Origin of the sequence: Psychrobacter sp. VH5 (assembly GCF_050572635.1) — a bacterium.
In the GTDB taxonomy this organism is placed as follows: Bacteria; Pseudomonadota; Gammaproteobacteria; order Pseudomonadales; family Moraxellaceae; genus Psychrobacter; species Psychrobacter celer.
In genome coordinates, this window is sequence record NZ_CP192145.1 from 1,326,445 (window position 1) to 1,384,115 (window position 57,671).

Here is a 57,671-nt window from a genome sequence, read left to right on the forward strand (position 1 = left end):
TTGAGTCCTTGTCTGTGTCTACAGATTTGTCTTCGGTAGCCGTTTGTTCATCCTTCCATTTTTTGTATTTCGTTAAATCCTTGTCTATCATTTTAAGACAAAACTTGAGTACCAAGGCGTCATCGATATGACCGATAAAGGGAATAAAGTCAGGAATGATATCGATGGGGTTGAGGACATAAAGCAAGCCAACCACCGCTGCTGAGATGGTCTTATAAGGAATGTTGCGATAATTGCCCTGATAGTAGTCTTTTACTAGGCTCATCAGCAGCAATAAGTCTTTGGCATAGCCTTCAAGGCCTTGGTCTTTTTTGAGTTGGTCGTTTAGTTTGTCTTCTTTGCCTACGATGAGCTTTATACTATCCATCAGGCTTTTATTGTCTTTTTCTTTATCGGCCATACTAAGAGTCCTTATATGAATGTTAGGGTAAATGTTTTTGGCTAATGGTGTTTTGATCTATTATTGTCGTACCCTTTACTATAGCAAGAGTCATGACGTCATCCAAATAAGACGATGAGTGGTTCTGTATCATTTTGTTGACTGTGTGCGCAGCTGAAGATGCCACGTCAAGTGGCCTAAAACCCTGACGCTAGCCAAAATTTGATGCTAGACAGAACCTGATGGTTGTAACCTAGTGATTGTAACTTAACGACAGTTTTGAGCTGCGTTATAAGAAAATAGCGGTTTAATAAACTATTACGAAATAAAGTATTGCTGAATATAGTCGTCATCGATGACAATAAAGGTAGCATTATGACCAAAATATCCTTCGCCCTCAATCGTCGCCAGTTCCTGCGTCAAGCTAGCCTCTATGCAGGGGCGGGGCTGCTCGTCACGCGCGCCGTGGCGCACTCATCTATACAGGCGAACCCGCCAGAGAGCCACCTGCCGCTGACCAAAGATGATCTGCCAACGGCTGTAGAGGAGCGTGCTGCTGAAAAGACAATGGCTGAGAGCTTGCCGGCAAAGCGTCTTTGCATCACACCAAGTATTGAGACGCGGCTGTTTGCCAGCTCTAACGTCGGAGGTAGCCAGCAGCGTAATGCGCGGGCTTTAGAGCGCTTGGTCTGCGCGGGTTTTCAGGTAGATAATCCGGCGATTACCGAGCGGCAGTATTTGCGTTTTGCGGGTACGGACTCGCAGCGCGCCAGTGACTTACAAAACATCGCGACTGGTGCCATTGCCGCCCCCCAATTATTGCTTGGGGTACGCGGTGGCTACGGTGCTATGCGCCTATTGCCGATGGTGGATTGGTCGACGCTTGGACGTATTATGAAGGAGCGCGGCACGATACTGGCAGGGTTTAGCGATGTGACCGCCATCCAGTGTGCGCTGTTGGCAAAAGGCGGTATGAGCTCGCTTGCGGCACCCATGCTCTATAGCGAGTTTGGCAAAACCAAGCCTGATGAGGTTAGCTGCCGACATTTTGTAGCAGCATTAACCACTCCCAATCTGACTATCGATATACAAGATGCGTCGTTAACCAGTGTAAATTTACCCAGTATTCTGACAAATTCTGAGCCAAAAACACTAACCGGCACTATGTGGGGTGGCAATCTAAGCGTGGTATCGGCGCTGGCAGGTAGTGAGTATTTGCCACGTATTGCTGGCGGTATCGTATTTTTAGAAGACGTCGGCGAGCAAGCTTACCGTATCGAGCGCATGCTCTATGATTTGTATTTGGCAGGAGTGTTTAAAGGTCAGCAGGCGATTGTATTTGGTGCGTTATCGGGTAGTGGTGAGGACAGTTATGACAAGCGCTATGATGTCGCCACCGTGATTCGTCAATTGCATCAGCTGACAGGATTACCGATTTATAGCGGCATGCGCTTTGGTCATATTGGACAAAAGCACAGCTTTCCACTTGGCGCGATGTGTCAGATTAGTCCAAATACAGTTGGTGGCTATCAATTGGTATTTAGTGATTACCCAACGATTAAAGCTGATGCCATTTATGGCGAAGGGTTATGGCAAAATGTTTAGTGGTTAAAAATATAATAAATAAAAGTCTAAATCGCCAGTCGTGAAAATTTACTCTGATATTCTTTTGGGGTCAGCTCGGTAGCGCGTTTAAACAGCCGCGTAAATGACGAGATGTCATCATAGCCGACTTGCTCCGCTAGCGATTTTATCGTCACATCGCCCAATTCCAGTAAGCGCTTTGCCTGCTCAATACGCACTGCTTGAATATATTCAATCGGGCGCATGGCGACGGCGGCTTGAAAACGTCTGTTTAAGGTGCGCGGGGTGATATTGACCATGGCGGCCAAATGGCTCACCTGTATCGCTTGCCTAAAATTTTCCTCGATAAATTCTTGTACTTTCTGAACCAGTTGGTCAGCGTGCGGCTTATGTAAAGTCACATTGGTATAGCTGTTTTGATTACCGCGTTTACTATCAATAATCTGGGTTTTTGCCACTTGGGTCGAAATCTCGCGCCCGCAATAACGCTCGATTAATAATAATCCCAAGTCGTAAAATGCGCTACCACCTGCTGCACAAAATATATTGCCTGATTGATGTGCTGAATCACTTTCTGACTCATTTTTTGATCTGCTTTTTGAGTGAGTAACAAACTGATTTTCTTGCAAATCAACCAGTGGAAAATCTGCCTTAAACTTACTCGCATAACCCCAATGGGTTGTCGCGACTTTGCCATCGAGCAAGCCTGCTTTTGCTAAAAAGAACGCGCCGCTACAGTTACTAGCGATATCGGCTTTGGTATTTGCCAGTCGCTTGATATGTTCAATCAGCTCAGCGTTCTGACTCAAGACTTTATCGATGGAATCGCCAATGGTTGGGATTAACAATAAATCGCATTCCGTCACCTGCCGAATATCGCCATGCGCGCGCATGATTAAGCGATTGCTACATCTGATATCTGCGCCACCTAAGCTTGCAATCTGCACATTAAATCTCGGTTCGACTTCCTCATCCAAAAAGCGCTGCCAACTCACTCCGGTAAATGAAAATAAATCTAATGCGCCTGTCAAAGCGCTGCCAAGCACACCATCAAAACCGACAATGATGACGTTAAAGGGTTTGAAGTAGGGCATGGCTACGTAATTTCCTTTCAAAATACTTATTAAAAATGACGTTTTTTGACGGGGTTTTTCTAATTTAACACATGAGTTTTGTCGTATTTGACCATGATTATGTCATAAATGACAATACAGCAAGGCGTTAAATTAGATTACTATCAAGTCATCAACAAATTTAATGAGCCAGCGAGAACACTATGGCAGCAGATATGCTTATCAACGACTTTGAATTACCGTTCCAATTATATGATGTATTGGGCGCAGAAACCTTAACCGAGCATCCGAAGTTTGCAGAACACAGCCGCGAAACCTTTGACGCGGTATTGGGTACCGCCAATAAAATCGCCACTGATTTGTTTTTACCGCATAATCATGTGGCCGACAAGAACGAGCCACAGTTTGATGGCAAAAAAGTCAGCATGATAGACGATGTCAAAGTCGCCTTTGATGCCTTTCGTGAGTCGGGCTTTATCGCCGGACGTTATCGCTTTGACGATGGTGGCATGCAACTGCCCGAAACCGTCATGACGGCGGTAGCAGGCTATTTTATGGCAGCCAATCCATCGACCACGGCTTATCCATTTTTGACCACGGCGGCGATTAATGTCATTTCTCATTTCGCCAGTGATGAGATTAAAAATGCCTTTATGCCGCGTATGCTAACCGGTGAATTCACTGGCACTATGGCACTGACAGAGCCGCATGCTGGCTCGTCACTTGCTGATATCAAAACCACTGCCGTGAAGCAAAACGACGGCAGCTATCGTATCAAAGGCAGCAAGATTTATATCTCAGCGGGCGATCACGAATTGTCTGACAACATCGTGCATCTGGTTTTAGCAAAAGTGCCGGGCGGTCCTGGTGGCGTCAAAGGTATCTCGCTATTTGCCGTGCCCAAGTATCGACTCAATGATGATTTATCGGTCGGCGAATGCAACGATGTGCATTTGACTGGACTGATTCACAAGCTTGGCTATCGCGGCGCGACGTCTACGGCATTGAGCTTTGGCGATGCAGGCGAGTGTCACGGCTATCTGATTGGGGATGAGCATTTTGGCCTGCGCTATATGTTTAAAATGATGAACGAAGCGCGTATTGCAGTTGGTTTTGGCGCGGCGATGATTGGCTATCGCGGTTATCAGTACTCACTCGATTATGCCAAAGACAGAGTGCAGGGCAGAATTGCACCGAATGATAAACCTGAAGATGCAGCAACGGCAATTATTAATCACGGTGACGTCAAACGTATGCTGCTTGCGCAAAAAGCCTATAGCGAGGGCGGTATTTCACTCTGTCTCTATGGCTCCAATCTCATTGACCGTATCAATACCTGTGAAGACGCCACCCAGCAAGCTGAGCTATCAGAATTACTAGATTTACTCACACCAGTGCTCAAAGCATGGCCGTCAGAGTATGGTCCCAAAGCCAATGATCTAGGTATTCAAGTATTGGGCGGTGCAGGTTATACGCGTGAATATCAAGCCGAGCAGTTTTGGCGAGATAACCGTCTCAATCCCATTCATGAAGGCACAAATGGTGTGCAGGCGTTAGATTTGTCATTTCGTAAATTATGGCAAAAAGGCGGACTTGGTATCCAAATCTTAAAACGTGAAATCACTCAAGACTTAGAAAGTATTCGTACACCAGAAACCGCCAAAATTGCCGGTAAGCTCATGCCTTATATGGGTCATTTACATGAAGTGCTCGTGCATTTAAGCAAAATCTTACAAACAGAAAAAGCCATCACCTTAACTGGTAATGCACAAGCATTGATGAATATATTTGCGACTATTGTGGTGAGCTGGATTTGGGTTCGCCAAGCGAGCAAAGCTGAGCAACTATTAAGTATGACGCAAGATGTTGAGCAGCAGAATTTCTATCACGGCAAAATACAAGCGGCCAAATACTTTATCGATTGGGAATTGCCCTTAATCAACCGCGATATCGAGCTGTTAAATAACGACAATGCAGTATGCACGGATATGCAAGCCGAGTGGTTTTAATCAATAAGAGGTGAGTAGTATCATTTTGTAGGAACTTGCACCAGATAAAATAATACAATTTTAAAGGAGTAAAATATGACGTTAAATACAAATGGAATTGCAGCAGACGTAGCCAGTAACGTTTCTGGTAAACGTATTTTAATCACCGGCGGCGCGTCTGGCATCGGTGCAGCTAGCGCGCTACTGCTGGCAAGTCGCGGTGCCAAAGTGGTGATTGGTGATTTGGCGGAAGAGATGGGCGCAGGTGTTGCTCAGCAAGGGCAAGACGCGGGCAATAGCATCGTGTTTAAAAAGGTCGATGTTACCAGTGGCGATGAAGTACGCGCGTTATTTGCATTTGCGATGGAAACATTGGGCGGACTTGATGTGGTGATAAATAATGCCGGTATTGACCATCAGCCAGCACCCATGCATGAGTTGAGTGACGAGGACTTTGACCGTAATATTGCCGTTAATCTAAAAGGCGTCTGGCATTGTATGCGCGCTGCTGTTGCTTGTATGGCGACCAATGGCGGTGGCCATGTGATTAATGTGGCATCTATCGCAGGTTTGCGTTCTGCGCCGTTATTATCCGCCTATAGCGCTGCCAAGCATGGGGTGATGGGATTGACCAAGTCTGCCGCTCACGAGTATGCGCGCGTCAATATTCGTTTTAACGCTGTTTGCCCAAGCTTTATCGATACGCCGATGGTGCGTAATACCATGGCAAATATGGATGAGCGCGCCCAGCAAGCGACCATCAAAGCCAGCCCAATGCGCCGTTTAGGCGAAGTTGACGAGGTATCTGGCGCGATTGCTTGGCTGGCGAGTGATGAAAGCAGCTTTATGAATGGTCACGCCTTTACCCTTGATGGTGGTATGTTGGCTTAATAATCAAATAACTGCCAAACCATTACGGCGCTAGCCTCGCTCGATGTACTATTTGTACTATCTATGCTCGGCTGCCTTGTAATGAGTTTGCAGTTTTTCGATTATAACTTATTAGGTATTTCTGATAAAAAACTGAATAGCTGGTTCAAAATATAAGGAGTAATGATGAAAGATTTATTTGATTTAACCGGCAAGGTTGCGCTGGTGACGGGTGCAAGCCGCGGTATTGGAGAGTCTATCGCTCGTCTATTGGCATCTAGAGGCGCGCATGTGATTGTCTCTAGCCGTAAGATTGATGCGTGCCAAGCGGTCGCTGATAGCATCATCGCTGACGGTCATAATGCCAGCGCTTTTGCTTGTCATGTTGGTGATATGGCGCAGATTGAGGCAACTTTTGAGCATATCAAAAGCGAATTTGGCCGTATTGATATCTTAGTGAATAATGCCGCGGCAAACCCTTATTATGGTCATATTTTAGATACCGATTTAGCCGCTTTTGATAAGACGGTAGAAGTTAACATTCGTGGTTATTTCTTTATGTCGACGGCGGCGGGTAAGATGATGCGCGAGCAGGGCGGCGGGGTGATTTTAAACACCGCTTCGGTCAATGGCTTGGTCGCCGGTGATAAGCAAGGTATCTACTCAATCACCAAGGCAGCGGTGATTAGCATGACTAAAGCCTTTGCCAAAGAATGCGGCCCATTAAACATTCGCGTCAATGCGCTGCTGCCAGGTCTGACCGATACCAAGTTTGCCTCGGCACTAACTACCAATGATAAAGTCTTAAAAATGGCGCTACATGCCATTCCACTAGGACGCGTGGCCGATCCGGACGAGATGGCGGGCACGGTGTTGTACTTAGTGTCTGACGCGTCGAGCTATACCACGGGTGCGACCGTGGTCGTCGATGGCGGTATGCTTGCCTAATTATTTGCTGAGTCACTGATAGCCAGTTGAAAATAATTAGTCATTTGCTTAGCTTTGTCTTAAATAGTAATGAGTGATTGGCCATAACAGCACAGCTTGTACGCAAAGTAAAAAACCGCCCAGAGGTGAGTCTCTAGGCGGTTTTTGTTTTTTATACGGTTTATAAATGGCTTAGCACTTCGCTCAGCTCGATCAGTCTTTTAGCACTTCTGCCATGGCATTGGCGACATAGTCGACGTTGTTGACGTTTAGGCCTGCCATACACATACGTGAGTTTGAGACGATATAAACCCCAAACTCCGTTTGTAAGCGCTCGATTTGCTTGGGGGTCAATCCTGTGAAGCTAAACATCCCGTTTTGCTTGGTGATGTAGTCAAAATTGCGCGCTGGCACGTTGGCTTCTAGTACGGATTTTAGCTTAAGGCGCATGGCTTTGATGCGGTCACGCATGCCATAAACCTCGCCGACCCACTGTTGGTGCAATGCTTCGTCGTTCATGACGATATCGACCACGCGGCCACCGTGTGATGGCGGGCTGGTGTAGATACGGCGTACGGCGTAATTGAGCTGACCAAAGACGCGCTCGGCCTCTTCTGCTGTAGGGCATACCACAGATAAGCCGCCCACGCGCTCACCATATAGCGACAAGTTTTTGGAAAATGAGTTGCTCACAAATACAGGTAAACCCAGCGCCACAGCTTTGCGAATAGCATAAGCATCGTGGTCCATATCTTGCCCAAAGCCTTGATAAGCGATGTCCATAAATGCAATTAGCTCATGCTGCTTCATGATGTCCAATAGCTCATCCCACTGGGCATGGGTCAAGTCCATACCAGTTGGGTTGTGGCAGCAAGGATGTAGTAGCACCACATCGTGCTTATTTAACTTTGCAATGAAAGCTAGCATCTCATCAAACTTAATGCTGCTGGTGGCAGTATCGTAGTAAGGATAGGTGCCCACCTCGACATCCGAGCCTTCAAAGATGGCAATATGGTTGCTCCACGTCGGATCGCTCACATAGCACTTGGAGGCAGGAAACCATTCATGGATAAATTCAGCGCCGACCTTTAGCGCGCCAGAGCCGCCCAATGTAGCAATGGTAGCGACGCGTTTTTCTTGTAGCACCGCGGCGTCCTGACCAAACAGTAGATTTTGACAGGCGAGGCGATGCCCTGGCAATCCTGCCATCGGCAGATAAGGTCTGGGCGAGATGGGGTCAGCGATTCGTTGCTCGGCGGTTTTTACACACTCAAGTACTGGCAATTTGCTGTCTTCATCATAATAGATGCCGATGCCCAAATTGACTTTGTTTGGGTTGCTATCAGCAACAAATTTATCTACTAGACCCAAGATAGGGTCACCCGCATAATAGTCGACGCGTTCAAACATTTTGATTCTCTACAAATAAGATAAAATAAGGTTTCAAAAGCATAAACTACATTGTCGCTGAACTCAATGTTAGAATGAAGGAATAATGACAAAATACGTATCAATATACATTAATGAGGGTTGGAATGACATCACGTACAGACGATACTGCACATACCGAAAACACCCACTATGCCAAAACATGGCTATTTGTACCGGCAACGCACATGGACAGAGTGGCCAAAGCCTTTGCCAGTGGCGCAGATGCTGTCATTATCGACTTAGAAGATACCGTGGCTCTAGAGGATAAAGCGTCAGCGCGCAAGGCGTTACAAGAGTATTATGCTCATGCCGACTATCGGCCCGTGTGGGTGCGTATCAGTCAAGCAGGCAGTGATGAGTTTGCCAAAGATATAAAAGCCTGTGAGCAGATGCCCAATCTCGCTGGTGTCATACTGCCCAAGGCGGCACAGGCCACAGATATTGAATACGTCCATCATTCAACTCGCCTATCTGTCATTGCACTGATAGAAAATGCGCGTGGTCTGTATCAAGTCGATACGATGGCAAAAGCGTCGGGGCTGCGTGCTTTTAGCTATGGATTTTTGGATTTGTGTAATGATTTGAACGTACAGGTAGGAACGCCGGCGGCAGATATTATCGCCAGTCAGATTCGCTATCAGCTTATCCTTAGCTCTAAAATTCATCAGTTAGCGCCGCCCATCGATACCGTGTATCCTGATTTTCAGGATGCCAAAGGATTGGCCGCGCGCGTGCAGTTATGGTCGCAGATGGGGATGGCAGGGATGCTCTGTATCCATCCCAAACAAGTGGCCGTGGTACAACACGCGCTGATGCCGACCGCTGCCGAGATGGAGTTCGCTCGGCGAGTGGTGACAGAGTACGAGCGCCATGGACAGGCGGTATTTAAGGTCGCGGGCGAGATGGTCGATGCGCCGGTGATTGAGCGCTGTCAGCAGTTATTAAAAAATAGCCGTTAAATAAAATGCTGACATCACATGGGCCTTGCGTTTAAGTGATGTTAAAAGTTATGTTCAACGCCATGTCAAAAATCTGTCAAAAACATGTCATAAAAAATGCCTAAACACAGTATCAATATACCGCTCGATGGCCTCTGTATCAGGGGTGACCTGTGCATAGGTACGCAAGCCGATGAGCTGGATTTGGAAATAGCGTGCCAGTTCGGCAGGGTCCTGATCACAGCTGATCTCGCCATGGTCGATCGCTCGCTCAAAGGTGTTGACAAAAGAGGCTTCTACCTGCTTTAAGATACTAGTCGCGTGGGTGAGCAATTCTGGACTATCGTTTTGTGTCAGCTCGCCGATGGTTTTGACCACCATGCAGATACCGCTGGGTGCGCCGCCTTTGCTGCAGATGGTGACGCTTCGAATAAAACGCTGTAGGCCTGCGAGCACGGTTTTTTCTTGGGCAATACAGTTGGCAAGATTGGCCGCGCCTTGCTCAGCATAGCGGTTTAAGGCTTCTGTAAATAAGCTGTCTTTGTTGCCAAAAGCGGCATAGATGCTGCCAGGGCGCATATCGACGACATCTTGTAGGTTTCGCATCGAGGTGGCGTGATAGCCTTTTTCCCAGTAGAGGTTTTTGGCTTTTTCGATCACCTCATCACGATTGAACTTGGCTTGTGCACTCATGCGGCTCCCCTTAAAAATCTCTGATTAAGTACATCAGCGTATCACTGTATCGTTTTTATACCGAATTGACTCTATATTATTGGTCATTCTTGTCTAAAAAAACGCCATTATTATAAAGTCATTTGCTTTATAAAGCGGCCAAAATTTGGCACAAATTAAAGCGGTTTTTGCGGCTTTAATAATAAAGCCAGTCCAATGGCGACAAAGGCGGCAATACCAGAGACCATATAACTGATGCGAAAGTCGCCCGTCAGCTCTGCAAGATAACCTGCTGCCACGGGTCCAAGCGCTTGACCACCGGAAAAAGCAAATGTCAGCGCCGCAAGCGCACTGGCTGCTGCCGCGGCACCAAAATAATCACCAGCGCAGGCGGCCATAATGACAGGTACGCTCCAGACCACGAAACCAAACAAGATAATCGACAAATATAACCCCAAATGCCAATCCGTCAAACCGACTAACAGATAAGCGATGGCAAGAAAGAAAAATGCCAGCGCGAGCCCAAGGCGACGGCCGATGTGATCAGAGATCCAGCCAAAAAGCATGCCAGAAAAGACGCTCAGTAGACCAATCCATGCCCAAATACCGCCTGCAGCTGCCTCACTGAGCTGATAAGAGCCCACCATGCTGGTCACGATAAAGGTCACATAAACCATATAAGTCGCGCCATAGATAGCAAAGATAACGCCCAAATGCGCGAGTAGCTTGAGGTTACTGCGTTCCAGCTTTTTTTTGTTTTTCATGGGCGAAGTGGGTACACGCCCGAAAGGGCTGCGCGTGACATCGTCTGGATGATTGCGAATCAACGCAAAAGTAAGGCACGCCACCACAATATTGATTAGCGCAAAAATCAGCCAACCCGTCTGCCAAGACAGTAAGCTAAAAAAGGGCAATAGTTTTGGGACGACAAAGCCCGATAGGATAATACCAAACCCAGGGCCTGCCATCACCAGCCCCAATGCCAGCCCGCGATGCGACGGAAAAAACCAGTGTGACATGACGCTCATCATCGGTAAGACCACGCCGCCGCTGCCAATACCAGTGAGCACATAAAAAGCGCAAAGCATAGGAAAACTGATGGTAAAAGCCATACCAAGCATAGAGGCTGCGATGACAAAAAGACTGGCCGTACTGGTTAAGCGAGTGCCAAACCTAGGTAGAATAAGCGGACTTAAAAGCACAGCGACAAGATAACCGATCAGGTTGGCAAAACCTAATATACCGCTTTGGGTGTAGCTCAATGCCAAAGACGCCGACATCGACGGCAGCAGCATACCAAAGGCAAATCGCCCCAAACCCAGCCCGCAAAACATCGCTATAGAGCCTATAGCGGCGACAACCCAAGCATAATGTAACCTGCCTAAGCTAAGCGGCGGCGTGCGATTGCGCGGCTCTGATGGCAAGCTGTCCTCACGCATGTTGTTTCTCCGAAAGACCGAAGAAACTGGCGCTTATGTGTCCCATACGCATGATACACAAACCAAATAATACCGCCGTCTGGCGTAACATATTGCCCATTTTACACTTATCCTTGTGTGGGTAATGCAGTAAAGAAAAGTCCGGTAGCAATGAGTATAGCTTTGCCTGAACACTCGTTCAATAGAAGTTATAAAAACTTATGAAAATTGCTGCTTATGAAAATTACTAAGATATGGTGATGATTGGCGTAAAAAATGCCAGACCGTTTAGTAGGCTGGCATTGTATTTGGGTTCGAATCATCTGGCTTGAACTAGCCGAGTCTTTTACTCAGCTCAGGAAAGCGTTTGATCATAAATAGCAGCAGTAGCAGCGCCGCACTAGCAATGCCCGCCCCGACATAGCCCACGCTTGATAGCGACAGATGCGTCACCGCGTATCCACCAAAGAGCGCACCCGTACCGATTCCTAAGTTGATAATACCCGAAAACATAGACATCAGCATGTCTTGGGCATTGACATCGACCATGATGACTTTGGCCTGCATGGAGATGATCAGTAGCATCAGCGCCGCGCCCCATAATAAGGCAATTAGGCTGAGCGCCCAGATCGAGGTCACTACATACAGCAGTACTAGCATAGATAAAAGCATCAGTATGGTCGAGACCAGCATAATCCGCGTGTTAAATCGATCACCCCAACGGCTAAATATGACACTACCGGCAATCCCTGCGACACCGAATAACAATAAAATGACCGTCGCTGAGTTTTCGCTCACTGAGCCGACCTGCCGCATAAACGGCTCAATATAAGAGTAGGCGCTATAGTGAGCGGTAAAGACCAGTAGGATAAGCAAGTACAGGCAGACCAATAGTGGGTTTTTTAGTAATTCTGGTATTTTTCTAAAAGAGCCTTGAAACATACTGGGCAGGGTCGGTAATAGCTTGGCTTGTAGAACAAACACCACAAAGGCAATCATCCCAATCCCGCCAAACGTCGCGCGCCAGCCAAACCATTGACCAACCAAACGCCCCAACGGCACTCCTAGCACCATCGCCAATGAGGTACCCGTTGCAAGCACGCTTAGTGCTAGTGCTTTTTTGCCTTCTGGTGCTACTCGTATGGCAATCGCCGCGGTGATGGACCAAAATATCGCATGTGATAGCGCGATACCTACGCGGCTGATCAGCAGCACATCAAAGCTCCAAGCAAATACGGACAATACATGGCTGGCAATAAATACTGCAAATAACCCTAGCAGTAAGCTTTTGCGCTCAAAGCGACTGGTCAGTAGCATCAGCGGCAATGACATGACCGCAACGATCCACGCATACAGCGTCAGCATCCAGCCAGTCTCGGCAGTGGTGATAGAAAAATCTTGGGCAATATCACTGAGTAGGGCGACGGGGACGAATTCTGTGGTATTCATGATAAAGGCACTGATGCCCATCAAAAACACTTGAAAATACTGAGTCCGGCGAGCATCTAAGCTCGCCTCAATGTTGTGTTTCATAAGATCCAATACAAGAAAATGCTAGGGCGCGTCCTCACTCAATGAGCAAGAATAATTAAGCAACAATAATTAAGTAAGAACAATAAGGACACGCTCTAATTACGATAAGAAGATTAGGGCGTGTTGGACATTCGCAAATAGGCACTGCTGATCGCTAAAATTGTTCCAGACAAGGCACAAAGCGACGATAATGCAGATGCCTTAGCGAGATTTGTAACGCAGTATGGGGCAATTTTAGCATCAGCCCGCAGGGACAGGACTCTTTTTTGCCGCTTCATCGTTAAAAATAAGCGCTTAGAATGACTAAACTTATTATTTTTAACATCGAAACGCCTAAAAAATAGTCGCTATCAGTGCCATGGTCGAATGTTCAACACGCCCTAGCCAATAAGGGGGTAAAAATGCTGGGTGGTAAACACCTTTGGCAATATAAGAATGGCGAGGCAAGATACCAAGACCGCGGCATTAGTTAAAGGGCTTTTTTGCTAAGGATTGTTAATTTGATATCGAACGGACGATATCGCGTCGGTCGCGCTCATCTAGACCGTATATCTAAAAACCTCTAAATAAGAGATAATAGCCGCTATAAAACCATCAATTCATACAACAAGGCCGTCCTGCATGACCAAAGAAAACCCTTATCACTTTTTGCCGTTACAATCCACTGGCAGAAACGAGACCGACAACGTAAACACCTACGCTCCTGAAGACATGATAAAAATATACGAGCAGCAGTTTCTCACGCACGTGCCTGAAGACCAGCTAAGCGAGTTTTTGCCCGCACTAAAGCAATTTTATGATATCGATGATAATACGTTGGACATCGCTGCGGTCATCTTTGATGCCATAGCGGATGCAGCGATTATCTATAATCACAAGGTAAAAGCAGGCGGTTATCAGATATTAGGCAGCTTGGTAACAGAGCAGCTGGAGTACGAGCAAGCCGAAGGCAGTAATGAAGGCTCAAACTCAAATGATAGCTCAGACAATCAAGCCTATACCATAGACTGTATGCGTACGTTTTTTATCAATGATATCGAAATACCGTACCACTTTAATCTATTTATCCAAGGCGACGGTTATTCTACCTTGACCGAAAAAAACACCGTGCTAGAAAAAATATACTGGCTGGTCCATGGTGAGTCTGAAGGCGATTTAGACGATACAGCAATTTCTTTAGCATCTATTAACGAGGCGCTGGCCAGCTTAGGCATCAGAGCGATGGATCTAAACACCATCCATCAGTTGCTCAATTATATAGAAGATCATCTGCTCGATGACGACATGGCAGACACGCTAAATACTCTGATAGATGCCGCTGAGTAGGTCTTGTCTTATGAGTGTGACTCATGACTCACCGTAAGTGTGAATACGCGACAGCCGTTGTCGCAGATGATATAAATACACTGTATTTTTATCAATCTTTATATTATAGTTATTGAGTCAGGCAGCAATAATTCTAAAAACCATCACCGGATATAGTTGGTTCACTTTAAAAACGATACAATGCAGCTGGTATGAATTTTGCGCAGCATCTGTTAGCGTAGACACAGCAAGCAAGGAAAATTATACCAGTTGCCCGTTCATATGAGCGTATCGATTTTATCTAGAACTGACTATAAACAACAACTGGAAAAACAGTGAACCCTCGGGGCGCAATGCCTCACTTTTTAACTGAGTTGTCTTTAAGGATGCTATTTTCGTTTTATCTTATCTTCCTTTGCCTGTACAAATCCAAAAACCATAGTTGTTAATAAGCCAGTTCACAATAAGACTGCTATTTTACCAAAGCGATTAATCTACTTTCCTTTATAAATACTAACTGATAGATAAGCGACGTCATTTAATAAAATGGCGAACAGACTCGGCTTGCCGAAAACAAGGATATCGCCAAGTGCTGCCAAACAATAAAACCAGCAATTCGACAAACTATGTAACAAGCAACGCAAAACTAAAATAATAAGGATATGACAATGACAAAGTTAACGTATGAATTTGAGCAAAAACGCGTAGACAATATGCAGTGGGCAGGTCACTCAAAACTGTCTGGGTTAACGGCATTGGCCAGTGATGAGCAAGGGCGAGTACGAAAAAAACCCTGGTTTTATCTCGAAAGTGTGTCGGTAGACAATTATGTAGATGACATTTACTTTGTGAATAATAGCGATGAGACGCTGAGCTTTGTCGCGCCATTTATGCCCTATCGAGACATAATAGAGGCAGGGGCCAAGCTCGGTGATATCAGTGAGGAAAATCTAAATAAAGTAAAGCTTTATAGTGATGACATGGCGAGTGTATACACCGATGTACTGCCCATGCAAGGCGTGCGTATCGGTAGCAGTCATATCATTTATGACAGTGATGCGCTGATGCAGTGGCTGATACACCTGCCCTTTAAGGGGGCTAAGACGCATTACGCCATTTGGCGCTTTAACGTGGTGGAGAAAGGCGGTATTGGTGGGTCTTATCCACTACTGTGGGAAGATTTTAGTAAGCCCTCGCACATAGTCAGTGCTGATTGTCTGTTTGAAAAGTCCGAAATGCCGATAGAGGCCAGTGTTTATGAGGAACGCTGTGCGCTGCTTGAGCGGCTGATTGACGCATTTGGGGTGGCCAATGCCATATTTGTCTTAGCGATTAACGATGTGCTGTATCGTTACTGCGTGGGCTGGAGTGCGCCTTATAGTGAGTCGGATATACAGGCGCAAGACATTGCTCTTAAGCTAAAAAAGCAAAAGCCAAAAGATGCGCAAGCGGTAAAAGGTATTATCCAAGCTGTTTATGACTTTTGGTTTAATGAGGGTTTTGCAAAAAATATCTCAATACAGGTTTGTGAGGAGGTTTTGGCTTTATACCAAGCGCAAGTCGCTAGCCAAAAAGCAGTTTAATCTAATTTAAATCTATAAGCCAAGCTGTTGAAAAAATTAAATAATTATTAAAAAAGGAGAACGCTATGATGTTTCCTATCGAAAACAATGACACGTTTTTGTTGTTTTTTCATGGTCTCGACTCAAGCAATGAGACCAGCAAATATACCTGTATCACCCGTGAGCCAAAGTATTGCCAAACGGTCAATTACCGAGACAACTTTGCAGAAGTATTTGAGATTTATGATGCCTTGATTTGTGAAAAAATAACACAGTATCCGCGCGTGGTGCTGGCAGGGCATTCACTGGGCGGCTGGTTTGCCAATCACTTTGCTCATCAATACAACTTGCGAGCGTTATTGATTGCGCCTTGTATCTATCCGAGTGAGGTGTTGGCCGATCGTATTCCAAACATCTCTGATAGGAAGCTGTCTTTTCCGACATCAAACACCGAGATGATGCGGGTCATGGTAGAGGTCGACGATGAAAGCTTGGATGTGGCGGTGGCCAGACGAACTTTGGTCAATCTGCCTGAGAGCTGGGAAGTCGATTACTTCGACGGCGGTCATCACCGTATCGCCCGCAGTAGTGATATCTGGTATCACTTGGTTCACCTATGCGAAGATCCCATCGTTTGGATGGATGATGCAACCTACTATGGAGAGGACTAAAGAGTGGGGGTGAAGGTTAAAGGATGGACTTCATCTAAAAAAAGCAGTTATTTGAGGGTAAAATAATTATTCACAAACAGACACACGGTTCCGTATTTATTTACGCTTATCTGATGTGCTATCATCATAAAACGATTTATCGTGGGTTTAACAGTTTTGTATTGCCAATCGCTACTGACGACGATGATGTCAGTTGAATGATGGTGTGCAACCCTTGCAACTTCCAGCACGATATAAAACAACTCTGGTAAAGCGCATGAGCCTGTACTCCGACATCCTCATTTGTGCCTGATTTTATTATTTTTCGTCGGAGTTATAGGAATCTAAGGTGTCCACCATCATGAGCCACTCATCTCATCTTTCTAAATACACTCGTCACTATCGCCCGCAGCACCCGCTTTCTCAGTATATTATTAATCAAATAAACACCTTAGAGATGCGTGCGCCAGATATCATTAGAGCCATGGGCTATCCGTTAGGCCATACCATACCTGCTTGTGAGCGCTTGCGCCATGTCTTGTGTCATCGTCATCTTGGGCTTGATGACAGTTATATGGACAGATACTTTAGTGCTGATGCGTTTTTGGCCACGCTGTTTGAGATACTTGAGCTGCCTTATCAGGCATTTGCAGAAGATATCGCCCAGATTAAAGCTCAAGTGGCGCAACGCTCTGACTCTTTGCCTCACTACCGCCTGCGAGTGCAGGTCGATTTTGCGTTTACTGACGGGGCCAATTGGCTGTCTCGATGGGGGTCGGCGTTGGCAACTGAGGTGCATTTGCCAAGTGGGTTTGCGACATTAGATGAGAGTGAGCGCAAGGCGACAATCAAGCAGAGTATCCGTGAGCATTATCAGCAGTTTGATGGTCATTTACCTTACAACGGGGTGATTCAGGGCTATGAGCTGATGGTGCTGCAGCAAGATGAGGTCATCGAAAAAGTAGCCTATGGACTGCCGACCTCTAGCCGTGTGTAAGAATTTACTCAATAATCTTTAAATGTCGATCAATACCCCTTTGGACGCAGCTAAACAGTATCAAAAAAGGTCAATCGCGTCCTGATGGCTTTGAGCGCACGATCACCAAAAAAGTTGGTATTTTGGGTGCGTGCATGATGGGCGCGGGCATCGAGGTAGTACTGCTCGATGCCGATCACGTGATTGGCTCAGGCCAGTACGCGCCCCAAGCAGTTTATCGGGCTGCATTTTTCTCGCCAGTCGACAAGATGCCACTGGTTGAGATCATCATGGGCGAGCAGACCGATGATGCCACCTTGCGTGAGCGAACAGCAGCAGCTGGATATGGCCGCCGAAGGTAAGCCCGTATCCGTGCGCTCTGTCGCGGATGCCAATATCGGTGCTATCTTTGGTTGGGGTTTTGCGCCGCATCACGGTGGTACGCTCCAATTTATCAATGCCATGGGGCTAGAGGCGTTTATCACGTACAGTCGTGAGCTTGCTGAGCAATACGGCGAGCGTTTTCAGCCAGTGCAAATAGTGCTCGATATGGCGGCTAAAGGTGAGGTGTTCTCTGATGACCAATGTAACGACTGACTTGATGACTGATTCAACCATAAGCTCCATGGCAGACTGCTTACAAGGGCTGCGAGTGGTTGATTTGACGCGTAACCTGCCAGGGCCATTTGCCACGCGCCTGCTGGCCGATTTGGGTGCGACGATCATCAAGATCGAACCCAAAAATGGTGACCCTGCTAGAGCCTTCGGTGAGCTGTTTGCCGCATTAAACCATGGCAAAACTACCGAAAGACATGACTTTCGGGACCCCAAAGGCATTGCGGCTATCAAAGCGCATATCAAAGATGCCGATGTCATGCTCGATAGCTTTCGTCCTGGTGTGTTAGCAGGCATGGGATTGGATGCCAAAACGCTGCATACGCTTAATCCAAAGCTTGTGATGGTATCAATCACTGGCTACGGCGTGACGGCTAAAGAGTCCAATGAGAGTGCTGCGATAGATGCGAGTGCGATTACTCACTCACGAGCCAGTCATGATTGGGCGCATAAAGCTGGCCACGATATCAACTTTATGGCGATGAGTGGTGTCCTTGACCAATTAAAAACCGCAAGTGGTGAGCAGGCCATGCCCAATGTACAGTTTGCAGACTTGGCAGGCGGCAGTGATACCGCTGTCATTGCGCTGCTCGCTGCAGTATTTGCCGCGCAGCGTACCGGCAAGGGTCGTCATATCGCGGTCAGTATGACCCACAGCTTATACCAGCATCTGGTCATGCCCAAGGAAACGGGCGCGCTGGTCAAAAGCTTTTCAGGAGACATGCCTGCGCCGCATTTTGATTTTTTGGGCGGGCTATTGCCTTGCTATCGATTGTACAGAACCCTTGATAATCGCTATATGGCGGTTGGCTCATTGGAGCTGAAGTTTTGGCAAGGGCTGTGCGAGGCGTTGGCACTGCCAGCACTAAAAGACAGCCATTGGCAGCTTGGCGTTATGCCAAACTCCCCTGAGAGCCAAGCAGCAGCGAAGGCTGTGAGTGATGCCTTTGCCAGTCAGACACTCGCTCATTGGCAGCGGCATTTCGCACCCATTGATGTTTGCGTTACCCCAGTGCTTAGCTTACAAGAAGCCAAAGCGCATCCTTTATTTACCCATCAAGACAAGTACTACTCAACGCCTGGGTGGCAGCTGGTCGAGTGAGACTGTATGCAATGTGTAGCGGTTGGGGAAGATAGACGATAGGCTAGATAAAAATAACAGTGACCAAGGACGTCTTTAAATAAAAAGGAGTTTACCTATGAAAGCAATTACCCGTTTTTCCAATAGCTTGATGGAAAAATACTTACCTGATCCATTCTTGTTTGTGCTGATATTAACCTTAGTAATTTTTGTGATGGGCTTAGGGCTCACTGAGTCATCTCCTATAGAGATGGTCACGTATTGGGGCGATGGGTTTTGGGCGCTGCTCGCCTTTTCGATGCAGATGGTGCTGGTGCTGGTCACAGGATTTGTGCTGGCAAGTAGTCCGATATTTAAAAAAGGCTTGGGTTACATTGCCGGTTTTGCGCATTCACCCAGTAGTGCGATTATATTGGTCACCCTCGTGTCTTTAGCAGCAAGCTGGATCAACTGGGGTTTTGGTTTGGTGATTGGCGCGCTATTTGCCAAAGAGCTGGCCAAACGGGTTCATGATGTCGATTATCGTTTATTGATTGCCAGCGCTTACTCAGGCTTTATCATCTGGCACGCTGGGTTTTCAGGATCGATTCCGTTGTCTATTGCCACAGAAGGGCATCCGTTTGTTGATACCATTGGTGTTATTCCAACGAGTGCCACCATCTTTGCGGGCTACAATTTAATTATCGTCGCGGCATTGGTGATTATCGTGCCTCTACTAAACCGCATGATGATGCCAAAAAAAGGGGACACCATCACAGTCGATCCAAAGCTGCTGGTGGATCCTGTCAGTGAGACGCTACCAGCTAAATCAGAGATGACACCAGCTGAGCGTTTGGAGAATAGCTGGGTTTTATCGATGGTGATCGGTGTGTTAGGCATTGCTTTTATTGTTTATTATTTTGTCCAAAATGGGTTTGCCCTAACGCTAGATTTGGTGAACTTTATGTTCTTATTTCTCGGCATCATATTTCACGGAACGCCCCGAAACTACTTGATTTCTATTCAGGAGGCGGTCAAAGGTGCAGGCGGTATCATCGTTCAGTTCCCGTTTTATGCCGGCATCATGGGGATGATGACCGCCTCTGGGCTGGCAGGGGTGATGTCAGAGGCCTTTGTCAGTGTGTCGACGGCGCAGACGCTACCACTTTTTGCTTTTTTAAGTGCAGGACTGGTCAACTTTTTTGTCCCATCAGGGGGCGGGCAATGGGCAGTGCAAGCGCCCATTATGTTAGAGGCGGCCGACATGCTGGGCAGTGATCCGTCACGAGTGGCGATGGCGGTGGCATGGGGCGATGCGTGGACCAATATGATTCAGCCGTTTTGGGCACTGCCGGCTTTAGCCATTGCAGGACTCAAAGCCAAAGACATCATGGGTTTTTGTGTCATCGTGCTGATAGTCAGTGGGGTGGTGATTGGGCTTGGCCTATTGTTTTTATAAATGCTGCTTTTATAAATATAGTGAGTTCCGTATAAAAACGATACAGTTTCACGTTGACATATAATGTATCTGTTTTATTGAGAATCGACTATGTTATTTGTATAGACGTTTTCTGCATAAACGTTGTTTGTATAAATAAAGCCAGACCTTGCCTGCTTTAGAGGTGAGGTCTTTTTTATGTTAGTCTAGGGCGTGTCATCGATTAGCACGTATAGTCGCTTGAAAAAAAACGGCTAAGCCTTGCGATATAAATGATGACATGCCCAGTGATTTTGATTTTATTGTGAGAAATATGATGAGACCTTCCTTGCCGCTCTTATATTCTTTTCGCCGCTGTCCTTATGCCATGCGTGCTAGGCTTGGCCTTGTGTTTGCAGAGCAGCAAGTGGTGCTGCGCGAGATTGTCCTAAAAGACAAGCCGCCGCAGATGCTAGCGATTAGCCCAAAAGGCACGGTGCCTGTGCTACAGCTTGTTGATGGTACTGTGATTGAAGAGAGCTTTGATATCATGATGTGGGCGCTAGGCCAGCATGATCCAAACCGCTTGCTTGATGCTCAGACTTTGTCTCAGGCCAATGCCCTAATCGATAAAAATGATAATGAGTTTAAGCATTGGCTGGATCGCTATAAGTATGCGGATCGTCATCCTGAAATGAGCCAAGAAGAGTATCGCCAGCGCGGCGAGGCGTTTTTGCAGATATTGGAGACGCAGCTGACCAATAGCACTTATCTACTCGGAGATGGCATCAGCGTTGCTGATATTGGTATCATGCCCTTTATCCGTCAGTTTGCTCATGTGAATCGCGAAGTATTTTACCACTTGCCGTATCCACACCTGCAGCGCTGGCTGAAGCATTGGCTGGCGCATCCGCTGTTTTTGCAAGTGATGACGAAGTATCAGCCATGGCAAGAAGGAGACGAGGTGGTGATTTTTCCATCCTAGCTCATCTTAGCTTTGTCCAAGCCCAGTCCTAGTCTGGGATTTAGTCATGTCGCCAATATACCTTGACCACCACATCGCTACGCTCAAGCCCCAGTCTTTTTTGTAATAAAGGGCGGAGCGCCTTTGCGGTTTTTGCCTCTAGCGCGCCCCATACTTTGTCGATCTGTAATGGCTGCTTGGCTAAATAGTCCGCCAGTTGTCTGTCGATCTGCGGCGCGACGTTTTGCCCTACCGAGGCAGGATCCACTATCATAGGCAGTACGGTAAAATGACGGTCGATATGATGTTGGGCACTGTTTTTGCTGCTGTCTTTGGCATCGATGCTCAGTGTGATGTCATCAAAATACTCTTGGTCAGCGGCATCTTGGGTGACACAAATGATCAGCGGCGGCGTTGGGTTGTCCCATAGCTCTAATAAACGTGCTGCTGTGGGCATGGAGGTCTCATCGACGATCAGTAGTGTCTGTCCTGTGTGTAAATGCGTCACTTTTTCAGGAAACTCTCGTTTGGTGACCACAGTATCACCTGCCTGCAGTGCCATGGCCCAATTGCCGCCTGAGGTATCGCCATGCAAAAAAACATCGACCCATGCTCGCACGCCATCAGCGCTCCGCCATGCTTTTCTTAAGGTGTAGTAGACCTGCGCTCGGGCGGGCGGCGCGGTGTTTTTGCTAGGCTGGCTGCTGCTGGCTGTCATCGCGTTATGCGCCAAATCGAACAAATACGCGTAGCCTGCCTCGTTTGTAGGCACGGTATCTGGGCTAGAGCTGTCATGACGATGGCTTTGTGAGTCCATACTAAGCTCAAGACGCAGCATGTTTTCACTGACTTTATAGCTGCGCTCTACGACAAAGACCTGCCGAGTCAGCTTGATGGTTTTTTTGCCCAGTTTTTTATCTGCTCGCTGCCGAAGCAAAATATACTGCTCTTGTAGCTCATCGACTTGCATGAGGGGGGCGGCAAAACCAATAAAGAAAGACTGTGGTTGCCGGTGGCTGTCTTTGGAGTCGATAGGCCGCGTCGCCAAGGATTTGGCTTGCAGGCAGATACCTTCTGCATAAATCGCAGTTAATTGCACCTCTGTATGCTCAAGTTCAGCTGCCGATAATGGGCTAAATGCCCGCAAAAACTCAAGCAGCTCATCGATGTGTTCTTCATTGATGTGAGCGATGATGCCCGCTATCTCAGGGTCGTTTAGATCGGTATAGAGCTGGGCTTGATCGTCTAAGTCGGGGGTGGTTACAAAAGAGGAGGCGAGGGTCATAGGTATACTCACAAACAACAAACATTCAAAAATTATTTATATTAAAGTTAATGATAATTGTTTTTGTTATCATTTACGAGTTGAAATTTACTAAATTTCTAAAAAGTAGACAGACTGGCAGGTAAAACGATTTATATCGTCTCTTATAACTGGGATAATGTGGTTATAGTCAAATCTAAATAAATCAGATACATGGCTATGTTTATTTTAGAAACCTCTTTTACTGATATGTCGAATGAGAACCCATAAGTTATGAGCACTGATGTTAAGACCCCTTTGGCTTTTAGAAAATACCCATCGACGACCGCTTTGCAGTGTTTTGAGACGGCAGCTCGGCATTTGAGCTTTACCAACGCCGCGCAAGAGATGAACATGACGCAAAGCGCTATCAGTAAGCAAGTCGCGCAATTAGAGGAAATGCTGAACCTGTCGCTGTTTTATCGGACGCCGCACCGCATTTCCTTGACGCCCGCTGGCAAGACTTACTATTTAGAGGTGTTAGAGATTCTCAGACATATCGAGGCGGCGACTACCAGTCTGATGTCAAACAGCGATAACTCAGAAGTGCTGAAAATCGTCTCGCATCCGACCTTTTGCTCGCGTTGGCTGATGCCTGCGCTCAATGGCTTTGGCAGGGCTCATCCGTTGATTAATCTAAATATTAAAGAGCTGGCGGGGCCGTTTTTTTCTGAAGATCAAAATGTCGATGTGGCGTTTTTGTATGGTGACGGGATTTGGGGAGGGATGGAGTCCATCAAGCTGTTTGATGAGTATAATGTGGCGGTTTGTCATCCAGATTATTTGGCTGGCAAAGCGCCTTGTACGAGCAACATCGCTCAGTGCACCTTGCTACAGCTCAGCTCTCGCCCCAGCGCTTGGTATGAGTATTTTAGACAGCAGGGTATTCGTATCGAGGGCACCTTTGTCGGCCCACGTTTTGACACTTTTCATACGAGTATATCGGCGGCATTACTCGGCTATGGTATCGCCTTGGTGCCACTGCGCCTAGTGGCGCCAGAGCTGCAGTCAGGGTCCTTGGTGCGTGCGTGGAGTTATGCAGCAAAGGGCCGGGGTGCTTACTATATAGCTTATCCATTGTCTTTGGGTAATTCGCACAAAGTCAAAGTTATTGTAGAGTGGATCTCAACTTACCTGCAACACTCAAACGACCCTAAGCAGGATATAGAGTGTGTACGGTAAGCTAAAAAATCAATGCATACTTTTGGGTGTCAGTTGCTCATTGTCAATGCTTTATTGATGAGGTTTGATAATCGATGGGCTAAGCAGGTGCTGCTACCAGATTGCTACCTGCCTGACTACAGGCCAACTTATGGCCGGTTTTTTATGCCAATGACAAAAAGGAATGACGCCATAACTATTCTTCGTTTGCTGATGATAGGCGGGTTTGCTCAAATTATTATCTATCTGGTCTAGGAAGATAAGAGACAGCCATGGAGCAGCAAAAACACCTGAATAAAAAAGGATACATACTTGTGAACCCTACCTTTATCAATAGTGATGATATTCGCCACAATTTTTCTATCGCCATGTCAGAGATGTACCAAAAAGAAGTGCCGTTATATGGTGACCTCATCGATTTGGTGAGCGAGGTAAATACCGACGTATTAAATAAACAGCCTGATATCAGGCAACAGCTTGAGCACACCGGAGAGATTGATAGGTTAGGTATGGAACGCCATGGCGCGATTAGACTGGGCACCGCGGACGAGCTAAGCATGATGCGCAGGCTGTTTGCGGTGATGGGCATGTACCCTGTTGGTTACTATGATTTGGCGCCTGCCGGTGTGCCTGTGCATTCTACGGCTTTTCGAGCGCTTGACACGCAGTCATTAAATAACAGTCCGTTTCGCGTTTTTACTTCTCTATTGCGCCTTGATTTAATTGATGATGAAGCATTAAAACAAGAAGCGATAGCTGCTTTGGATAAGCGCACTATCTTTACAGATAACGTTGTTAATTTAATTAAGCGCTTTGAGGAGCAGGGCGGGCTGACGGCGATAGACGCTAAGCAATTTGTCAAAGAAGCGTTAGAAACCTTTCGCTGGCATGACAAAACACCCGTGTCAAAAGCGCTTTATCAGCAGCTATTAAGCCAGCATGGACTAATTGCTGACGTCGTCGGTTTTAAAGGTCCGCATATCAATCATCTGACCCCTCGAACCTTAGACATCGATGCGGTACAAGCTGGTATGCAAGCAAAAGGCATACCGCCAAAAGCCATTATAGAAGGGCCACCGAGACGGAGATGTCCTATTTTATTGCGTCAGACCAGTTTTAGAGCATTAGAAGAAGCGGTTAGCTTTAAAAGTCCTAACGGCGGCTATCAAACGGGGCATCATACTGCGCGCTTTGGCGAGATTGAGCAGCGCGGCGTGGCTTTAACGCCTAAAGGCCGAGCGCTGTATGACCAATTGCTTAGCCAAGCTCGCCGCCAGTTAGGAGTGACGCCAAATACCAATAACGCCTTAGAGTATTATCAAGTTTTAGAAAGTGCATTTGCAGCGTTCCCTGATGATTATCGAGCATTACGTGACGAGGGGTTGGCGTATTTTTACTATCAAGCGGCCGATAGCGATACAGATAACGAGCCAACGCTAGATTCTATAGACGTAGAAGACATAAATGTAGAAAACGTAAATGACCCTTTATCAAAGCAAGTGATTACTGATTTGCTTGAGCAAGGAATGATTCGCCTAGAACCTATTGTCTATGAGGATTTTTTACCTGTCAGTGCGGCGGGGATTTTTCAGTCCAATCTGCATGACGACAGCACAAACGACAATGAAAACGATAATGAAAAAGACGAACACAGCGGCGAGCAAAGCAATGATAAAGCTCATGCCAATAAAGAAGCGTTTGAGAATGCTTTGGGCGCTCAAGTCTACGATGAGCTTGAGCTTTATCAAACGCTACAAGCAGAGAGTCTCAAAGCGTGTTTGGGACAACTAAATAGTAAGGTTTTAAAACGCGTTATCTAAAACCGTGATAGATAATTGGAACTGTTAATGAGCATTCCAAAAAGGAATGGCAGTACGAAATTAATTATTTTGCAACTTGCCTAGACGCAAGTTAAGTTAATAAGTCTTCAAGGAAGCATAAATTAATAAAAGGGATGGAATATGATTAAGCAGTATATGGCCGCGATGGGTGTCAAAGAAGCGCAATATCAAAATGGTAATTTTGACGTCAATAGCCCGATTGATGGCTCGGTGATCGGCAGCATAACCTTGGACAGCGTTGATGAGGTCAACACCAAGATTGCCAATGCCAAAAAAGCCTTTAAAGAGTGGCGCGTGGTGCCTGCGCCAAGACGTGGCGAGCTGGTGCGCCTGCTCGGTGAAGTGCTGCGCGAGCATAAAGAAGACTTAGGCATGCTGGTGTCATTTGAGGCCGGCAAGATTAAAGAAGAAGGCCTAGGTGAAGTGCAAGAAATGATTGATATTTGCGACTTTGCCGTCGGGGTGTCGCGTCAGCTTTATGGTTTGACGATTGCGTCAGAGCGTCCAGGCCATCACATGCGTGAGACATGGCATCCGCTCGGGGTGATTGGTGTCATCTCAGCCTTTAACTTTCCCGTTGCGGTGTGGTCGTGGAATACTGCGCTGGCCATCGTCTGCGGTAATCCGGTAATTTGGAAGCCCTCAGAAAAAACCCCGCTTGTCGCTTTGGCCTGTCAGGCACTGTTTGAAAAAGCCTTGGCCAAATTCGGCGATGCGCCAGAGCATCTATCGCAAGTCTTACTCGGTAAAACCGATGTCGGTAACGCCTTGGTGGAGCACAAAGATGTGGCTTTGGTGAGCGCCACCGGTAGTACGCGTATGGGCCGAGAAGTCGGGCCAAAAGTTGCCAACCGTTTTGGTAAATGCTTGCTTGAGCTTGGCGGTAACAACGCCATGATTTTGGCACCAAGTGCCGATTTAGACTTAGCGTTACGCGGTATTTTGTTCTCCGCGGTTGGGACGGCAGGCCAGCGCTGTACGACATTACGTCGCTTATTTGTCCACGAATCTATCAAAGACGACATCCTACCGCGCATCAAGTCTGCGTATGAAACCGTCAGTATCGGTCATCCACTAGAGGGCAATCTGGTAGGTCCGCTGATCGATGAAGACAGCTTTAATAATATGCAAGCAGCGTTAAAAAAGGCGCGAGACGCAGGCGGCACGGTTACGGGCGGCGAGCGCGTCCTTGCAGACAAATACCCTGATGCCTATTACGTAACGCCTGCCATTGTCGAGTTTGACGAGCAAAACGATGTCGCCAGAAGCGAGACCTTTGCGCCGATTCTGTATGTCATGACCTACCGAGACTTTGATGAAGCCATTGAGATGCAAAACGATGTGCCACAAGGCCTATCGTCATGCGTCTTTACTAATGACTTGCGTGAAGCGGAAACCTTCCTCAGCGATCGCGGCAGTGATTGCGGTATTGCCAATGTCAATATCGGTACCAGTGGCGCTGAGATCGGCGGGGCGTTTGGCGGTGAAAAAGAAACCGGCGGTGGCCGTGAATCTGGCTCTGATGCGTGGAAAGTCTATATGCGCCGTCAGACCAATACCATCAACTACTCAAAAGAGCTGCCACTAGCGCAAGGCATTAGCTTTGGTTGATAAAAAGATGAGTACAAATTTTTGTTGATTTGATTTACTTATCTACAAACTGCCAAGCCTCATTTATAGAAGCTTGGCAGGCCAAAAATAATAAGCAATCAAGGATTGGTTGCCACTCCCATCGACGACTACTAAGGAAGGTAGAACTATCATGATCGATGATAAATCGCACGACCCCGATGTAGATGGCTATGGCCCATCTTCTAGCTTTTTACTGGATATTGCCCCTCTGTTACTGACTGCTATCATTCTGATGATACAGTTCTTTGTATTTAAAGATTTTACCCCTCACATTCCTCTTGCTTGCGGCATATTAATCACCGGCTTATTTATGAAGCTGCGTGGTCGTCATTGGCAAGGTATGGAAGAGCGTTTTTTAAAGGTCATCAAAATTGGTTTACCTGCGATGATTATCTTGATGGGCGTGGGCATGCTCATCGGTGCATGGATTATCGCCGGCACCGTGCCGACCATTTTGTATTACGGCTTTAGTATCTTTTCCCCTTCCTCGTTTTTATTTTCTGTTTGTATCATTTGCGCCATTATCTCTGTCGCTACGGGCACCTCGTGGGGGACTGTGGGTACCGTGGGTCTTGCGATGATGGGTATCGGTTTGGGGCTTGGTATTCCAGCACACCTAACGGGCGGTGCGATCGTCTCGGGGGCTTTTTTTGGTGACAAAATGTCGCCACTATCAGACACCACCAACCTAACGCCTGCTGCTGCTGGCGTCGATCTTTGGGATCACATCAAAGGTATGTTGCCGACGACCGTTCCCGCCATGATTACCGCTTTGGCTATCTATGCGTGGATAGGCATGGGGTATGGTGATGACAGTATTGACCTGTCGTCTATCCGCGCACTACAAGACAACCTAGCGGCCAATTACAATTTAAGCATCGTCACTTTGCTACCGGCAGCAGTGGTCATTGTCGCCGCTGTGATGAAAATGCCAGCGATACCGACGGTGTTAAGCGGGGTGCTGGTAGGCTCAGTGATTGCTGTGTTTATGCAGGGCGTGGCGGTGAGTGAGGTGTTTGATGTGTTACAAAACGGCTTTGTCAGTGAGACGGGCTTTGAGGTAGTGGATCAGCTGCTGTCAAAAGGTGGTGTCATGTCGATGACGTGGGTCATCAGCTTGACCATTTTTGCCTTGGGTTTTATCGGTGCGCTTGAGCACTACGGCACGCTTAGGGCCATCATGGCAAAGATTAATAATTTTGTGAAATCGCGTCTGGGTCTGGTGTTTACCACGTACGGCAGTGTGCTCAGTGTCGGGACACTCATCGGTGATGTTTATACCACTTGTGTTTTGCCAGGCCGTTTGCTGCAAGACAAATATAAAGAGATGGGCTATAAACGTACGACATTGACGCGCTCTATCGAAGACGCGGGGACACTTTTGTCGCCCCTTATCCCATGGAACATGGGTGGTAGCTTTGTGGCAGCGACACTCGGTATCGCCACCTTGACCTATGCGCCTTTTGCCTTTGCCTGCTGGTTGTCGCCTTTATTTGGCCTGCTTTGGGCGTTCCTTGATAAGTTCATACCGCGTGAAGAGCCTGCAGTAGCAAAGCTCGATACCAATACTTCACTAAGTGAAGTATGCTAAAGGGAGTCTGATATGTTGCAAGAGCAGTGTTTGTGGAACATGACGGCGCCTAATATTGACGCATATAGTCAAATGAGTAGCGATACCCAAGCGGCGGTGTGCATCATTGGCGGCGGCTATACTGGACTGTCTGCAGCAATTCATCTGGCTGAAAAAGGCGTCAAGGTTGTCTTACTTGAGAGTCAAAGTATCGGTAGTGGCGGCTCAGGGAAAAGCGTGGGTCTGGTCAATGCTGGTACGTGGGCGCGCCCTGATGACTTAAGCATTGGCTTAGGCGCGGCAGATGGTGAGCGCTTGACCGCAGCGCTTGGTCAAGCGCCGGGTTTGGTGTTTGACTTAATCAAACGCTATGATATCGACGCGCAAGCGACCCAAGCAGGCAATATTCATATGGCGCACAATGCCAAAGGTGAGATCGATGTCGATATCAGATACGAGCAGCTCAGTCGCCGCGGCGCTAATGTGGAGGTATTGACAGGCAGTAAGTGCCACGAGTACTGCGGTACCACCAGTATCAATAAAGCCTTATTAGACCACCGTGCGGGTACTATCAATCCACTGGCTTATGTCCGAGGACTTGCCAAAGTCGCTGCAAATCTTGGCGTGACGATCTATGAACACTCTGCTGTTGAATCACTAGAAAAAGTAGGCGGTCATTGGTACACCAGAACGGCCAAAGCATGTGTCAAATCTGAGCGTGTGATTATCGCAACCAACGCTTATACCGAAGGCGAATGGACAGATATCGCCAAAACTTTTTATCTGGTTTATTACTATCAGATTGCATCCGAACCGCTGAGCGGTGCAGCGGCAGAGCGCATATTGCCCTACAAAACAGGTGCCTGGGACACACGTCTGGCGCTATCTAGCTTTCGCCGTGATAATGACAATCGCTTATTATTGGGCACGGTTGGTGGGACGCAGATGAAACCAAAATCCTTTTATCAGTCATGGGCCAATGCGGTGCAAAAAAGCTACTATCCAGATTTGCCCGCGTTTGACTGGCAGTATGAATGGTGCGGTAGCTTTGGCTTTACCCAAGATCATATCTTTCGCGTGATGGAGCCAGACGAAGGCTTGCTGACGGCGACGGCTTATAATGGTCGCGGCATTACCACTGGCACGCTTATGGGTAAATGCTTTGCAGACTATATCGTGACCGGCAAAAGAGACAGCATTCCGCTACCTTTCAAGACTTTAGAGGAAGCAAAGGTTGCTTTTGGCGGTATCAAGTCTGGGTTTACAGAGCTTGGCCTTACACTGTATCACGCTGGTCAATGTCTCAAGATCATTAGATAGTTTGGTTATTTGCATAGTGAGGTTATTGACTTAGTTAAAATGATAAACCGTGATAAAAGCTCTAAAAATGGCGGGTTGCTTATTAGGTTTTTTAATGTCACATTTAAGGATTGTTCATAATGAAATAACAAAACAGATTAAGGATAATTATGCAGATTTTAGACATTCATACCGTAAAAAAACAGCTAACCATGCCAATGGCCATCAGTGCTATCGAGGAGCTGCTGAAGAGACAAGGCGAGCATCCGAGCTGGATTAAAACACCTGAGCGCCTAGTCATTCCTACTTTTCAGGAGAGTGATGCACACACCTCAGGCTCGCATTTGTCGATGCCGTCAGTGGTTTTTGATGGTGAAAACGAGTATGCAGTCGTCAAGCTGGTCACCATCTGTCCCGACAATCCTCAGCGCGATAAACCAACCACCATGGCCGCCATCACTGTCTCAAATAATGAGACAGGCGATATGCTGGCTTTTTTGGACGGAATATATATCACCCAAGTGCGTACCGCCGCGCTGTCGGGGATAGCGACTAAGTATCTGGCGAATCCACACAGTCGAGTGGCAGCAGTGGTCGGTACAGGCGGGATGGCATATGAGCAGCTAAACGCTATTCTCACAGTACGTCCAGATATCACGCACGTAAAACTATGGAATAGAACGGCGCAGACGGCGCATCAGTTTCGAGACAGGTTTATACAAGAGTATCCACAATGGCAAGTTGATGTTCAGGTTTGTGAGCATATTGAAGAGGCAATCAGAGACGCAGATATTATCAATCTGGCCACACGCTCGACGGCAGGACTGTTTGAGGCGGCGCAGATAAAGGCAAATGTTCATATCAATGCGGTGGGCGCTTATCAGGCCACGATGAAGGAAGTCAGTAACTCAGTGATAGAGGCCTGCGACTCCGTGATCATTGACGATGCTGAAGGCGGCTTGCATGAAGCAGGGGACTTGATACAAGCGCATGAGGACAGTGATAGTGCTTGGACATGGGATAGGCTCACTGGCACATTGGGGGATTTGGTCAATAAAAAAATCAGCCTCGATGTGAAGGAGGATAAAGGTATGACGCTGTTTAAATCAGTGGGCGCAGCCAGCTTTGATGCAGCCGTCGCTTTACAGGTAGCAAAAAAAGCCAAAGCAAAAAGCTTGGGTCAATGTGTCGCGCTATAAGGGCTGAGTATTTATCCTTATAGAGTCAATCCAACGTAACACTGACCCACCTTATGTCATGTCCGTATTTTAAAATAAGTGAACTTAACTGGCAAAAGTAAGATGATAACGACGGCTTACTTTTTGAGAAGGTTTTGTTTATCGATACGGAGCCATTTAGTAGTGAGCGCTTTTTGTCTTGAATCTAAAATACTAAGGTGTGTCCTCAATTCAATCGATAGATATCTAAAAGGGATAAAAATGGCCGTTATAAAATATCCGTAATTTTTTTTACCTTTTATATTCTCCTGACTTTATCAATGGCTATTGATAATCATAGGCTTAAGAGTTGACAATATTTCAATAAGCACTATACTTTTCTCACGTGGCAGCCCATAACTTTTGTTGATAATGCTGTTGTTTTACGCTCAACCTAACTACGATGAGAATCCCAGTTATGCTTTCACAACGCGCTCGTCTGCATCAGCTCTATATAGGTGCAGATGTCCTGCCTTTTGACGCTTTATACCCAGTCACCTTTTTATGGCAGAGTAGTATCCATCAACACGCGGTGGGCAGTATACTGGCTTATACTCAGTATTTTTTGGATAGCGACGCTTGTTTATCACTCATCGGCACACCAGTTTGTCTCACCACGCTTACCGCCGCTCGCAAACCTACTTATCGCTGTGGACATATCAGAGCCGTCCACTACCAGCACTCAGATGGTGCTATTCATTTTTACACTCTTGATATCGTCACCCCTGACTGGCAACTGACCCAGTCCATCCATACCCGCAGCTTTGTGAACCAGTCCACGCTCGATATCATCACCGCGATCCTTGGTGATTATGACTTTGAATGGCAGCTCTCAGACCCACTCTTATCATCAGAACAGCTGACCGCACCACTCGCCATGCGCAGCCAATTTGATGTGAGTGACTATGAATTTATCACAGGATTACTGGCAGATATCGGTATATCGGCTTTATGGATAAACGGCGACTCAGCCGACACTCTTGGTCACTGGCAGCTAATCAACACTTTAGAGGATAGCACGCTTGAGCCAGTAAGCTACCGCTATGCTGCGTCTTCCGTACAGTCCGGTAGTGATATCGTGGACGAGCTACAGATCAGAGCCAAGCAACGCGGCACCTCTATTGTGGCAGTACGCGCTGATGGGTTGTCAGCGGATACTCTTTATGAAGGCCAAGCTTATGACGATTCTGCACTGGCTATGCAAGATAAGACCGTCTTATTAGGGGCGCCGTCTCGAGTCGATAGCGATGCTGCTGCCACTCGTATGGCCAAGCAGTGGGTCGCTGCTAATACCTGCAATAGAGAGTATTACACCGCCGCCGGTTCGATGCGCGGCATGCATATCGGCAATCGCGTGCATATCGATAACTTATCGACTGTTCACACTTTAACAAGCTATTGCACCGCACTTACTATGATCGGCATCGAACCAGATAGCGACAGCGTCTCTTACCATCATGCTTCTTTTATAGCGGACTGGCTCACTCGTACTAGTAAGCACGCCCATCAAAGCAGCCAAAAGCAAACCGATACCCTGCATACTGTCAGCAACGTCCATCAGTCGTATGCAGCCATTCCCCAGTACGGTATCGACATCGCACAAGACACAGGTGTATGGGTAACCGCCACACTATTAGACTCTGCTATTCCTTACTGTCCCTATCCCAGCAAACTCGCCTTTGTCAGTAGCACCTATACCGGTGTCACCCAAGCCCGTACCGGTGATCAAACTACCTCAGCGAGTCCAAGCTATGCCTCAGAGGTGACCGATGATGGCCTGCAGCGCACCATCACCACTCCGGTATCTGCTGGTATCAGCACGCACGACGATGGGATGACGCCACCGCTGCGCAGTTTGCAGTTGTCCTCAGGTGCCACTCACGGCTGGCAGTTTACCCCAAGACTCGGACAATCAGTGCTGCTCAACCACTGGTACGGCGACAAGGACAGCCCCGTCATTAGCCGTAGCCTCTATGACGGTATCGGCATGGGCGATAGCGATGAAAAAGACATCACCAACCGCGATGAGGGACTGGCTAATAGATATAACCTACAAGGCGGATCCTCACCAAGATGGCATGGTGCTGGTCTGGGACATTCACAAATCAAGGATGACGACGCACATAGCGGCTGGATAACCGGTATCGCTCAATACGGACTTAACGATCAATCTGAAGTCAGCCTTCTCTTTGATGACACCCCAAACCAGATCGGCATGCAGTGGTCGGTCAACACTGCTAGTCGTGCCAACGCCCAAGCCCCCACCAGTACCAGCAGTGCTACTTTCTCACCAGATGAGCACATCCTTGAGCTTGGCGTCCTACGTCATCGCTATAGCAACCATCAATCGACAAGCAGCGGACAAGGGGTCAACCTTGCCACCGATCATGGACTACAAGCCACAGCAGACAGTGGCGTGCTGCTCTCTACCTTTGGGATCCGGCACAGCCAATCCGAGCATGAATCGGCGTGGGTCAACGACGCAGGACAACGCCAGCTGAAACTTGGCACAGAGCTGAGTGAGACCCTGATGGAAGCCAAACAAGCGCACTTGCAATCCACCCAAGAGATCAGTAGTGCGAACGCGTCTATAAAAGCCTTTGAAACCGCAGCGCAGGTGATCGATGAGACCCTACAAACTGAAGTCTTAGGTGCGTCCGATGTACTAGTAGTCAGCAAAGACAGTATTCTGGCATCAAGCAACAATACCCTAACCACAGCCAAGACCATCGTTAGACAATCTGGCAGTACGCAGTCCGATGTGGTGGCAGGCAACTATACCTTAACGGCAGATCGTATCGAGTCGCTGTCAGGGATAGCCGGACAAGCCGCTCTATCAGGACTGAATATTAGTGCTAATACCAAGCCAGTAGCAATACAAGCACAGGGCGGTGAGCTGCAATTGCACAGCCAGCAGGGTATGACCATCGGTAGCGAGTCGGGACAAGTGAATATCGCAAGTCCGAAACGCATCAAGCTGCAAACTAGCGCGGGGGCGTCACTGACGATTGATGAGAGCGGGATTAAGCTCGTTTGCCCGGGGGAGATTAAGGTGAATGCGGTGAAGAAGGCGCTGGTTAAAGGCGGTTTTGCCGATGTTGAAATACCTCCGCATAGAGACCCATACGATGAGATGTATGTGGTTAGGGACACATTAGGTAACCCCGTTGCTGGGTTTGCTTATAAAATTGAGACGTCCGAAGGTAAGATCTATCGCGGCGTGACCAATGAGAAGGGTGAAACGATACGGGTTGGTACGGGACATAGAGAGGTTGCTCTCACATTTAGCGAAGATTCTGATGAGGATGATGAGTAATGACTGATAAGACTAATACAATAGAAGGATCTTTTGTTCCAAAAGAGGTAGATATTAAAACAGTAAACGTATTCTTTGATGGTACAAAGAATAATATGTTTAACACTGATGCATATGATGAAAACGAGCACTCTGACACTAGTAGTTATGCTAATGCCTATTCTAATATAGCTTGGATGTTCACAAAAGGGAAAATCAACAATGGACAATTTTGGGTATATATAGAAGGTATTGGGACTCGTAGAGGTGATACTAACGATGAAGTAGCTGGTTATGCTACAGGCGTTGGTATTACAGGCGTTGCTCAACGTGCTGAACAAGCTTTTGGGGCGATAGAGACAGCAGTAGGAAACGCACCTTCATTACTTCATATTAATGTATTTGGCTTTAGTCGTGGAGCGGCTACTGCTCGCCATTTTGTGCATTTAGCTAAATCAAGTGCTAGACCATTCCCAAACTGGCAGCTTTCACGTACTAAGATACTTTTTAAATTTGTAGGGATATTTGATACAGTCTCCTCTGTTGGTGCAAATTTCAACGATGATGTAGAAGAGTTAAAGTTAGATTTTCGAGACCTTAGTGCTACTGATAAAGCATTTACTAAAGTTTTTCATATCATAGCGGGTGACGAATATCGATTAAACTTTTCAGTGACTAACATTAATTCAGCTGTCGGTAGTGGCTTCGGCTATGAAGTCACTATGAATGGTGCTCACGCTGATGTTGGTGGTGCTTATCATAATAATACGAGTGAGAGATACTCAACTTTAAGTAATAAAGAAAAAAACTGGTTAGTGGCTAAGAATTTTTATACAGAAAACAAGGATGAGCTTAACTCAATGTCAAGAGGTCGAGGACAATTTAATCATATTTTTACCCGTACAGGTATTCGATATGATATACATAAGATCTCATTGCAGATGATGGCAAGAATGGCGAGCAAATATGGCAAGTTAGAATTTTTAACAGGTGAAAAAGGTTTATCTAACTATTATAGTGAAGTCACAGGTGCTGTTAAAACACTAATGACCAGTCTTCCTAACGAAGTTATCAATGCCGACCCATGGAGAAATGGTGCGAAAAGAGGCAGACGCATCACCAAGATGCTACCAGAAAATGCGGCAACTAAAGCGCTAAGACATAACTATATTCATTGGTCTGTGCAAAACGCAATAGGCTTTGAAGTGAGATACAAAAGCGGTATACCGTTCAGACAAATAATTAATGGCTAGTTTAATGATATTTAGCGAGAGTGCCCAATGATACGCAACTGGTCGACCACAACAAAGATTGTAACCATTATTATATTTGTGCTTTTATCCATGACATTTGCATGGGCATATAAGGAACAACAGATGAAAAATAATAAAGTCGTCGAATGGGGCGCTAAAATATCGGTTGCTAGATATACCTTATACAAAAAAGATAATTTTGACAACATAGTGGATATTCAGAAGTCAGATAAAATCCGTAGCTATAGCACTAGCTTTTATCTAGAGGATGGTACTTGGTTGCGCTCACTCCATGGAGGTGGTGGAATTTGGGGTTATGGCAGTACACCATTAGGCGGTAATCCATTTGAGCAGCCATTACCTGACAAGGTACGAGTTACTTATATTGATGACATAACCAATCAGTACTATCAAGGTGAGCATGAGCTGCCCACTGATCAAATCTACACGCTGATGACTAGCACAAGCAAACGGGTAGAAGATAGCCGTGAAAAACCCGATCCAGACAGTGCCAACTACTATGGTATCGAGCTAGCCTTTGCCCCTGATGGCTGGGTCATTGTATTTCTAACGGGCTGGCCTAGACGTCAAGAGATCACCTCCTTTCAAGCCACGCCTATCGAGCCTGATCCAAAAACACTAGAAGGCCCTCCTGTATCAAGTGGCGATGAAATGCTCTATATGAGTTATGATGCTTATCTAGAAACTAAAAAAACAGGGGAAGAACACTACGCTACAGAGTTTAAGAACAACCATCCTGAAGGGTATAAAAAGTGGCAGTCAGGCGACTGGATAATATCTTCCGACTGGTACAAGCAGATGCAGACTAAATATCCTTGGAATCTATCTGTAAGTATAGATGGTCAAGAATGGAATGGCGAGTATTATGCTGAGTTTGCTAATACCGAGCGCTTTGCCATACTAGATGATCAGTTCGATAAATATAGTAAAGAACTCAAAGCAGTACCTACTAAGATTAGGACATGGGCTACTGATCAAGAATCAGGCGAGCGTACTGAAGTTGAAGTGCATCTATACCCTATACCACAATGGTCAGCCCGCGGTACTAGCACTGCCTCTTATCAGCCTTACTACCAAGACCCTAATCTAAACCGCTTTTTTACATATTTTAAAGAGTTATATCCCAATCGTTCCCTTGCAACGGATAGCCAGCCTGCAAATTCTGATGAGTTCGCCACATTAAAGATAAAGTTTGATAAAGATTTAGTATTAGAAAGCGTCTATTTGCAAAAAGGTAATCACAAAATACTAATTGAAGGCGCTTATCAGTTCTCACGCGCACCAATAGACCCTTATGAAGGACTGTATTACGCCAAAAAAGGCTATCCTATATTTATTACTGAACCAAAAGCGAAAGATCTAAGCGATCCTGCTTTTGTGGATATGGATTAATTTAATATATATTGCGACTTGTGAACAAACGAGTAAGAAGTTATTCGACTGCTTAATTACAGGGCAGGAATGACAAATAAAGCAGCAGTCCTAAAGATACTCAATTCAGGTAGTATGACGCCGCCCAATACAGGCAGCTACTATGTCGATGCTTATATAACCATGCGTCAAAAGGTCGAACTTATCTGAATCTATCCCAAAGGTATCGAAGTGGTGAAAAACACCGATGCTAAATATGATATCTACAGTAAAATGGGCGATTACACCAGTCCAACCTTTTATGCCGCTGCCAATCCAAATCAATATGACCTTTCAGGTTTTGATAATACATCTGTCAGTCAAGACAATGATGATAGTTATTTAGTGTAGAATCATTGATATGCTTTAGTAATTAATATACAAGGGTTTTACTGTTAGCTACGCAACGGGCAGAAGTATCATAGTTTTGATTTACATTAGGATCGTCAGATATAAAAGGTGGGTTCGGGTCTCTTTGAAATCGTCCGACAGTAACCTCACCAACGACTTGCTGATTTTCTGCTGAACCTTCTCCAGCAGCCACACCTCGCAAAACTTTTTCAGTACCTGTCTTTGGTCCTTGCGGGTTATGCTCTGGACTATTGACATAATACTCAGGATCGTACCAGTCCACTATCCATTCGTAGTTTTGATTAGATAGATCATAGAGTCCTAAAGGGTTAGGAGGATAAAGTCCGACAATAGGTACTGTAAGGACAACCGAGTTGTACCTATCGCTAAACTCTCTTTTTTCTTCATATGTCCAAATATTACGCCCCGGATCGATCTCTCCTGTGTCCGTTGGAAATAGGATATACTCTCCGCGATTACGCGCCGCATATTCCCACTGCGCTTCAGTTGGCAAATTCATTGGCACTTCAAGCTGTTGACCCAACCATTGACAGTAGTGCTGCGCCGTTTGCCAGTTGATACCTGCCGCAGTATTAGGTTGACGTATCTCTATTCCTATACTTTGCATTCCTTCCTTTGGTTGTCCGGTTGCCATACTATAGATATCAAAGTCACCATAAGTGGCTTTATACGCATTCATACTAAAGCTATCAAGCGTGACTTTATGTAGGGGTTTATTATCAGGTTGGCCCGTTAATGGCAAACCATCCGTCCAGTCGAGCTTATGCCCAAAGTCGCCCATCTCAAAGCTGCCCCCTTCGATAAAGCGCATGTTTGCCTTTTGCTGGGCTAAAAAGTTGTCTAGCTGCTGCTGTTCATCTGCTGTTAGATCGTTTCGAGTTTGGGGAATACCATCGCTATCTCCCTTCGGTGTAGGTTCAGTGGCGCAGGCGGTGATAGAAAATAGAGGTAAAAGGAACAAAGATACGAATAAAGGCTTTAGAGTCATAACGGCTACAGTGAGTTTTTGTTGATAATTTTAGGTAATTATATTCATAATTCGCTGGGATTGTCTAAGTTGTTATATCAAACAATGGTTGAGATAGGGAGGGTTAATAAAATGCATCAATGGGGCGAGTTTATTCTGATCTACCCTAAAGGCATAGAGGTGGTCAAAAATACCGATGCTAATTACGATATTTACAGTAAAATGGGCGACTACACCAGTCTAACCTTCTATGCTGCTACCAATCCAGACCAGTAGGATCAGTCAGTCTTTACTGATTCACAAGATGTCTTGTTGAGCAGGCAAAATAATAATATCTATCATGCAAAGAAAAAAGAGTCTAAAAAATATATTTTTTGCCAAGTCGAAGTTGGGTTCAGAGTCAAGATGACACTTAACCTTATGCGTTAGGTGTCATTAATTTTGATGGTATATATTGTATAGGTTGGGGTCAATTCAGTATTCGCAGTTTTAGGGCAGGGCACGGTTTGGGCACCAAATGGGCAGCGCACCATCACCAACCGCGATGAGGGACTGGCTAATAGACATAACCTACAAAACGAATCCTCACCAAGATGGCATGGTGGCGGTCTGGGACATTCGCAAATCAGCGAGGATGAAAGTCATCAAGGCTGGATCTCTGGTATCGCCCAGTACGGACTGACTTCTGACTCTGAGGTTACATTTCTCTTTGATGACACCCCAAACCAGATCGGCATGCAGTGGAGTGTCAATACCAATGCCCATGCCCATGCTAACGCACAGCACCCAACGACCACCAACAAAGCAATCTTTGCCCCAGATGAGCACATCCTTGAGCTTGGCGTCCTACGTCATCGCTATAGCAACCATCAATCGACAAGTAGTGGACTCAGCAAAGACAGTATTTTGGCATCAAGCAACAACACCCTAACCACAGCCAAGACTATCGTTAGACAATCAGGGAACACGCAGTCGGATGTCGTCGCAGGCAACTATACCTTAACGGCAGATACTATCGAGTCGCTATCAGGGATAGCCGGACAGGCTGCGCTATCAGGACTGAAGATTAGTGCTAATACCAAGCCCGTGGTGATACAAGCACAAGGGGGTGAGCTGCAATTGCACAGCCAGCAATCCATGACCATCGGCAGTGAGTCAGGACAGGTGAATATATCGAGTCCCAAACGGATTAAGTTTCAGACCAGCGCAGGGGCGTCACTGACGATTGATGAGAGCGGGATTAAGCTGGTGTGTCCGGGGGAGATTAAGATAAAAGCGGTGAAGAAGAGTTTGGTGATGGGAGCTAAAGTCAATGCGCCGATGATTGCTTTGCCAACGTCGGGGTTGTTTAGTAAAGCGTTTGATCTTAAAAAGCTGTTACCGCAAGACTTAATAGATCAAGGCATCAGCTATAAGCTTATTAATCACTCGAAAGGTACAGAGATTGAAGGTAAGCTTGATGAAGAGGGTCAGACCTTAAGGGTATTTGGCGATAAGGCTGAGAAGGTTGAGTTAATATTAGATAGTATTTCAATTAGAGAAGATGACAGTTTCGAGTTAACTCCTTTAGATGATGAATATAATTATGATGACGGTGACTGTGGTTGTTAGTCTCTGATAATTAGCCGTTTAGGAAAAGAACATGGAAACTTTTAATAAATACAGAGATATTAATTTGATAATTCTTATATATAAGATAATGACAAGTTTGATATTTATTACACTTGTACTATTAACGTATGAAGCTAACGCCCAATCAAATAAAAACTTTAAAAACTATGTTTTAAATAACTCAGGCAACGCAAAAACGTTTAAAATTCGAGCTATAACTTGTTCTAACAATACTTGGGATTATTGTTTTACACCTGTATCAGTTGAAATAAAAGATAGGTTTGATTCTAATTGGCATCAGACGATAAATATTAATACTGCTGTGCCTTCCTTACAAGAAATGAACACTAGGCTATCTTCAGATACTCGTACTAGACAATACTCTAAATATGAAAGATACACTTTTATATTTGGTGATTTTAATTATGACGGTTATACAGATTTTGCCTATATATCAGGATTACTAGGAAATTATGGAAGCCCTTCTTATACTTTTTACCTATATAATCAAAATAAAAAAACTTATGAATCCGATTTACAATTTTCTGAGTTAACTACTCAAGGTAGATCAGTGCCAGACTTCAATTACGTTCAAAAGGAAATAGTATCCTCTGAAAAAAATGGATCTGGAAACCTTTCGAGCTACTACCATATCAAATCTAATGAACCACAGCTATTTAAAGTTATTAGCCGAGATTATATAAGTAAAGCCGACAAAATATATTTAAAGACGACTACTAAAGTTTTGAATAGTAATAATGAATGGACGTCTTCTATAAGTTACGATGAATATACTGATTAATGTCAATTAGGTCGAAATATGGCTACTAAAAAATTTGAGATTTCAAAAGCTGAGTCTGTCAGACTTCTTATAAAAACTTGCTTTGAAAATGAAGTAACCCAGCATGTTCAAATTGCATGTGTATTAGCTAATTGCCAACATGAAACTCTGAATTTCTTGTATTCAGAGGAAATTAATGGTAGAAGTCAAGCGAAATTATTGGGATATAGAGGGGGCATTGAATATTTTGGAAGAGGATACATACATTTAACTCACATAGATAATTATCAAAAAGCAGATAGTAAACTTGGTCTTGGCGGAAAACTGACTCGTAATTTAGACTATGCTACCAATCCTAATATAGCAGCTAAAACGGCTGTAATAGGTATGCGAGATGGTTGGTTCACTGGGCTAGGACTTGAACGATGGCTTGATGGTGATAAGGGCTGGATTACTGGAGATGATCTTTCTTACTATTATGCAAGACAAATTGTAAATGGAGATTTTAAAACAACAAACACTGCAGAAATTGCTAAAGAATGGAGCTTAAAAATCCCCTCAGTTGTCAATGACATAGACGGGTATTCAGTGTTATCAGTTAGCTTGATTGATATTAGAGAAGCGTCAGTTCCTGGCTCATTGATTGAAATAACTGTTGCTGAAGACTCGAGCTTTTCACAAAAATATACAACTAACAAAGAGGGAATAATTCCATATATATATGCTCCTCTCAATTCTACTTTAGAATTTAAAATTAATAATCGAACTTGTAGAAATAAATTATTAATGGATAAAAAATTAAAATCTATTACTTTGGTCGATTCTAACTGTAAATTTAATACCGATACCAAACCGCATCAGGTAGTTGATAATCCAAATGATAAAAATTCAAGTGAACCAGATAAAGATAATACTGTTTCTAATCAGCTAATTGAAACTGAAAGTGATAATCAGTCGAAAGTAGATAGTGTGACTTTCAACATCAAACTAGTCGAAGGCGACACAGGCAAGCCATTACCCAATACAACCTATTATCTAGAATACAAAAACAATATCAAACCCCATAAAACGGATGACTCAGGTATCGAATCAGGTATCAAAGCTGAGGTCAGCCAATCTATCGGCGTCTACCTCGATGATGACGAAGGCAAAAAGCAATCCATTTACAGCATGGCATTTCCCGTCATAGGCGACTTAAACGGACAGACCAAAGTTTTAAGAGTCCCTATCGTCTCTTTTAATATCGAATTTGTCGACAACAACAATCAACCCATACCGCATTACGAGTTTAAAACCCTATATCGTGGCAGACAATCTGCTATAAAAAGAGCAAACAGCCAAGGTATTAGCACTATCAACGCCCTTGCCGGTCAAAAGCTCACAATAATAGATGGACAAGGTAGAGCGCAAACAACCGCCATCGTTACCTATGGTTCCAAACAATGGACTATGATCATAGGTACAGATATCACTAGAGAAGATATCAGCAATGTATCAGATATCTTGAGCCAAGAAGCACCGACTACTCTAGAAACGAGTGAACAAGATGACACCCCAAAACCTCAAACAAAGCAAGACCCTGTCATCAAAGTAGAAAAGCCAAAAGTAACAGAGGTTGAAAAAAAGACAGAGACAGGGCCGACACTTGAGGTTGCCTCAGATGAAGCTAAAATCACCATAAAGTTCGTTGATGAAGCGACAAATAAGCCTTTATCAGGGCTTTCCTATATTACTCAGTCTACTAAATATGGTAAGAACACTTCTGTGACCGGAGATGATGGCACCAGAGGTAGAACACATGATTCGCTAGTAGGTATTGATATAACCGTACTGGTATATGAAGACGGTAAGGAAGTTAAGAAAGATGTCATTACAGCAAGTGTTGATCGAAATGATATTCCCTATGTTTATAAGGCTAAGAAGCCTAAAAACTACTTATACCCATTGCCGATAGATGCAACTGCAGATTACAAATCAGGTATGAGATCTTTTGGAAGTAATCGTTCAGGTGGTAAACGCAAACATGCGGGAGCAGATTTATATGCGCCAACTGGAACGACAGTAAGAGCAATGGAATCAGGTATTGTGTTAAGTACTGGTAGCTTCTATGCAGGTACCGACTTTGTGACCATTAAGCATCCGAATCACATCATCAGATATGGAGAGTTGGCACCGGGTTCGATAAAAGTTGAAGCAGAAGATGAGGTAGCTAGAGGTCAACCTATTGGTGCTGTGGGAAAACTCAAGGGGATCAATGTTCCAAGCAATATGTTACACCTTGAAATGTACTCAAATACTAATGACACTTCTAACCTTACAGTTAAAGGAGCAGCGGGTGGCAAATTCAAACGTAGAAGCGACCTAATCAATCCTAATTCTTTTTTAGACAATGCGGATAAATAACTATGAAAAACTCTTCTTTTCTTCTTTTTTCTACGTTAATACTGTCTTCTTGCTATAACAGTGTTACAACTACAGAACCAGCTAACTCAAGTACAAAAATAAATGAAATCGAAGTAAAATCAAAACTACCCGCTTCTAACTTTACATCGGTATGCTCACATGATGAAGTAAAGCCTATGAGTATTAGTAATAGCTTAACAGTTTGGGGCTTTGAGCCATTACTATCTGATAAAGAGCGAAAATGTGAAAAACTTAATCTTAACGACTTCGCAGCAATGAACTGTAAATATGATGAAGACTTAATACAAAATTCAGGTATTCATCTTTATAGGAATTCTGAAGGTTGGTACAAATTTATATATGAAACCGCTGATATTTGCACTAATGCTTTAGACACTTATGCGGCACAAAGTGAGGAGCTTTAGATAGATTATGTGATAAGTATATATTAGATCTCTAACAAAAGTACCATTTTATTGATTTTTACTGATAGAGTGTCAAGGGTTGGCAACGACTTATACAAGAAATCTATTATCTTTTATCCAAGCGCGCACAGCTTTGTCAGCAGTACCTATACCGGTGTCACCCAAGCCCGTACCGGTGATCAAACTACCTCAGCGAGTCCAAGCTATGCCTCAGAGGTGACCGATGATGGCCTGCAGCGCACCATCACCACTCCGGTATCTGCTGGTATCAGCACGCACGACGATGGGATGACGCCACCGCTGCGCAGTTTGCAGTTGTCCTCAGGTGCCACTCACGGCTGGCAGTTTACCCCAAGACTCGGACAATCAGTGCTGCTCAACCACTGGTACGGCGACAAGGACAGCCCCGTCATTAGCCGTAGCCTCTATGACGGTATCGGCATGGGCGATAGCGATGAAAAAGACATCACCAACCGCGATGAGGGACTGGCTAATAGATATAACCTACAAGGCGGATCCTCACCAAGATGGCATGGTGCTGGTCTGGGACATTCACAAATCAAGGATGACGACGCACATAGCGGCTGGATAACCGGTATCGCTCAATACGGACTTAACGATCAATCTGAAGTCAGCCTTCTCTTTGATGACACCCCAAACCAGATCGGCATGCAGTGGTCGGTCAACACTGCTAGTCGTGCCAACGCCCAAGCCCCCACCAGTACCAGCAGTGCTACTTTCTCACCAGATGAGCACATCCTTGAGCTTGGCGTCCTACGTCATCGCTATAGCAACCATCAATCGACAAGCAGCGGACAAGGGGTCAACCTTGCCACCGATCATGGACTACAAGCCACAGCAGACAGTGGCGTGCTGCTCTCTACCTTTGGGATCCGGCACAGCCAATCCGAGCATGAATCGGCGTGGGTCAACGACGCAGGACAACGCCAGCTGAAACTTGGCACAGAGCTGAGTGAGACCCTGATGGAAGCCAAACAAGCGCACTTGCAATCCACCCAAGAGATCAGTAGTGCGAACGCGTCTATAAAAGCCTTTGAAACCGCAGCGCAGGTGATCGATGAGACCCTACAAACTGAAGTCTTAGGTGCGTCCGATGTACTAGTAGTCAGCAAAGACAGTATTCTGGCATCAAGCAACAATACCCTAACCACAGCCAAGACCATCGTTAGACAATCTGGCAGTACGCAGTCCGATGTGGTGGCAGGCAACTATACCTTAACGGCAGATCGTATCGAGTCGCTGTCAGGGATAGCCGGACAAGCCGCTCTATCAGGACTGAATATTAGTGCTAATACCAAGCCAGTAGCAATACAAGTACAGGGCGGTGAGCTGCAATTGCACAGCCAGCAGGGTATGACCATCGGTAGCGAGTCGGGACAAGTGAATATCGCAAGTCCGAAACGCATCAAGCTGCAAACTAGCGCGGGGGCGTCACTGACGATTGATGAGAGCGGGATTAAGCTCGTTTGCCCGGGGGAGATTAAGGTGAATGCGGTGAAGAAGAGCTTGGTGTCTGGAGTGAGAGCTAATTACTCTATACCGATGATGCCTGAGACAGTTCCACTGTTTAGTAATAAGCTCGATGTTTATGATTTGTTTTATCAGTATGACTTTAAGGACATTGAGTTTCAGATGCTAAAGCCTGATGGGCAGCTGATAGAAGGGGTGTTAGATGAGCATGGACGCACCGCTCCTGTGATTAGTGATAAAGAGGAAGAGGTTAATGTTTTAATTGGCTTTAAAGATGTGGATTGGGGAATAGAGTTTGAACCTGATGAAGAAGAAAGTTCAGAATCTACCAAAAATAAAGATGACGAATTAAAACAACCTTTAAATCATAAGACTTCTCAGGAGAATAATAATGACTAAAGCTAAAAGTGTTGTTATTAAAATTCGTTTTGTTGATTTGATGAATAAACCATTTCCAAATCTATATCATCTTATTAGAGAATCAAAAAAATTAATTAGCGAAAATAAATCAGATGTTTCAGGTCTTGGCGTACCTATTAGTAGACCTCCCGGTACCATGCTAACTGTTAGTATCAAGCATCCATTGACAAACAAGATGATTGATATTCAACGTCCTATTGTTGTACCGACACAGAAAGGCACAATGACTATCAAAGCGCCATTTTCTATTCAGATAGTTAAGCTTCGAGCCCTTGCAGACAATGGTGGCTCATACAAAAGAAGCACTCATAAAGTTGCTACAGGTAAAGATGAATATGAGGTTAAAAAAGGCCAAGATCTATACACTATTGCTAAAATGCATAATACCACATGGCAGATACTAGCGCAGCTGAACAAATCGACTATTAAAGACCCTGATGAAATAGTTCCAGGCCAGATAATAAAAGTGCCACCCAAAGGCAGTAGCTTAACAGGCACTACTAATGACAAACCTGACTCTTTAAAAAATCAAACCAATTACAAAGTAAAAAAAGGCGAAACGCTATCAGGTATATCCGAAAGGAGCGGTGTATCAGTAGAACAGCTTAAGCGTATGAACGGAATAACAGATCCGACAACCTTGCAAGCGGGTCAGACCATCAAGCTTCGTGGCGCTGGTTCAGTACAGACTCATACAATACCTAAACCCACCCCCACTGCGAAACCTACACCAAAGCCATCATCGAAACCGTCGTCTTCTGATGAAGAGGAAGGGTTTTTCGGTGGCGTCCTTGAAAGTATAGGAGAAGGGTTAGGCGCTCTAGGTAATAAAGCAAAAGAGGGTTTAGAGGGTATCAATGACGCTATGAGTGGTGGCAAAAATGATAAGCCTGCTGGAGGAGCGCCTGCTATTAGTACCAAATCAAACAGTAACGTCTCATCAACCTCGGTTGATTATACCGTAAAAAGCGGTGATACGCTAAGCGGTATTGCGCGAAAGCATGGCGTAAATACGAATGAACTCGCTCGTACTAATGGTTTAAAGCTTACTGATACGATTCATCCAAGAGACAAGCTAAAGATACCTAGCAATGGTGCTACTTCCCCATCCACAGATAGTCCTTCTCAATCAAGTAAAACAGATCGTCCTGTAAACGTGACTACAAAACCTAGCAATAGCTCTGATGGTACGCCAAAGGATGTTGCTACAACCAATGGTTCCTGTATTTGTAAAGCCCATGGTTTAATTTGGGGGGCTAAAGTAAACTGTGACTTTAGAAAAAAAGTTATAGAGATTTGTCAGGATTTATGGCCTGATAATTATCTAGCGATGGCTAATAACTTGATGGCTGTATTTGCTTGGGAAAGCGGAGAAAAATTTGAATCAGGCGTACCTAATAAACAAAATTCAAGAGCTACTGGATTAATTCAATTTATGCCAGACACTTACGAAGGTTTGACTGGAGAAAAACCAATCATTGAAACAGTTGAAAACTATTGGGGTAACGGTAAAAGATTAGAAAGAATTAAACAGCTTGCTGAGATGGATGAAATCAACCAGTTAGATTTGGTAAAAAAATATTTTGAACCTAAGCGCGATAAAAATTTAGAATTTATCGATTTTTATCTTCAAGTTTTATTCCCTGTATCAAGTGGAAAGCCTGATCATGTGGTATTCGCAGATAGTCATAGCAAACTAGATCTCCCTAATGAAAGGGAAGGAATTAGAAATAAGAGAGTAGAAAAATTTTCAAGAAACAACATGGACAAGAATAATGATGGCAAGGTTATGAAGTCCGAAATCGCCCAATCAGTGGAACATTTTTTGACAGACGGTGAAAAATACGAATCATTTGGCAAGTGTGAGACATTTAGTGTTATTGAGCAGCCAGTTTCAACTAATGATAATTGCCCTTCTAATATAGAAGGCTGTTTTTGTAACAGAAACAATAAACTGCTTATGCAAGCTGGATTCCTAACTCATTCTCGTATAATAAAGCATCATACTCCTAAGCTTGAAAGAAGGAATTATACTCAAGAAATTAGAAAAATAATTTTGCATCGAACTGTTAATAGTTCCGCTCAATCAACATTTAATTCTTTTAGTAGGGGATCGAAACCATATGGAACACATTTTGTTGTAGACAAAGATGGTAAAATTTATCAAACAGCTAACTTGAATAAACTTACTATACACGCTGGTAATGCAAATCCCTATTCAGTAGGAATTGAAGTTGTAGGTATGCCCCTTGACAAGAATGGAAAGCCAACAGTTGGACCTCCAAATGGAAACAAGGTACACAGTTGGCAGAAACTTACTATGAAACAAACTCAAAGCGTTGCTTGCCTTACGAAATATTTACTTATTCATTATGGATTGACTCAGTCTAATATAGCAGTACACGAAGATGTTGCAGCTAAAACCGAAGGTGAAGGAAGGACAGTATACAATGCTATTAAAAAATATTTTTAAACCTATAATTATATTACCAGTCACTCTATATCTGCTTGCCTGCCAAGAGGAAGCAGAAGTTTATCAAACCATATGCATTGACGCAGATACTACAGTTAAGAACGACGTACCTAGAGGAGGTATTTTATGGTCATTGTCTACAGATGATTTTAAACATCTGATCTCATTAGTCAAGAAAGAGTCATCTCGAAACATTTATGTTAGGAATTCTATTACAACCTGCGAAATGAAGTTTGATAATATTGAAGTAGATAACAATATTTGCAAAACAACCTTGAACGCTGGAGCTTACGGCTATACAGAATGTAATGATGGCTCTAAATACAGCTTTGGATGTTACAAAAAAGAATGCGATCAATACTTTCCATTTCCTTTCAAAGATGAAGAAGGCGTTGACTTAGAACTTGATTATTTAGATGAGCCTGAGCCTACTAGTGGAAAAACGTATATTGAAAATTATAAAAACTATCTTGCTACAATGAATAAGGAATTAGTTAAAAATAGGTTAGCTGTAAAAGTTTATTTTGAAAACTCAAATTTAGATGATTCAAGTTATGTTATTCGATATGTAGATAAAGCATCGCCACTCAAAAACAGCATCCAAGAATATTTGAACGGTTTAACGACAGAAGAAAAAAATCTAGGATTTGAGTCAAGTAATTTTGGCAATAATAGTTTTCAAGTAAAAATTGATAAGAAAACTGCCTTTATAAATTTTATAAGTTACAAATTACGAATCATAGAACCAGAACAAATATTAAACTTTGATTATAATATTTCAAAAACAGCTGAGCAGTTTGATACTGTAGATAAAACAGAAATTTGTATCAATAATATTTATAACTATCAAATGGCTTTCTTGGCCAACGAAGAACCAATTGATTGTCCTTTCTAATTTTAGATTTTATTCTTATTTAAACTAAGTCTGCACGTATAGGAAATACTAATCCATTTACAGCATGGCGTTTCCAGTAACAGGCGACTTAAACGGACAGACCAAAGTACTTAAAGTCCCTGTTGTCTCCTTTAGTATCAAATTTGTCGATAACAACAATCAACCCATACCCCATTACGAGTGTAAAACCCTATATCGTGGCAGAAAATCTGCTATAAAAAGAGCCAACCGCCAAGGTATTAGTGTAAATACCCCATTCTTAACACAACATCATCGTAGAATAATTAAGCCACCTGCCTGTACTCAGCAGGTGTCATATCATTAAGTGAATCATGAGGTCTTTCGGTGTTATAAACCTTGATCCAGTCTTCAGTCAGTTGAGTAACTTCATTTAAATCATTGAATAAATAACAGTCTAAAACCTCATTGCGGTAACTACGATTAAACCGTTCAATATAAGCATTCTGATAAGGACAGCCAGGCTCAATATAGTCAACATAGACACCATGAGCTGATGCCCAATCAGTGAATATGCTGGATGTAAACTCACTGCCGTTATCTACCCTTATTTGCTTAGGGTAACCATGCCACTCGGCTAGCTGGTCAAGGTAGCGAATTACTCGGAGTGAAGGCATACTGGTACCAATATCAATGCCTAATACTTCACGGTTGTAATCATCAATCACATTAAAGGTTCGAAAGCGAATATTGTTGTGTAGTCTGTCGCTCATAAAGTCCATAGACCAAGTATGACCCAATGCGTTTGGCACACTTAACGGCTGAGGATTACGTGTTGGTAGCCGTCTTTTAGACTTACGGCGTAGGTTTAAGTTTAGCGCGGTATAAACACGATGTACGCGCTTATGATTCCATGAATAGCCAAGCTTACGTATGCGTTTAAAGCACTTTGGGAAACCCCAACGATTGTGCTTGTCAGTAAGCTTGTTTAAGACATCAATAATCTCACTATCATCAGATAGCTTAGGCTTATAGTAGTAAGCGGTTCGACTCATGCAGACCACCTGACAACTCACTGCAATGCTGACATCATACTGCGCCTGTAATTCTTGCGCCCAGACTTTGCGCTCGGGTACAGGCGCTATAGCTTTTTTATGATCTCTTCCTGCATTTGCGCTTTAAGGCTTAAGTCAGCATACATCTGTTTAAGCCTACGGTTTTCTTCTTCAAGCTCTTTTAGTCGTTTGACATCAGAGGCTTCCATACCACCGTACTTGGAACGCCATTTATAGAAAGTCGAGCTAGCAATCCCATATTTACGACACAGCTCTTTAGCAGGTATCCCAGCTTCTGCTTCTTTTAATATCGATACGATTTCGGTCTCAGTCATTCGTTTGCTCATATCAAAACTCCTTATGGGTATTTTATAAGAAATTCTACGTTTGAGCTGTGCTATTTTAGGGGATAGTTACACTTTTTAATTGAGTAGATAAACTTAACTATAAGAAAATAAATGTTCGAAAAAATACTCTACAAGCCCCGAAAATTGTACAAAAAAAAGCCTCACTATTAAGTGAGGCTTTTTAAATATTTGGAGCGGGATAAGAGATTCGAACTCTCGACCCCAACCTTGGCAAGGTTGTGCTCTACCACTGAGCTAATCCCGCTGATTCATCGTTTGATTAACTATCATCAGATGATGAAGGCGTATTATACGTAGTTTTTTTGAGGTGTCAACACCCTTGACGAAAAAAAGTAAAAGTTAGCAAGACAGGTATGTCATCTTCTCATAAATGTATGTTATAACGGTTTCTTATAATATGCATTCCAAAAGCTTTGCATTGAAAAATAAGCTGGGATGCATTTTATAGTTTGTTTTTATGATGGTTTTCATCATAGATACCTACCAATCATACATACTTATAATGACAGGTCATAAGGATAAGGAAATGAGTCAACAATATACCATCGCAGATTATTTGTTTGATCGCATCGCAGAAGCGGGTGCAAGTGATATATTCGGTGTACCAGGGGATTTTAACCTCACATTTTTAGACAATATCATCGCCTCTGACAAGTTGCGCTGGGTCGGCAATACCAATGAGCTAAACGCAGGTTATGCCGCTGATGGCTACGCACGTGAGCGTGGTTTTGCGGCCATGGTGACGACCTTTGGGGTGGGTGAGTTATCAGCGATAAATGCCACGGCAGGCTCTTTTGCCGAGTATGCGCCAGTGCTGCACGTCGTCGGCGCGCCGAGCACAGCGCTGCAAAATGCCAAACGCCGTATTCATCATACGCTTGGAGATGGGGTATTCAATCACTTTATCAAGATGGTAGAGCCTGTGACCGTCGCACGGGCACAGATTACGCCAGAAAACGCCGCTTCAGAGATCGACCGTGTGATCCGCGTGATCCTCAAAAAACACCGCCCAGGCTATCTTCTGTTGTCGCCAGATGTGGCAAAAATGCCGATTTATCCACCGACGACCAAGCTCGATGACAGTCAAGAAGACATCACCAGTCAAGCAGCGCTGGCAGACTTCAAGCAAGCGCTCACCGAGTTTTTGCCCAATAAGACCACCACGCTGATGGCAGATTTGATGGTGCATCGTTTGGGGTTACAAAACCAGCTAAAAGCGTTAATCGCTGAGACCGAGATTCCTTATACTACGCTGTCATGGGGTAAAACACTGCTTGATGAAAACAGCGAGCGCTGGGCGGGTACTTATGCTGGTGTCGCCTCACGTCCTGTGGTAAAGGACGCCGTAGAAAACTGTGAGTGTTTGATTAAAATTGGCGTGCAATATACTGATACGACGACGGCAGGATTTAGCCAAAATATCGATCAAAAAACAGTGGTCGACTTGCACTATGAGCGGGCGTCTATCAGTGGTCGCAACTTTGCTCCGATTGCGCTAAAGGACTCGTTGCAAGTGCTGCATGAAGTGATGACTTCTGGTATCGAAGTTGTACCCAAGCCATTTTGTAAAGAGATGACACCGCATGAGCAAAACGGCAAAGATGATGAGGCTATTCGTCAAGACGATCTGTGGCATATCATCGCTGATCATTTAGATCATAATAATCTGGTGTTTTCGGATCAAGGCACCTCGTATTTTGGCATCAGTGATGTGCGCTTGCCAGAAGGAGTGACTTCTTATGGCCAGCCGATGTGGGGATCCATTGGTTATACGCTGCCGGCCAGCCTAGGCGCTGCCATTGCTTCACCAAATAAGCGTAGCGTACTGCTCATCGGTGATGGTTCGGCCTTACTGACGGTACAAGAAATCGCTGTCATGATTCAAGAGCGTATCAATCCGGTGATTGTGCTGATCAATAATGATGGCTATACCGTTGAACGCGCTATCCATGGCGAAAACCAGCACTACAATGATATCCCTCGTTGTGACTGGCAGATGATGCCAAAAGCCTTTGGTGCTACCGAAGACAACAGCTTACTGCTCAAAGTCACCACGGCAGGTGAGCTAAAAGCTGCGCTCAAGCAAGCGGCTGCTACCACCGATAAGCTGGTGATGCTAGAGGTGATAGCTGATAAGCATGATATTCCGCCGCTATTGGCCGATATCAGTGCGGCGCTAAAACCAAAAAATGACTGATGGCATGGTAATGCTATACGATAGCTAAAGCAGTCATCTGCTCGCTTGTATTTACTCGCTACCTGACCTCACTTGGCATCTGTGCTAAGTGGGGTTTTTTGTGCACTTATCGATACGTGTCGATAGTTAAGATTTATTATCAGGTATGGTGAGCGAGGCGGGTATTATCATGATAAATTAGACGGTTAACAGAGGATAGGATAGGCCGTATCATGATTTGGCTAAAAATGCTTATGGATGAATTGAAGGTATGGCTGACTAAAATAAATAGATATGAAAAGTATTTTTTTAAATAGGATTTTTGCTCTCGCTCGTAGATGTTATTCTTTTATTTGCAGTTCACCGATCGCGTCACCATCTCGTCAGGTCAGTGCTATCGCACGCGCAACATTTGTCATCACCGATAACTATAGGGTTTAAAATAGATGGATACCTTAAATATCCTATATCTCGTAGGAGCATTGTTGATTTTTGCCAGTATCATGGCAAGTACGTTATCCGCGCGTTTGGGTGTGCCATTATTGTTGTTGTTTTTGATAGTTGGCATGCTGGCAGGTGAGCAAGGTATCTTAGGCATTGAGTTTTCTCAGTATGGTATTGCCAATTTTGTCGGGCAGGCGGCGCTCGCTTGTATCTTGCTCGATGGTGGTCTGCGTACCTCTTTTAAATCATTTCGCGTCGGACTCAAGCCGGCGGTGACGTTGGCCACATGGGGCGTCCTGACGACGGTGATGGTGCTTGGGGTCTTTGTCACTTGGCTGCTTGATGTCGATTGGCGTTTTGGGCTGCTGATGGCCGCTATCGTTGGCTCAACCGATGCCGCCGCAGTATTTTCGCTACTACGTAATGGCGGGGTCAAGCTAAACGATCGCGTACAAGCCACGCTAGAGTTGGAGTCGGGTGCCAACGATCCGCTGGCCATTTTATTGGTGACAGGACTGATTGCTTTAAATGTCGATCCGGCAGGTCAGACCGTACTTGGTTTTTTGGGTTTGCTGTTGCAGCAGCTGGGCGTGGGTCTGGGCATGGGACTGTTATTTGGCTACCTGCTAGCGCGTCTGTTGCCAAAAGTGCATCTGGCCGAAGGTATGTATGCCATTTTGATACTGTCCGCGGGCCTTTCGGTCTTTGCTGCGACCAATTTGCTTGGCGGTAGTGGCTTTTTGGCGGTTTATCTGACGGGCGTACTGATCGGCAACCATAAGGTGCGCTCGACTGAGCACGTCATGCGCGTGATGGATAGCTTTGCTTGGTTGTCGCAAGCGGTTTTGTTTGTGGTACTGGGGCTATTGGTGACGCCATCAAACGTCATCAACCTCTGGCATTATTCGGTGGCGATTGCAGCCTTTATGATACTGGTGGCACGTCCGATTGCGGTCTATACCAGCGTCAAGCCCTTTAAGTTTAAAGACAGAGAGATTGGTTTTATCTCTTGGGTTGGTTTGCGCGGGGCAGTTCCGATTACCCTTGCTATTTTGCCTGTGATGGCAGGGATTGATAATGCCTTTATGCTCTTTGACATTGCCTTTGGGGTAGTGGTGCTGTCATTGATCCTGCAAGGGACGACGATTCCTTTTATGGCCAATGTGTTTCGGGTGCGTATTCCGACCAATAAAGACCCAAAAGAAGAGCATGAAGTTTGGGTGTCAGACAAGGCCAGTATTACCCTGTATGAGTTTGAGGTGCAAGCAGGGGCGTTTGCGATAGGTCGCCATCCGCTCAGTATCTCCAACCGCATCAGCCCAGATGAGATCAGTGTGTTTGCCTTGGTGCGTGGTCAGCAAATCGTCGTGGTCGAGGAGGACACCAAACTCAGATATGGCGATAGCGTCTGGTATGCCATGCGCGGCAACCATGCCAGCAAGATCGCCAAGATTTTCAATGACACGACTTTAGACCGTAAAGCCATCGATGACTTTTATGGTGACTGGCTGCTATCACCTAGTGTCAAGCTTGGTGATTTGCCCTTTTTTACCGACATGGCGACCTCAGAGTCGCTGGCAGACACTCTCAAGTATAAAAACCCAAAAAACACTGAGAGCAAGTGGGAGCAGACCGTCGCTGAGTATGTCGCACAAAGCTTAGAGACCGCGCCTGTGTCGGGGGATACGGTAGAGATCGATGATGTGTGGTCATTGGTAATCAAGGAGGTCGATGACAAAGGCAAGCTCAGAACGATCGGCCTAAAACATGAAGAGGCGGAAAAAGCGCTTTAGTCGTTTGCCGGCTGTGATAGCAGACTCATCATATGCTGCAAAAAATCCGCGACATGCTTATGCAGGTTTTGCCGATATGCCCAGTGATGCTTGACCTCGCTGCGCCGACCATTTATACCGAGGTACCAGCGACCAGTCGCTTGTGGGCAGAGGAGGTGTTTGGGCTTGTGTTGGTGAGTACGACCTTTGCAGATAACGCGCAGGCGATTGCGCTTGCCAATGACAGTAAATATGCCTTGGCTGCGAGTATCGTCAGCGCTGATGAGAGTGCAGCGTTAGAGATGGTACGGCACATTCGAGCCGGTCATATTTGGGTCAATGAGCAGCAAATCGTTGTGCCCGAAGCGGGCTGGGGCGGGTTTAAGCAAAGTGGTATCGGCCGAGAATTAGGGACTGATGGCTTATCTGCTTATCAAAAGAGTAAGCATGTTTTGCTACCGTCTTAATTGTCGTTTTGATGACAGTCTTTATGAGTGCTCTTATGTCTCTGTCAAAAAACCCCCTGTATAGAACGCCTATATAGGGGGTTTTGGTTAATGCTTAGTCAGTAGCAATTGAATAACTGCGACCTACCACATCAAGTCATCTGGAATCACGTAAGCGGCATAAGGATCGTCTTCTGCCAACGCGTCTTCAGCAGTATCGTTTGATACCACCATAAAGCCTGTCATCTTAGCATCTATACGGTCAGCTAGTGGGCGTGGTAGCAGGGCATAGCTGTCCTCTAGGCGTGCTATGACCACATGGCCTGCGACGATTTGATCATAGAGCTTTTGGGTGATATAAATCTTTTTGATTTTCGTATCATCCACAAACTGATAAGTAATCTCACCTTGTGTATCAGTGAGCTGATGCTGCTTAATCATCTGAATGATATTGGCTTTTCGTGTTTTTTCTTCTAACGCTCGTTGTTTTTCTTGATTGAGCTTTTGGTCTTTTTCCAGCTTTTTTGCTTGAGCTTCTGCCAGCGCCTTTTTGGCTGCTGCGCTGTCTGAGTCGCCAGTACGTTTGGCATGCTCTGCTTGTTTGCTGATTTTTTTGGCCTTTTTGCTATCGACCAAACCAGCTTTTAATAATTGAGCCTGAAGGGCGTTTTTTGCCATAATTCACTCACCTAAATCCACTCATTGAAACCGCGATATGTCACTTATAACATCCAAGCCCTGTATTGTAGCAAAATTTGCTAAGAGATGGGGTGTGAGTCTGTCAGACGTCGCTGGATGATATAGGCCAAATTGGGTATCATCAAGGCAGTGGCTGAGGTTTTAGTGTTTGGCCATATTAAACGAGCTATATATAGTCAATTCTCAATAAAACAGATACATTATATATCAACGTGGAACTGGTATAAATTTTCCTTGCGTGCTGTGCCTGCGCCGACAGAGGCTGCGTAAAATTTATTCCAGTCCCACTGTATCGTTTTTATACTGAACTCACTATAGCTATAAATAGCGGTATCGGGGTTGCAAACAGTTAAATAGAATATATACAAACCTACCTATTTATTACTATAATAGATAGATTATATCTATAATATAGAGAGCAAGTTATGGGGAAACTGGTTAGTATTGGGGAGGCTGCCAAACATTTCGGGGTTGCTCAATCCACATTAAGACGTTGGGATGAGGATGGTACGTTAGTCGCCAAGCGAACCGAAAACGGGCATAGGCGATATGATTTAAGTGAAATCAGACCGCATTCCTTGAATACACCACCTAAATTAGACCGAAAAACCATTGCTTATGCTCGTGTGTCGAGTCGTGATCAAAAAGACGACTTACTTCTCCAGTCTCAAGTTTTGGAACTTTATTGTGCCAGGCAAGGCTGGACTTTTGAGACGATTACCGATCTTGGTAGTGGAATGGATTATAAAAAGAAAGGCTTAAAAAACCTGCTTGATGACATACTGAGCAATAAAGTTGAACGGCTGGTAATTACCCATAAAGACAGGCTTTTACGATTTGGTGCAGAACTGGTTTTCATGTTGTGTGAGGCTCGTGACGTTGAAGTGGTAATAATCAATCAAGGTGAAGAGTTGAGTTTTGAGCAAGAATTAGCCCAAGATGTATTGGAGATTATCACCGTATTTTCAGCGAGGCTATACGGCTCTCGCAGCAAGAAAAACCAACAATTAATAGAGGCGGTTAAAAAAGCATTATGATCCGTGGACACATTATCGAACTCAAGCCAAACAACGTACAGGCAAATCACCTTGCTCGTGCTTGTGGCGTGGCGAGAAAAGCCTACAACTGGGCTTTGCATGAGTGGCAGCGGCAGTATGCGCTTGACAAAGCGTACCGAGATGCGTGTTTGGCCGCAGGCGTTGAGGTTGCTACTAAAAATCTAAACAAGCCCTCACAGGCGAAGCTCAGACGCGAATTGAACGCCATTAAGCGTGAATTATTCCCCTATATGCTGGAAGTGACCAAATGCGCTCCGCAGGCGGCAATCATGCAGTTGGGTGATGCTTATAACAACTTCTTTAAAGGCTTAGCGAAATACCCAACCGCTCGTAAAAAAGGCCGTGACGATAGATTCAGTTTATCCAACGACCAATTTGCCATTAAAGGTAAATCCATTCGTATCCCAAACTTGGGCTGGGTTCGCTTAAAAGAAGCTTTACGTTTTGACGGCAAGATCATGTCAGCCACCATCTCTAAACGTGGCGGTAAGTG

Annotated in this window: 45 protein-coding genes, 1 tRNA gene and 1 pseudogene (2 of these 47 only partly in view); 36 read left to right on the forward strand and 11 right to left on the reverse strand. The window is 45.1% G+C overall.

Features of this window, described 5'->3' with window-relative positions:
• Positions 1–400: the 5' portion of a YkvA family protein gene (locus ACNFVB_RS05625; protein ID WP_201586423.1), read on the reverse strand. The gene continues 50 nt to the left of window position 1, outside the view; the window shows 400 of its 450 coding nt (coding positions 1–400); the start codon lies at positions 398–400; the stop codon falls past the left edge of the window.
• 354 nt (positions 401–754) lie between these two features.
• On the opposite strand from ACNFVB_RS05625, the gene ACNFVB_RS05630 reads away from it, so the two are divergent.
• On the forward strand, positions 755–1,984 hold the full coding sequence (locus tag ACNFVB_RS05630; RefSeq protein WP_430738365.1) for an LD-carboxypeptidase: 1,230 nt from the start codon (positions 755–757) through the stop codon (positions 1,982–1,984).
• 26 nt (positions 1,985–2,010) lie between these two features.
• Here ACNFVB_RS05630 and ACNFVB_RS05635 read toward each other — a convergent pair whose 3' ends face one another.
• Complete coding sequence (locus tag ACNFVB_RS05635) at positions 2,011–3,057, reverse strand: GlxA family transcriptional regulator (protein ID WP_430738366.1); 1,047 nt, start codon at positions 3,055–3,057, stop codon at positions 2,011–2,013.
• A gap of 182 nt (positions 3,058–3,239) precedes the next feature.
• Here ACNFVB_RS05635 and ACNFVB_RS05640 point away from each other — a divergent pair, with 182 nt between their 5' ends.
• From ACNFVB_RS05640 to ACNFVB_RS05650, 3 genes are all read left to right on the forward strand, one after another.
• Entirely contained in the window at positions 3,240–5,045 is a 1,806-nt protein-coding gene (locus ACNFVB_RS05640) for an acyl-CoA dehydrogenase (RefSeq protein ID WP_430738367.1), read from the forward strand.
• A gap of 75 nt (positions 5,046–5,120) precedes the next feature.
• Positions 5,121–5,915: an SDR family NAD(P)-dependent oxidoreductase gene (locus ACNFVB_RS05645; RefSeq protein ID WP_430738368.1), complete on the forward strand. Its 795-nt coding sequence runs from the start codon at positions 5,121–5,123 to the stop codon at positions 5,913–5,915.
• A 162-nt stretch (positions 5,916–6,077) separates the two neighbouring features.
• Positions 6,078–6,842 carry an SDR family oxidoreductase gene (locus ACNFVB_RS05650; protein WP_430738369.1) on the forward strand — a complete coding sequence of 255 codons (765 nt, stop codon included), beginning with the start codon at positions 6,078–6,080 and terminating at the stop codon, positions 6,840–6,842.
• 192 nt (positions 6,843–7,034) lie between these two features.
• Here the strand turns inward: ACNFVB_RS05650 and ACNFVB_RS05655 are convergent, their stop codons facing one another.
• Positions 7,035–8,231 (reverse strand): aromatic amino acid transaminase, encoded by a 1,197-nt coding sequence (locus ACNFVB_RS05655; protein ID WP_192993913.1) that lies wholly within the window; start codon positions 8,229–8,231, stop codon positions 7,035–7,037.
• 125 nt (positions 8,232–8,356) lie between these two features.
• Here ACNFVB_RS05655 and ACNFVB_RS05660 point away from each other — a divergent pair, with 125 nt between their 5' ends.
• The gene (locus tag ACNFVB_RS05660; RefSeq protein WP_430738370.1) at positions 8,357–9,211 is read left to right on the forward strand and encodes an HpcH/HpaI aldolase/citrate lyase family protein; all 855 of its coding nucleotides are present in this window, start codon (positions 8,357–8,359) and stop codon (positions 9,209–9,211) included.
• 87 nt (positions 9,212–9,298) lie between these two features.
• Here ACNFVB_RS05660 and ACNFVB_RS05665 read toward each other — a convergent pair whose 3' ends face one another.
• The 3 genes from ACNFVB_RS05665 to ACNFVB_RS05675 form a co-directional block, all read right to left on the reverse strand.
• Complete coding sequence (locus tag ACNFVB_RS05665; RefSeq protein ID WP_430738371.1) at positions 9,299–9,883, reverse strand: TetR/AcrR family transcriptional regulator; 585 nt, start codon at positions 9,881–9,883, stop codon at positions 9,299–9,301.
• Between the two features lie 155 nt (positions 9,884–10,038).
• Positions 10,039–11,301: an MFS transporter gene (locus tag ACNFVB_RS05670; protein WP_430738372.1), complete on the reverse strand. Its 1,263-nt coding sequence runs from the start codon at positions 11,299–11,301 to the stop codon at positions 10,039–10,041.
• Positions 11,302–11,613: 312 nt separating this feature from the next.
• Positions 11,614–12,813 carry a sugar transporter gene (locus ACNFVB_RS05675; protein WP_430738373.1) on the reverse strand — a complete coding sequence of 400 codons (1,200 nt, stop codon included), beginning with the start codon at positions 12,811–12,813 and terminating at the stop codon, positions 11,614–11,616.
• 621 nt (positions 12,814–13,434) lie between these two features.
• Between ACNFVB_RS05675 and ACNFVB_RS05680 the strand changes: the two genes are divergently transcribed.
• From ACNFVB_RS05680 to ACNFVB_RS05720, 9 genes and pseudogenes are all read left to right on the forward strand, one after another.
• Positions 13,435–14,139, forward strand: coding sequence for a hypothetical protein (locus ACNFVB_RS05680; RefSeq protein ID WP_430738374.1), 705 nt, complete (start codon positions 13,435–13,437; stop codon positions 14,137–14,139).
• Positions 14,140–14,786: 647 nt separating this feature from the next.
• Entirely contained in the window at positions 14,787–15,701 is a 915-nt protein-coding gene (locus ACNFVB_RS05685) for a hypothetical protein (RefSeq protein WP_430738375.1), read from the forward strand.
• Positions 15,702–15,766: 65 nt separating this feature from the next.
• The gene (locus ACNFVB_RS05690; protein ID WP_430738376.1) at positions 15,767–16,351 is read left to right on the forward strand and encodes an alpha/beta hydrolase; all 585 of its coding nucleotides are present in this window, start codon (positions 15,767–15,769) and stop codon (positions 16,349–16,351) included.
• Positions 16,352–16,691: 340 nt separating this feature from the next.
• Positions 16,692–17,327 carry a hypothetical protein gene (locus ACNFVB_RS05695; RefSeq protein WP_430738377.1) on the forward strand — a complete coding sequence of 212 codons (636 nt, stop codon included), beginning with the start codon at positions 16,692–16,694 and terminating at the stop codon, positions 17,325–17,327.
• A gap of 183 nt (positions 17,328–17,510) precedes the next feature.
• A pseudogene (locus ACNFVB_RS05700) lies at positions 17,511–17,626 on the forward strand (3-hydroxyacyl-CoA dehydrogenase NAD-binding domain-containing protein); the annotation flags it as partial.
• Positions 17,613–17,903, forward strand: a complete 291-nt coding sequence (locus ACNFVB_RS05705) for a hypothetical protein (RefSeq protein WP_430738378.1) — start codon at positions 17,613–17,615, stop codon at positions 17,901–17,903. The pseudogene ACNFVB_RS05700 and the gene ACNFVB_RS05705, both read left to right, overlap by 14 nt.
• A 4-nt stretch (positions 17,904–17,907) precedes the next feature.
• Positions 17,908–19,023 (forward strand): CaiB/BaiF CoA transferase family protein, encoded by a 1,116-nt coding sequence (locus tag ACNFVB_RS05710; protein WP_430738379.1) that lies wholly within the window; start codon positions 17,908–17,910, stop codon positions 19,021–19,023.
• 97 nt (positions 19,024–19,120) lie between these two features.
• Entirely contained in the window at positions 19,121–20,440 is a 1,320-nt protein-coding gene (locus tag ACNFVB_RS05715; protein WP_430738380.1) for a short-chain fatty acid transporter, read from the forward strand.
• 292 nt (positions 20,441–20,732) lie between these two features.
• Positions 20,733–21,383 carry a glutathione S-transferase gene (locus tag ACNFVB_RS05720; protein WP_430738381.1) on the forward strand — a complete coding sequence of 217 codons (651 nt, stop codon included), beginning with the start codon at positions 20,733–20,735 and terminating at the stop codon, positions 21,381–21,383.
• Between the two features lie 40 nt (positions 21,384–21,423).
• On the opposite strand, the gene ACNFVB_RS05725 is transcribed toward ACNFVB_RS05720, so the two are convergent.
• On the reverse strand, positions 21,424–22,647 hold the full coding sequence (locus tag ACNFVB_RS05725; protein WP_430738382.1) for an SIP domain-containing protein: 1,224 nt from the start codon (positions 22,645–22,647) through the stop codon (positions 21,424–21,426).
• 252 nt (positions 22,648–22,899) lie between these two features.
• On the opposite strand from ACNFVB_RS05725, the gene ACNFVB_RS05730 reads away from it, so the two are divergent.
• The 10 genes from ACNFVB_RS05730 to ACNFVB_RS05775 all read left to right on the forward strand — a co-directional run bounded on the left by ACNFVB_RS05730 (position 22,900) and on the right by ACNFVB_RS05775 (position 37,715).
• Complete coding sequence (locus ACNFVB_RS05730; RefSeq protein WP_430738383.1) at positions 22,900–23,847, forward strand: LysR substrate-binding domain-containing protein; 948 nt, start codon at positions 22,900–22,902, stop codon at positions 23,845–23,847.
• A gap of 347 nt (positions 23,848–24,194) precedes the next feature.
• Positions 24,195–25,646 (forward strand): 2-oxoadipate dioxygenase/decarboxylase HglS, encoded by a 1,452-nt coding sequence (gene hglS, locus ACNFVB_RS05735; RefSeq protein WP_430738476.1) that lies wholly within the window; start codon positions 24,195–24,197, stop codon positions 25,644–25,646.
• Between the two features lie 141 nt (positions 25,647–25,787).
• Positions 25,788–27,278, forward strand: coding sequence for an L-piperidine-6-carboxylate dehydrogenase (gene amaB / locus ACNFVB_RS05740; protein ID WP_430738384.1), 1,491 nt, complete (start codon positions 25,788–25,790; stop codon positions 27,276–27,278).
• Positions 27,279–27,429: 151 nt separating this feature from the next.
• Positions 27,430–28,890, forward strand: a complete 1,461-nt coding sequence (nhaC, locus tag ACNFVB_RS05745) for a Na+/H+ antiporter NhaC (protein ID WP_430738385.1) — start codon at positions 27,430–27,432, stop codon at positions 28,888–28,890.
• Between the two features lie 12 nt (positions 28,891–28,902).
• On the forward strand, positions 28,903–30,189 hold the full coding sequence (amaA, locus tag ACNFVB_RS05750; RefSeq protein ID WP_430738386.1) for an L-pipecolate oxidase: 1,287 nt from the start codon (positions 28,903–28,905) through the stop codon (positions 30,187–30,189).
• Positions 30,190–30,338: 149 nt separating this feature from the next.
• Positions 30,339–31,367: an ornithine cyclodeaminase family protein gene (locus ACNFVB_RS05755; protein ID WP_430738387.1), complete on the forward strand. Its 1,029-nt coding sequence runs from the start codon at positions 30,339–30,341 to the stop codon at positions 31,365–31,367.
• Positions 31,368–31,803: 436 nt separating this feature from the next.
• Positions 31,804–34,701, forward strand: a complete 2,898-nt coding sequence (locus ACNFVB_RS05760) for a contractile injection system protein, VgrG/Pvc8 family (RefSeq protein ID WP_430738388.1) — start codon at positions 31,804–31,806, stop codon at positions 34,699–34,701.
• Complete coding sequence (locus ACNFVB_RS05765) at positions 34,701–35,933, forward strand: T6SS phospholipase effector Tle1-like catalytic domain-containing protein (RefSeq protein ID WP_430738389.1); 1,233 nt, start codon at positions 34,701–34,703, stop codon at positions 35,931–35,933. Before ACNFVB_RS05760 ends, ACNFVB_RS05765 begins: the two co-directional genes overlap by 1 nt.
• Positions 35,934–36,056: 123 nt before the next feature.
• Positions 36,057–37,346, forward strand: coding sequence for a DUF2931 family protein (locus tag ACNFVB_RS05770; RefSeq protein WP_430738390.1), 1,290 nt, complete (start codon positions 36,057–36,059; stop codon positions 37,344–37,346).
• Between the two features lie 213 nt (positions 37,347–37,559).
• Positions 37,560–37,715: a hypothetical protein gene (locus ACNFVB_RS05775; RefSeq protein ID WP_430738391.1), complete on the forward strand. Its 156-nt coding sequence runs from the start codon at positions 37,560–37,562 to the stop codon at positions 37,713–37,715.
• A 22-nt stretch (positions 37,716–37,737) separates the two neighbouring features.
• On the opposite strand, the gene ACNFVB_RS05780 is transcribed toward ACNFVB_RS05775, so the two are convergent.
• Positions 37,738–38,697, reverse strand: coding sequence for a formylglycine-generating enzyme family protein (locus ACNFVB_RS05780; RefSeq protein ID WP_430738392.1), 960 nt, complete (start codon positions 38,695–38,697; stop codon positions 37,738–37,740).
• Between the two features lie 741 nt (positions 38,698–39,438).
• Between ACNFVB_RS05780 and ACNFVB_RS05785 the strand changes: the two genes are divergently transcribed.
• The 7 genes from ACNFVB_RS05785 (at position 39,439) to ACNFVB_RS05815 (ending at position 49,202) form a co-directional block, all read left to right on the forward strand.
• Entirely contained in the window at positions 39,439–40,314 is an 876-nt protein-coding gene (locus ACNFVB_RS05785; protein WP_430738393.1) for a DUF2345 domain-containing protein, read from the forward strand.
• 31 nt (positions 40,315–40,345) lie between these two features.
• A complete protein-coding gene (locus ACNFVB_RS05790) occupies positions 40,346–41,116 on the forward strand; it encodes an XAC2610-related protein (protein ID WP_430738394.1) in 771 nt (256 codons plus the stop codon).
• An 18-nt stretch (positions 41,117–41,134) separates the two neighbouring features.
• Positions 41,135–43,498, forward strand: coding sequence for a peptidoglycan DD-metalloendopeptidase family protein (locus ACNFVB_RS05795; protein WP_430738395.1), 2,364 nt, complete (start codon positions 41,135–41,137; stop codon positions 43,496–43,498).
• 2 nt (positions 43,499–43,500) lie between these two features.
• On the forward strand, positions 43,501–43,923 hold the full coding sequence (locus ACNFVB_RS05800; protein WP_288997050.1) for a hypothetical protein: 423 nt from the start codon (positions 43,501–43,503) through the stop codon (positions 43,921–43,923).
• Positions 43,924–43,992: 69 nt separating this feature from the next.
• Positions 43,993–45,813, forward strand: a complete 1,821-nt coding sequence (locus tag ACNFVB_RS05805) for a DUF2345 domain-containing protein (protein WP_430738396.1) — start codon at positions 43,993–43,995, stop codon at positions 45,811–45,813.
• Positions 45,806–48,307, forward strand: a complete 2,502-nt coding sequence (locus tag ACNFVB_RS05810) for a LysM peptidoglycan-binding domain-containing protein (protein WP_430738397.1) — start codon at positions 45,806–45,808, stop codon at positions 48,305–48,307. The genes ACNFVB_RS05805 and ACNFVB_RS05810 overlap by 8 nt, the downstream gene beginning before the upstream one ends.
• Positions 48,285–49,202, forward strand: coding sequence for a hypothetical protein (locus tag ACNFVB_RS05815; RefSeq protein WP_430738398.1), 918 nt, complete (start codon positions 48,285–48,287; stop codon positions 49,200–49,202). Before ACNFVB_RS05810 ends, ACNFVB_RS05815 begins: the two co-directional genes overlap by 23 nt.
• A 284-nt stretch (positions 49,203–49,486) precedes the next feature.
• Here the strand turns inward: ACNFVB_RS05815 and ACNFVB_RS05820 are convergent.
• Together ACNFVB_RS05820 and ACNFVB_RS05825 are read right to left on the reverse strand one after the other, a co-directional pair.
• Positions 49,487–50,562 (reverse strand): IS3 family transposase gene (locus ACNFVB_RS05820; RefSeq protein ID WP_430738399.1). Its coding sequence is split into 2 segments (ribosomal slippage): positions 49,487–50,316 and positions 50,316–50,562, totalling 1,077 coding nucleotides; the frame shifts between segments, so codons are not numbered across the junction.
• A gap of 190 nt (positions 50,563–50,752) precedes the next feature.
• Positions 50,753–50,827: transfer RNA gene (locus tag ACNFVB_RS05825), tRNA-Gly, on the reverse strand.
• A 282-nt stretch (positions 50,828–51,109) separates the two neighbouring features.
• Between ACNFVB_RS05825 and ACNFVB_RS05830 the strand changes: the two genes are divergently transcribed.
• From ACNFVB_RS05830 to ACNFVB_RS05840, 3 genes are all read left to right on the forward strand, one after another.
• A complete protein-coding gene (locus ACNFVB_RS05830; protein WP_430738400.1) occupies positions 51,110–52,780 on the forward strand; it encodes an alpha-keto acid decarboxylase family protein in 1,671 nt (556 codons plus the stop codon).
• 425 nt (positions 52,781–53,205) lie between these two features.
• Entirely contained in the window at positions 53,206–54,996 is a 1,791-nt protein-coding gene (locus tag ACNFVB_RS05835) for a potassium/proton antiporter (RefSeq protein ID WP_430738401.1), read from the forward strand.
• A gap of 32 nt (positions 54,997–55,028) precedes the next feature.
• Positions 55,029–55,442: an aldehyde dehydrogenase family protein gene (locus ACNFVB_RS05840; RefSeq protein ID WP_430738402.1), complete on the forward strand. Its 414-nt coding sequence runs from the start codon at positions 55,029–55,031 to the stop codon at positions 55,440–55,442.
• A 123-nt stretch (positions 55,443–55,565) separates the two neighbouring features.
• On the opposite strand, the gene ACNFVB_RS05845 is transcribed toward ACNFVB_RS05840, so the two are convergent.
• Positions 55,566–56,099, reverse strand: a complete 534-nt coding sequence (locus tag ACNFVB_RS05845; protein ID WP_201585720.1) for a DUF2058 domain-containing protein — start codon at positions 56,097–56,099, stop codon at positions 55,566–55,568.
• A gap of 446 nt (positions 56,100–56,545) precedes the next feature.
• Between ACNFVB_RS05845 and ACNFVB_RS05850 the strand changes: the two genes are divergently transcribed.
• Complete coding sequence (locus tag ACNFVB_RS05850) at positions 56,546–57,157, forward strand: IS607 family transposase (protein WP_105246141.1); 612 nt, start codon at positions 56,546–56,548, stop codon at positions 57,155–57,157.
• On the forward strand, positions 57,154–57,671 hold the 5' portion of the coding sequence (locus tag ACNFVB_RS05855) for an RNA-guided endonuclease InsQ/TnpB family protein (protein WP_430738403.1). It continues 637 nt past the right edge of the window; the window shows 518 of its 1,155 coding nt (coding positions 1–518); its start codon is at positions 57,154–57,156; its stop codon lies beyond the right edge, outside the window. Before ACNFVB_RS05850 ends, ACNFVB_RS05855 begins: the two co-directional genes overlap by 4 nt.

What these genes read in the sequence shown, in the direction of transcription:
- ACNFVB_RS05690 (WP_430738376.1), top strand. Translation starts at nt 15,767, where the DNA reads ATGATGTTTCCTATCGAAAACAATGACACGTTTTTGTTGTTTTTTCAT.
- ACNFVB_RS05815 (WP_430738398.1), top strand. Translation starts at nt 48,285, where the DNA reads ATGCTATTAAAAAATATTTTTAAACCTATAATTATATTACCAGTCACT.
- ACNFVB_RS05635 (WP_430738366.1), bottom strand. Translation starts at nt 3,057, where the DNA reads ATGCCCTACTTCAAACCCTTTAACGTCATCATTGTCGGTTTTGATGGT.
- ACNFVB_RS05840 (WP_430738402.1), top strand. Translation starts at nt 55,029, where the DNA reads ATGCTGCAAAAAATCCGCGACATGCTTATGCAGGTTTTGCCGATATGC.
- ACNFVB_RS05630 (WP_430738365.1), top strand. Translation starts at nt 755, where the DNA reads ATGACCAAAATATCCTTCGCCCTCAATCGTCGCCAGTTCCTGCGTCAA.
- ACNFVB_RS05685 (WP_430738375.1), top strand. Translation starts at nt 14,787, where the DNA reads ATGACAAAGTTAACGTATGAATTTGAGCAAAAACGCGTAGACAATATG.
- hglS (WP_430738476.1), top strand. Translation starts at nt 24,195, where the DNA reads ATGTCAGAGATGTACCAAAAAGAAGTGCCGTTATATGGTGACCTCATC.
- ACNFVB_RS05850 (WP_105246141.1), top strand. Translation starts at nt 56,546, where the DNA reads ATGGGGAAACTGGTTAGTATTGGGGAGGCTGCCAAACATTTCGGGGTT.
- ACNFVB_RS05675 (WP_430738373.1), bottom strand. Translation starts at nt 12,813, where the DNA reads ATGAAACACAACATTGAGGCGAGCTTAGATGCTCGCCGGACTCAGTAT.
- ACNFVB_RS05650 (WP_430738369.1), top strand. Translation starts at nt 6,078, where the DNA reads ATGATGAAAGATTTATTTGATTTAACCGGCAAGGTTGCGCTGGTGACG.
- ACNFVB_RS05755 (WP_430738387.1), top strand. Translation starts at nt 30,339, where the DNA reads ATGCAGATTTTAGACATTCATACCGTAAAAAAACAGCTAACCATGCCA.
- ACNFVB_RS05835 (WP_430738401.1), top strand. Translation starts at nt 53,206, where the DNA reads ATGGATACCTTAAATATCCTATATCTCGTAGGAGCATTGTTGATTTTT.
- amaB (WP_430738384.1), top strand. Translation starts at nt 25,788, where the DNA reads ATGATTAAGCAGTATATGGCCGCGATGGGTGTCAAAGAAGCGCAATAT.
- ACNFVB_RS05810 (WP_430738397.1), top strand. Translation starts at nt 45,806, where the DNA reads ATGACTAAAGCTAAAAGTGTTGTTATTAAAATTCGTTTTGTTGATTTG.
- amaA (WP_430738386.1), top strand. Translation starts at nt 28,903, where the DNA reads ATGTTGCAAGAGCAGTGTTTGTGGAACATGACGGCGCCTAATATTGAC.
- ACNFVB_RS05760 (WP_430738388.1), top strand. Translation starts at nt 31,804, where the DNA reads ATGCTTTCACAACGCGCTCGTCTGCATCAGCTCTATATAGGTGCAGAT.
- ACNFVB_RS05660 (WP_430738370.1), top strand. Translation starts at nt 8,357, where the DNA reads ATGACATCACGTACAGACGATACTGCACATACCGAAAACACCCACTAT.
- ACNFVB_RS05845 (WP_201585720.1), bottom strand. Translation starts at nt 56,099, where the DNA reads ATGGCAAAAAACGCCCTTCAGGCTCAATTATTAAAAGCTGGTTTGGTC.
- ACNFVB_RS05765 (WP_430738389.1), top strand. Translation starts at nt 34,701, where the DNA reads ATGACTGATAAGACTAATACAATAGAAGGATCTTTTGTTCCAAAAGAG.
- ACNFVB_RS05670 (WP_430738372.1), bottom strand. Translation starts at nt 11,301, where the DNA reads ATGCGTGAGGACAGCTTGCCATCAGAGCCGCGCAATCGCACGCCGCCG.
- ACNFVB_RS05785 (WP_430738393.1), top strand. Translation starts at nt 39,439, where the DNA reads ATGCAGTGGAGTGTCAATACCAATGCCCATGCCCATGCTAACGCACAG.
- ACNFVB_RS05715 (WP_430738380.1), top strand. Translation starts at nt 19,121, where the DNA reads ATGAAAGCAATTACCCGTTTTTCCAATAGCTTGATGGAAAAATACTTA.
- ACNFVB_RS05800 (WP_288997050.1), top strand. Translation starts at nt 43,501, where the DNA reads ATGAAAAACTCTTCTTTTCTTCTTTTTTCTACGTTAATACTGTCTTCT.
- ACNFVB_RS05655 (WP_192993913.1), bottom strand. Translation starts at nt 8,231, where the DNA reads ATGTTTGAACGCGTCGACTATTATGCGGGTGACCCTATCTTGGGTCTA.
- ACNFVB_RS05730 (WP_430738383.1), top strand. Translation starts at nt 22,900, where the DNA reads ATGAGCACTGATGTTAAGACCCCTTTGGCTTTTAGAAAATACCCATCG.
- ACNFVB_RS05790 (WP_430738394.1), top strand. Translation starts at nt 40,346, where the DNA reads ATGGAAACTTTTAATAAATACAGAGATATTAATTTGATAATTCTTATA.
- ACNFVB_RS05695 (WP_430738377.1), top strand. Translation starts at nt 16,692, where the DNA reads ATGAGCCACTCATCTCATCTTTCTAAATACACTCGTCACTATCGCCCG.
- ACNFVB_RS05725 (WP_430738382.1), bottom strand. Translation starts at nt 22,647, where the DNA reads ATGACCCTCGCCTCCTCTTTTGTAACCACCCCCGACTTAGACGATCAA.
- ACNFVB_RS05680 (WP_430738374.1), top strand. Translation starts at nt 13,435, where the DNA reads ATGACCAAAGAAAACCCTTATCACTTTTTGCCGTTACAATCCACTGGC.
- ACNFVB_RS05640 (WP_430738367.1), top strand. Translation starts at nt 3,240, where the DNA reads ATGGCAGCAGATATGCTTATCAACGACTTTGAATTACCGTTCCAATTA.
- ACNFVB_RS05645 (WP_430738368.1), top strand. Translation starts at nt 5,121, where the DNA reads ATGACGTTAAATACAAATGGAATTGCAGCAGACGTAGCCAGTAACGTT.
- ACNFVB_RS05770 (WP_430738390.1), top strand. Translation starts at nt 36,057, where the DNA reads ATGAAAAATAATAAAGTCGTCGAATGGGGCGCTAAAATATCGGTTGCT.
- nhaC (WP_430738385.1), top strand. Translation starts at nt 27,430, where the DNA reads ATGATCGATGATAAATCGCACGACCCCGATGTAGATGGCTATGGCCCA.
- ACNFVB_RS05665 (WP_430738371.1), bottom strand. Translation starts at nt 9,883, where the DNA reads ATGAGTGCACAAGCCAAGTTCAATCGTGATGAGGTGATCGAAAAAGCC.
- ACNFVB_RS05705 (WP_430738378.1), top strand. Translation starts at nt 17,613, where the DNA reads ATGATGCCACCTTGCGTGAGCGAACAGCAGCAGCTGGATATGGCCGCC.
- ACNFVB_RS05720 (WP_430738381.1), top strand. Translation starts at nt 20,733, where the DNA reads ATGATGAGACCTTCCTTGCCGCTCTTATATTCTTTTCGCCGCTGTCCT.
- ACNFVB_RS05710 (WP_430738379.1), top strand. Translation starts at nt 17,908, where the DNA reads ATGACTGATTCAACCATAAGCTCCATGGCAGACTGCTTACAAGGGCTG.
- ACNFVB_RS05830 (WP_430738400.1), top strand. Translation starts at nt 51,110, where the DNA reads ATGAGTCAACAATATACCATCGCAGATTATTTGTTTGATCGCATCGCA.
- ACNFVB_RS05795 (WP_430738395.1), top strand. Translation starts at nt 41,135, where the DNA reads ATGGCTACTAAAAAATTTGAGATTTCAAAAGCTGAGTCTGTCAGACTT.